Below are 57,671 nucleotides of genomic sequence, written 5' to 3'. Positions count from 1 at the left end.
ACACAGTAGAGAATTGCAGGCCAAAGGATTCGTTTCAATGGCATCGACGCGCCCGAGAGCCGTCAGCACTGCGACGACGCCAAGGGCTTTGACTATCCATGCGGGCGCCGCGCTGCCCAAGCCTTGGACAAGTTCCTGGCAGCTTCGCAACCGCTGCATTGCAGTTTTGTCGATCGTGATCGGTACGGGCGTCTTGTCGGGAACTGCGATCGGGCGGACGGTCGTAGCGTTCAGCGCTGGCTTGTCGAGCAGGGCTTGGCACTGGACTGGCCCCTCTACAGCCACGGCGCCTATGCGGGGCAGCAGGCGAAGGCAGAGGCGGCAAAGCTCGGTCTGTGGGCCGGAACTTTTCAGGCGCCTTGGGTGTGGCGTCTAGCGCATGCCGACAACCGGCCGCTTTTTAACCAGCCGCTTGGCTTAATCAACCGCCATCAGGTCGCACAAAGCGGCTATTCATGCGAGCCGCGGCGCACCTGTTCCCAAATCAGCTCGTGCGATGAAGCAAGTTGGTACCTAGCCAACTGCTCTTGGGGCCGCAAGCTAGACCGCGACAAAGACGGCATCGCCTGCGAAAGCCAGTGTTGAACCTGCAGGTGTTGCCGCTTCACGGTCGCACGCACGTCGGTGTTGGCGCCGCGGCGTGTTGGGGTGGGTTTGGTCATGTGGAGGGGTTCCTAATGAATGGCCGCCTCGACGGGGGGCTTTTGAACGGTGACGGACTGCCGTTCCAAGCGGACCAGCTATTGTCGACTAAATGAAAGCGGGAAGATCCAACGATGCCTCCAAAATACGTGCCGCCCTCCGTTCATGAGACAGCTTTCAGCGGCATTCCAAATCGGCAGGGAGTTCGGCAGAGCCGAGGCCGAAGTTATGTTGTCACCGCCCGTCGATTATGATCGCCACCCATCGACAACGAGCGATGCAGAACACGGCGAGCCGACCTGACGTTATCATTCGCTGGCCTCAAGTCCGGCCTGATTTTCCAGAACTCGTTGCAACTGATGCGGCGAACTTTGACGCTGCCGTCTCAACAATGACCGTGCGAGATGTGGTCATATGGCGTCTTCGGGAAGGGCGCTCGCTGCGCGGTTCCGGCAAGGCCGGTCTTCATCATCGCCAACGCGGCGAAGGTCTTCTGTCACGCTATGTAGGAACGGAGTGCGTCAAAATTGACACGGACTCGGCACGAGCTGCTCAAGTGCGGACGATGATGGGAGCCACGGCCGGCTGGCTGCTTTTTGCCGCGCGCGAGATGGGAGGAGGCGGCTGAAGTGATGTTTGGGCTCCGGCGACCTGATTCCGTTCTTTCGGATACGGAAACTTTGTCACATTTTTGGTTTCGACGCACGCTACGTCAGGAAGCAGCTAGGGCAATGAAGAGCGATTGTCCTTGCCTGTTTATGCGCAACAGAATGGGCTTGTGCTGCTGCCGGGATCTTGCCCACTCCTCCTGGATATCTGACGGCTGTGCCACATCCCGGTTGTTGGCCGAGACAATCACGTCGCCAGGCCGAAGGCCGCTCTCGGCGGAGGGGCTATTTGGCGCCACCTCCTGGATAAACACTCCGGTGGTACCCGGCTGGAGACCGAGTTGTTGACGCGCTTCTGTCAGGCGAAGTGAGAAACTGACCCCCTAACGAAACGAAGAACTGACCCCTCATTTTTGAGAGGATCAGTGGATGCAAGAAGAATTTCCATCGAAGCTCGCCTTGTCGACAACAATGCGGGTTGAGGAGATGCGGTCGGGGGAAGAAGTTTCAGCGATGGTTCGGCTGCATGAGGTCGGCTGGGGTGCGAAGCGCATTGCGCAAGAGTTCGGTTGCGCGCGCAATACGGTTCGCCGCTATCTGCGTGAAGGTGGTGTCGTGGCGTATCGCCAGCCTGCTCGTCGAACTGTATTCGACGGTCTGGACGATTGGCTTAGAGAGCGTTTCTTTCGTCATGATGGAAACGCGGATGTCATTCGCCAGGAATTGGCGAGCGAACATGGTATCGTGATCGGGCTTCGCTCGGTGGAGCTGAGAGTGAAGCGCTGGCGGCGGGAATTGAAGGCGCAGAAGCGCGCGACGGTTCGCTTTGAGACGGCGCCAGGTCATCAGATGCAGATCGACTTTGGCGATACGCGCGTGTGGATCGGCGGCGAGCGGTTGCGCGTTCACCTGTTCGTGGGGACGCTGGGCTATTCGCGACGGGTGCATATCCGCCCCTCTTTACGGGAGCGCCAGGCGGACTGGTTTGATGGGATGGAAGGAGCCTTCCTGCGCTTCAGCGGGGTTCCAGCGGAGGTTCTGCTGGATAATGCGAAGGCTCTGGTCGAGCACCATGACGCGGTGACGCGCGAGGTGAGGTTCAATGCCCGACTGCATGCCTTTGCCCGCTACTGGGGCTTTACGCCACGAGCTTGCGCGCCATATCGGGCCCGCACGAAGGGCAAGGACGAGCGTGGGGTCGCCTACGTCAAGAAGAACGCGATCGCCGGCCGCCGTTTCGAGAGCTGGGCGGCGTTCGAGGCGCATCTGGATCGGTGGACGCGCGAGATTGCCGACCAGCGTGAGCATGGCACGACCGGCGTCGCGCCTGCGGAACGTTTTGCCGCTGAGGCCGGTGCGCTTCGGCCGCTTGCAGGCCGGGCGCCGTTCGGACAACTGCGTGATCTGGTGCGCAAGGTTCAGGCGGACTGCGCGATCGACCTCGATACGAACAGCTACTCAGTGCCCTGGCGCCTGATCGGAGAGAGCGTTCAGGTAGTGGTTCTGGCCGGTCGCGTCATCATCCGTCATGCGGGCCGGGTGGTGGCTGATCATTCCCAATGCCAAGGCCGCCGACAACGGATCGTGGACCGGGCGCATTTTGTCGGCGTGGCTGGCGCCGAGGGACCAGTGCGCGCAGCAGCCCCTATAGAGATTGCTCCTTGCGCCTTGCTGCGGCCGCTGGCGGAATACGAGGCGGTTGTCGGGGGAGGCTGGTGATGACGACCGTGGATCACGACATGCTGGTCGCGACACTCGACCGGTTGAAGCTGACGGCAATCCGCGATCAACTCGACACGCTGCTGGATGAGGCTGCACGCTCGAAGATGACCTTGCGCGAGGCTTTGGCTTTCCTTGTGTCGCGCGAGATCGCGCGGCGTGACGAGCGGCGGATATTGATGTCGAGCAAACTGGCGCAGTTCCCGTTCGTGCGCGAACTCGACGGCTTCGACTTCGACGCGCAGCCATCGCTGGATCAGGGACAGATCAGGGAGCTTGCGACCTGCCGCTGGATCGCCCACGGCGACACAGTCCTGTTCCTTGGCCCTCCGGGCACGGGCAAGACCCATCTTGCAGTGAGCCTTGGCCGCGAGGCAATCCGCCAGAATTACAACGTGCAGTTCGTCACGGCAGCCACGTTGGTGGCGATGTTGGCCAAGGCCCACAGCGACGGCTCGCTCGACAAGCAGTTGACGATCCTGTCACGGCCGAAATTGCTGATCATCGACGAGCTCGGATATCTTCCCTTCGAGGCCAATGCCGCCCACCTCTTCTTCCAACTGGTGTCCCGCCGCTACGAGAAGGGATCGATCCTGATTACCTCCAACCGTTCGGTGGGTGAATGGGGGAGCGTTTTTGGAGATCCCGTGGTGGCCACGGCAATCTTGGATCGCCTGCTTCACCATTCAACTGTGATCACCATCAGGGGGGACAGCTACAGGCTGCGCGAAAAGCGACGGTCCGGCCTTCTGCAGAAGGTCGGCTCGGTGCCCGAAACAAACGAAACAGCAAACCAATGAAGGGGTCAGTTCTTCAGTTCGCCAAAGGGGTCAATTCCTGGATTCGTTTGACAGCTTCGTCCGGAATGGGGCTGAGCGACAGTCCGAGCCGTTGGCCCGCCGCTTCCGGACTCGGAACGGCACCGGTCTGTACCTCCTCGTCCTTGCGTTGACCGACGGTCAGTTCCACCTCCTGCTGGGAGCCGCCGCGGTTCCTTGTCAGCGTGGCCTTCGACCCTGGCTTTTCGTTCGCTGCCGCCAGCGTCAGGTCATGGACGCCCTGAATGTCTTTGCCGTTGAACCGGGTGATCACATCTCCCGATTGTAAGCCGGCCTTCTCCGCCGGACTGCCGGGCTCGACCGAGGCGACCAGCGCCCCCTTGGTGCTCGATATGCCAAGCGCCTGGGCTAGCGACGGCGTCACCTCCTGGAGACGCACTCCGATGAACCCGCGCTCGATCCGGCCGGTGCGGATCAGCTGATCGGCAACGCTTCGTGCGGTTCGGGACGGCACGGCGAAACCGATGCCTATGCTGCCGCCAGACGGAGAGACGATGGCTGTATTGACCCCGATCACTTCGCCGCGTGCGTTAAACAGGGGGCCGCCGGAATTGCCTCTGTTGATCGAGGCGTCTGTCTGGAGGAAATCGTCGTAAGGGCCGGCTTGGATGTCGCGCGAGCGGGCGGAAAGAACGCCGACGGTCACGGTTCCCCCGAGGCCGAAGGGACTGCCAATCGCGATCGTCCAGGCCCCCGGCTGCATTGCGTCAGAGTCACCCCAGGCGGTGGTCGTCATGTTGGGGCGTGGATCGACCTTCAGCACCGCCATGTCGGTTGCTGGATCGCGGCCCACAAGTCGAGCAGGCGAAGTCTCCTTATCGGAGAATACGACGTGGATTTCGGTGGAGTCGGCCACGACATGATTGTTGGTGACGATGTAGCCCTCGGGACTGACCACGAAGCCGGAGCCAAGGGCTTCTCGCACCTGCGGCTGGGCAGGCCCGCGGCTGTCGAAGGGGTTGAGAAAATCGTCGAGCATCGTTTGGTCCTGGATGATCTGCCTTGTCGTGATCGCGACCACGGCCGGCAGCTTCTGACGCACGATTGCGCTGAAGTCGTTCGGGATTTCCTGTGCTGAAACCGGAGCAAAGCCGCCGGCCGAGAGCATCAAAATTCCTGCGACGAAGCCAATGCACAGTCGCTTCCTGGAAGTGTAAGACATGATTGGTTCTCCTGCCCGACCGCCCTGGCGCTGCTGCGCGACTTGTCCCAGACGCAAGAACTGACATTCACGGCGATTGTTTCACCGGTTCGAAAAAATGTTGATGGTGGGCTGAACTGCGAAAATGTGGCCTTGCGGGGGCATTGAAATTTGCTCGAAACTCTCCGAAATTTTGGCTGGTGGAAATCGCGAGAGCCACCAAACATGACGTCCACACAGGAGACTATTCAAAGCGGAGGACCATCGATGGAAGGAGCCATTTCGACGAGTTTTCCCCCAATCGGGCCCGTGGGCCCTGATGTTTTTCTTGACCGGTTGCTCCATCCGGCACGGCATTTCGAGCGACCTCAGGACGTGCTGACCGACGTGACGCTGGACGTCCAGGAGAAGCGTGCAATCCTTTCGTCATGGGCATCGGATGCCTGTGCAGTGGAATCGGTGCCGGCGCTGCGCATGTCGCCGGGAGCAACCGAACCGGTCAGCTTCGATGCCATCATGGACGCGTTGCGCCAACTGGATCAATTGGAGAAGCTTCCCGGCGCCGGTCGCGGTCGTGAGATTGACAGCATCGCGGTCACCGGTTTTACAGCATCCGTCGATCGACTTTGAGTGGAGTGCGGCCACGCTCTTCATCCGAGGCATCCGCCCGCCGGCGAGCATTCCCCGGCGGCGGGATAGACTTGTTGTCTGCGACCATTCATCCGGCTGAAAATTTTCCTATAACCCTTGAATCCGTAAAGCACTGTTATAAATAACTAATCGCCGGTCGCCAGATGGGGCCGGCGCAAGTCCAGGAGGCGTCAAGGCTCTCTTGGCGTCTCGTTGTGTCCATGTTGCTCAAAGGAGGATATGGCTATGAGGACAAACCTCGATTTTACCCCTCTGTTCCGGTCCAGCATCGGCTTCGACCGCATTTTCAACATGTTGGAAAATGCGAGCCGTGTCACTGCGATAGACAATTGGCCGCCCTATGACATCGCCAAGACCGGTGAGGACGCCTATCGCATCACCATGGCGGTCGCCGGCTTCTCACAGGATCAGCTGACCATCACTCATCAACCTAACCTGCTGGTTGAGCGGGTCGCAATCTGGCGACGATGACGGCCAGTATCTCTATCGCGGCATTGCCGGGCGCGACTTCGAGCGTCGGTTCGAACTGGCCGACCATGTGAAAGTCGGGCCTCCGTCCACTTGCTATGCATCGGAATGTGCATATATTGTGCATATGAGGGCCGGAGATTTGTCATGACCCACGCACAGCTCGCACAATCGAAAGTGGTCTCAGGCTTTGTCGACAGCCTGCAGGAGCCGCGCACGCCCTATATCTCGCCGAAGCGCCTGTCGCAGGCGCTTGGCGTGAAGGTGGCCAATCTGGCGCAATTGACCGGCGTCCATCGCAACACGCTCCGTAACCCGTCATCTGAGCGCCTGCAGGGCCGGATGCGCGAGATGGTCAAGGTGATCTCGGCCGCGACGGAGCTCACCGGCGACGTCGACAAGGCGATCTACTGGTATCGCAATGAGCCGATCGCCGACTATGGCCATCGCACGGCGGCCGAGCTCGTCGCGGGCGGCCAGGTCGAAGCAGTCCTGGCCTTCATCCGGGATCTCGAGAACGGGGCGCGCGGGTGAAAGTCACCCGAGTCGGGCCGGACGAGATCTTCCATCGCTATCTGACACCCAAATGGGCCTTCCTGCCCACCAGCGGTGCAGGCGCGGCGATCGACGGCGGTCGTTTCAACCGGCCCGGCGTCGAAGCACTCTATCTGTCCCGTTCGACCCAGACGGCTCTTGACGAATACAAGCAGGGCGCCAGCATCGTCCCGCCGGCAACGCTTGCCGCCTACAAGATCACGCTCGGCCAGGTGGCCGACCTTTCGGAGGGATTCGACCCGGACATCTGGGACGGCGCTTGGCAGGCATGGGATTGTGCCTGGCGCCAGATCGCCCGCATTGACAGGAAGATCCCGCCATCGTGGAAGCTCGCGAACCTGGTCATCACGGCCGGGCTTCGCGGCATCCTGTTCCCGTCGCTGCGCCACGCCGGCGGCACCAATCTGGTGGTCTTTCCGGCCAATCTTGTCGACGGCGATCATGTCGCGGTTCACGATCCCGATGACCGGCTGCCGCACGACCAGTCGTCCTGGTCCTGAGTCATCGACTGTCTCCATGGTCCCCACGCGACAACGCCCCGTTCACGGCACCTGGTCCTCAACGACATCGCCCTCGCCGTCCCCGTTAGCCAACCCGCCCGGAATACGGCCGGCCAGCAGCTTCTCCTTCGACAGCAGCCCTGCGTCCTCGAGCGCCTCGAAATCGGGTAGCTGGCGCAGCGTGTCGAGCCCGAACTGCGACAGAAAAGTTTTCGTCGTCACATAGGTATAGGGCGCGCCAGGTTGCGGCGAGCGCGGCCCCGAGGCGATCAGATCCTGCGCGCGCAGAATGCCGATCAGGTCGCGCGACACCTCCTTGCCGAAGAAGGAAGAAAGCTCGCCACGCGTGATCGGCTGGAAATAGGCGATGCACATCAAAACCAGCGCGTCGGATTGCGACAGTTCTTTTGCCCCCTCGCCCGCTGGCGTGCCGAAGGCGGCGCGGATGGCGTCGCCAAAAATCTTCTTGGTCCGGTGCTGCCAGCCGCCGGCGACCGCGACCAGCTCATAGGGGCGGCCGGCGAGCTCGGCGCGGATGTCGTCGATGATCAGCTCAAGATTGCAGTTCTTGCCGACGACCCGCGCCAGCATCTCGCGCGGCACCGGTTCGCTGGCCGCAAAGACAACCGCTTCGATGCGGCCCATCCACTCGCGCCAGCGCAGTTCCGGCGGCAGATGTTCGAGCTCCGTGTCGAGCAAGGCCGGCTGTTGGTTCGGCTTGCGGCGGGTGGACGCTTCGCTCATGCCTACAGCCCAAACAGCCGAAAGGTGGTACGGCCGGAAAGCTCGCGCACGGCCTCGAGCTGTTGCAGCCGGTCGAACAGGCGCCGCGCCGCAAACCGCGACAGGTTTTTGGTCGTCAGCGATCCCGAGACGGCGTCATTGTCGAGCAGTCTTTGGACCACATCACCCGCCCCCTTTGCCCTGAGCTTCGGTGCGACGGCGATAAGCCGCTCCGCCCGCCGGGCAATCTCTGTGGCGAGCCGGCATGCCTCGACGGCGCCCTGAACCAGCGCCAGGTAAACTGCGCGTTCAAACCCTTCCTCCCCGGGTCGGATGCGCTTGCCGCCGCCAGACTTGGACCGAAACGCCGGGCCAAAAGCGTGTGCCATCAGCAGCGGCAGCGGCCGCGGCCAGCGCAGGCTTTGCGCCAGCACCAGGTCGGCGAGCCACCAGGCCAAAAGCTCGCAGTCGGACCGCATGGCAACGACGTGAACCGCGATTGCCGCCGCAGCGAATGGCGCCGGCCGCGGCGACCCCGCCAGTTTTTCGATCTCCGTGCAGACGTCGGCGAGAGCCTCGCCGTCCCAATGGAGCCCCAACTGGTCGACGATCTTTTCGAGCCGATCGGCGCTGGCAGCGGGTGGCTGCAAGGCCAGCTGCCGCCAGGCGCCAAAGATGGAGCCGGCAGGGCCAGGATCGGTCCCGGCCTCGCGCAGATGCCAGGCATCGCGCAAGGCGGCCTCGTCCTCCGAGCGCCCGGCCAGCCGCATGCTGGCGGCAGCGCATTTCAGCGCCAGCCGCTGGCGCCAGGCGCCGGCCCAGCCGGCTTGCGTGCGCGCGAGGCTATCGAGCGCGCTCAAGGCGGCGCCGGCACAGAAGGCGGCGTCGGCGTCGGTGACGACAGCGCCGTCGACCAGCGCCCAGGCCGGGACGGCCGGCGAGAGAACGGGAACGGCGGCGGCGGGGTCGAGGCGAATCATGATTCTGGAGGGTAAAGCAGCCGTGCGCTTTGCGCGATCAATTTCGCGCCAAAACGCACAGCCTGTCGGCACCACAAAACGAATGATAATCTTGCGTTATCGTTCGTTTTGTCCTTACGTTGTCGGTCATCCTAGATCAGTGGAAAAGCCCGGAAACGCGCGGTTTCGGCGTCATTCTCACCCTAATTCGCTGGACTCTTGCCCTGGTTCTGTGGACTGATCGGCTCAGATGAGTGGATTCCGGCGCCTCGCCGCCGCTCCAAACGGGGCCTCCGAGCCCAGCTAAGCACCAAAGCACGCTGCTTTCCGCCCTCTACTTCGCAAAAGCCTGGAATTCCGCGCTCGCAGTCATTGCGGCCCCGTAGACGCGATTTCGGCCATTCAGAGTCCTCTGACACCTGCACAGGCCCCGATCGCGCTCCACGGGCCTGCAAATCGGTCGATAAAACACGCCTGCAAAGGAACCTTTTCTGACACATTGAACTTTTGCAAAAACCAGCCCAAATTGCCCGGCAAATGGCCAAACCGCGCACCCAAGCCACACCCCCTCCCCGCTCCCGTCGCCTGGTCGGCTATGCACGGGTCTCCACCGAGGACCAGCTCAACGACGCCCAGGTCGACGAACTCAAGGCCGCGGGCTGCCATATGCTTCACCAGGAGCACGGATCCGGCGCTTCGCGCTCTCGGCCGGTGCTGGCGAAGCTGATGCGTGAGATCGCCGCCGGCGATGTTCTCGTCGTCGTGCGGCTCGACCGCCTCGCGCGGTCGGTCAGCCATCTGCTGGAGGTGATCGAGCAGCTTGAGGCGCGGGGCGCGCACTTCCGCTCGCTCCGCGATCCGATCGACACGTCGACGCCGCAAGGTATGTTCTCGCTGCAGGTGCTCGGTGCGGTGGCGCAGCTTGAGCGCGCCCTGATCGCCGAACGCACCAAGGCGGGCATGAAGGCGGCCAAGGCGCGCGGCCGGCTCGCCGGCAATCCTGGCCTTCGCGAACGCCGGCCTGAAGCTGTCCGGGCGATCGCGGCGGCGCGGGAGCGCGCCTATCTCGACGGTCTCATCACCTCGGCCCAGACCTGGTTGCCGACCGTGCGCCGGTTGCGGCCGCAGCATAGCTGGGACGACGTGGTGCGAGTTCTGAACCGAAAAGGGCACAGCTGGACGATCGAGCGGCTGCGCCGCGCGGTGCATCGGCTGGTTCGCGAACGCATCGCCGAACCCGCCCTGATCAAACGCGCCCCGCGCCGGCCGCCGGAGGACCGGCTGATGACTCTCGTCGCCGGCATTGCGCTCGCCGATCCGGATCTCACACTGCTCGAGATCGGCGCCCAGCTGGAACGCATGCATGAACGCACGCCCCGTGGCGCTCGCCAATGGCAGCCGTCGTCGGTCAAGGCGCTGCTGGATCGAGCCCGGCGGCTCGGTCTCGTGGTGCCCGATCCAGGGCCTCAGTCATAAGGCGTGCCAACGCCCGCTCTCGCATGATCCGTGCGGCGCCCTGAACGGCCCTCCATTGGGAACTGGCGAGGATTTCTTCGGCCAATGCACGGTATTCGGCATCCGATCGGGGTGCGCACGTCGTGGCGTGGCGCTCGACATTCTGTGGCTGCGGCACGACCCGGCCCGTGGGAGACCGCGACAGGTCGCCCGCCGCGAATTTTTCCGCCAGGAAGAAAGGCGGCGGCCCGATGCGGCTTCTGGCATCCGCCAGATCCAGCAGCCGTGCAATTCCGAACAGGGTCAACATGCGGCCTTGCAATGAGGCGGTGGCGAGCGGCTCGTCGCGATCGGCCGGCATGTCGTTGCCGCTCAGGCGCGGCTGTCCCAGCCATGCGATGAAGGGCTTTCGGCTTGCCTGCGATGACGACCACAACAACCGCGCCGCCCGCATGATGTCTTTGGCGGCCGCATCCTGCGGCCCGCCGTCAACGGCCAATGCGACGGTGTCGGCGAGTGCCAGCAGGAAGCTTTGCCGTTCCGAATCTACCGTGTCAGCAGCCCCGAAAGACACGGGAGCCGAACAGCTCCCGCAAACGAGACGCCCCCTCCCCTCTCTGCAATCGAAGCGAAATCCCGTACGGGCGAAGCAATGGCCGCACAAGTCCCGCAGCATGGTCAGATGCCGGGGGCAGACGATTGCTTCAACCCGAGACCACGCGCGGCGAAGATAATGATCCCGGCCGCCGGCGTGATCCTCGTCGAGGCAAGCACTACAGAGGCTATGATGCCAGCGATCCTGGATGTACCAGTTGAGGCCGCGCGCCTGCCGGCGCAGCGCCATCCGAGCAAGTCGGCCCGCATCCATCCGGCAGGCGCGGGCCCAGTGTGTGATCATTGCATCGCCGGGATCGAAGTCTCGACCGATCAGATCGCCTCGCCGCCCCGGATCGATGTCCGAGTTGAGCCAGCTTTCAACTTCGCGCAGCGTGCATCCGTAGCGACAGGCCACCCGCCGCTGCCAGGAGGAAAGCAACTCGTCGTCGAATGGCCGGGGCGCGAGGGGCAGGACGCGCACCGGCCTCACCGGCTCGCCCGGTGCTGCAGTCCCTTTTCCATGTGGCGTGTCATCGACACAAGCGGCAGGACGAGATTGTCGCCGTCGAAACTGTCGATGGTGATGCACTCACTGCCGCTGCGGACCGCCTCAACCGCCACCGTCTCCATCAGGCCAAAGATCCGGGAGGTCATGCCGTCGGTCAGATCGAGCACTTTTCGGCGGACAGCCGTCGTTGCCAAATCCGAGGGACGGCGCAGCGGCAGGATCCCGCTCAAGCTCGTCAAAAGCTGGGAAACCTGGAAGTCATCTGTCCAACGCTCAAGGTGGAAGGCCTCGAAACGCTCGGCAAGCTGGGGGTCGGTCAGCAGCGCGTGCCGGGCCGCCTCGGTCCCGGCGCAGATCAGTGGAACCCTCAGGTCATTTGCCAGAAACCGGATGATGTTGAGAAAAATGCGCTGCTGGCGGAAGCTGCCGGCAAGCATCGAGTGGATTTCGTCGATGATCAGCATGCGGGCGCCCATGCTGCGTAAAAGGCTCCGGCAGACCTCCTTCAGACGATAGGTGGAGTCCGTCATCGGTCCCGGTGCGCCGAGCGCGGTAAGAAGTCCGCCATAAACGTCCCGTTCCAACGGTTCGGGCGGCATCTGCATGGCCACGACGGGCATGCTGGTGATGCCTGTGCCCCGATCGAAACAGGCCGGATGATTGCGCAGGAATTTACGGATGATCTTGGTCTTGCCTATACCGGTGTCGCCATAAAGCAGAAGGCAGGGCATGCGGTCGCGCGCAGGATAGGACAGCAGGTCCTCCAGCCGCGCTAGCACCGCCCGCGCCTGGGCGGTTTCCAGCCAGCGGTCGGCCCGGATCCAGGCAATCCTTTCGGTATCGCCAAGAGCGGCATGCGAGCGATAGGCGGGGAGCAGATGCTGGTAGTCGCTCAAGACCATTCTTCCACAACCAACGACGGCAGATCGGTATCCCATTCTTCGGCGCGATCGGTTTTCGGCGCGGCAAAGTTCCTGTTTTCGGTCGCCATCAAGCATCGGTCGCGGCGCTCGGCATGCCGGCGCGCGCTCCTGGTCCTATGTCCGGCTGCGTCGACGAGTTGCCGCTGCTTTTCGACCGTCTCGAAAATCAGCTGCTCGTCCACCGCCTTGACACCGCGCTCCTTCAGCGCCGTGCGGGCAAGACGATGCTCGCCGAGCGTAATGCGCGGCCGCCTGAGATCGGCAAACCGGACCGGCCAGTTCGTGCCATCGGGGCCTTCCACAAACACGCACGACAGGTCGCGCGGGTCATATCTGACGCGCATCCGGCGAGGAAACCGGCCTGCCCAGGGACTTAACACATCGTCCCAATAGCGAAGTCCGAACAGATGCACCCCGTCGCGTCGGATGCTGCGCTCCTCGAAGGGCAGGAAATCCTGGAGAAACCGCTCGCGGTCATGGGGCAACCGCAAAGGATTGCGACGTGCCGCAACGGCGTCGTCCCACGCGCTGGCGGGCGGCAGATGCAGGCTGCTGTGGATCTCCGCATGATAGCGACCGACAATCTGCAGCGCGAGCCACCCTTCCAGTTCGTCGAGCGTCATTGCCGCATGTTTTTGCGGATCGTAGGAGCCGCGCGCGGCGATGTTGCTGGACGTCGTGCCCGGAAGCAGGTGGACCGCACCCATCATCGTCCCGATCAGCCGCTCGATGTGGCCCCCATAATGCGGCCTGGCGACGGGCCGATATTCAAGGGCGATGCCATGCTCCGCCGTCCCACGGATCAGCGCCTTGCCATGGAATTCCCTGCCATTGTCGACGTGGATCACGTCAGGCAACCCGAAAACGGGCCAGGCCGCCTTGATATCGCGTGCCTCAAGCCAAGAATCCTTCGGCATCACAATGTGCTGGACGCAAAGCGCTACAGACGCCGACGACGGACTTTCCAGAGTGAGGTAGAAGCCCGCCACCATCCGGCTTGCAATGTCGATGGCCAGCGTCAGCCAAGGTCGCTGAAGAGGCCGCCGATGCACGGCATCAACGATAAACAGATCGACCAATGTGTGGTCGATCTGGACGATGTGAAGCGCATGATCGGCGCGGTATTCATGCACCACAGGCTCAAACCGTTCACGTGCCGCTTTTGCGCCTTCCCGATCACGCATCAATAGCCGCGGATCGGCAAGTTTTACACGGGCCCTTATCGCCTTCCAGGAAGGCGCCACCTCTCCACAAGCTCGGCACAACTCTCGAACGCGGTCATGCAGGGCGGTGATCGAAGGCCTCTCCCGCCTGCGGTAGGTGTCGCGCATCGCGGTCTCGATGAGCGCCTCCATCTCTTCCGACAGGCGCCGTCGCCCTTTCGCTGGGCCGGGGTTGTGCCCAAGCAGCGAACTCGTGACAGGAGAGGCCCGGTATTGAGCGAGAAGTTCATAAAGGCGTGCCCGCCTCACACCGAGTTGGCGGCACGCGAGGCCAATATCGGCGGGAGACAAGCGATCCTTCGACGCCAAAGGGCGGATGACAGCCTCGCGCGCCACCGCCCTGCGCCAGTCGGCATCATCGGCCGCAAGCTTGTCGGGGTTACGACCCATGACCGTCGCTCTCGCCTTCGTCCACCAAATCAGGGTAAGAATCTACCTAACCGGGACGAATCCACTCGATCAGGATGAGTGATGAATGTTACAAAACAAAGACATACCGTCCACTCATCTAGGAAGAGTGACATACGTTAGAAATGGCCGTTGTCGCCCGCGTTTCAACGGTCGCAGGAGAGTGTCAGCGAGCTTTTTGAAGACTATTAAAGGAGGGTGGACGATCACGGTGCACGGGCATATCTGCCACAGACGCTTTCAACCCTGCGGGCGCAAGTCTGTCACCGGCCGGTAGAAGATCACACGCACCGACGGAACAAGCTGGTTGAGGTAATCGAAATCCCGAACATTGCCGGTCAGGACCGTCGCGCCCAGCAGACCGGCCTGGTGAAAGATCAGCGCATCGTTGAGGAAGCGGCGTTCATGCCCCTCCCCTTTCGGCAGACGGCTCAGCCGGAACAGCAGGCCGGCAAGCATGCCGGCGCGTCCCCAGGCGGTGGCGTCGGGTGCATGCAGCCGGTGCACTGGAATGTCTTCAATCGTGCCTGCAACCACTTTCAGGACCGACTTCGTCGTGGGGTGCGCTGGGTCGAGCCGGCCGAACAGGTGGCTGAGCTCGGCAAGGCAGACGGCCGAGTGCTGACAGAGCCGATAGGTCAGAAGGTCATCGACCACTTCGGGCGTGCGCCCCTGCAGGACATTCAGATAGACACTAGTGTCGAGAAGCAGTGCACCGCCGACAGGCGGCTGGTCCGCTGCCCAAGACAGAGCGGAATCCGGCCGCCGTTCCAGCCCCCCGGCACGCCGCTGTGGTTTGAGGGAACGCAGTGCGCTCCCGAGATCAAACGCCAAGATCAATGTCCGCGGAGATGCTGCCTTTGCGGCGGACGAGCCGGGCGCCAAAATCGTCCTCGAGGGCTAGCCGCGACAAGGCGAGCTCCAGCAGTTCGGTGTCGGAACTCACATGAGCGCGCTTCTTTGCCGCCTCGATCAATTCCGACGGTACCCTGCCCGACAGGCGTGTGTTCTTGGCCGCGCCGAGAAGGCCGACCGCCCTCGCCTGCTCAAGCACCAGACGGTTCCGAGTGTGGGCGATCCGCTCCTCGCTTTCGGCTGCCGTTGCGCCACGTATGCTCATCCTGGATTCTCCACTGTTGAACGAAACATAAAGGATGTTGAACATGAAAGCAAGGATCGGCACTGAGAAAGAAGGCCCTAAGCCCTAGTGTCTAAGAGGGTCATCACTGGATCGGACATGGCACGTCACCCAATGATGCGATAACCGGAACCAGCCGGTTGCCCGTACGCGACCGGACGCAAATCTCGGGAGCTAGTGGTCAAGCACCTCGCGGTGGACAATTGGGCGCTTTGGTCGCACGTTGGGGCTCTCAGAATCGCACCACTGTGACATTCAAATGATCGAGAGTTTCGATGGGCAGTCCCCGTAATTTCATGACGCCCATCGACGCGGTCGACACCAGCGACCTGCCTGACATTGTCGACGTCGTCATGGAAATGGGGCACCCGGATGAGGCTCCCTCCCCTCCCACGCAGGTCCTCGACTCGCGACAAGCATCACTGCCTGCGCATCTCGAAAAGCTGGCCGACCGCGCGCGCGATTACGTCGAGGCGGCGAGTTCGGCAAACACCCGTCGCGCTTATGCCGCCGACTGGAAGCATTTTTGCGCCTGGTGCCGGCGCCAGGCGTTTGATCCGCTGCCGCCAGATCCACAAGTCGTCGGCCTCTACATCACGGCCCAGGCCTCAGGATCGGAACGGGACAAAAAGTCTGTGTCGACCATTGAGCGCCGCCTGTCGTCGCTGACCTGGAACTATACGCAACGCGGTCAACCGCTCGACCGGAAGGACCGGCATATCGCCACCGTGCTCGCCGGTATCCGCAATAAACACGCCTCCCCTCCCCGTCAAAAGGAAGCCATCCTGCGCGACGATCTCGTCGCCATGCTGGAAACGCTCGATCGCGGCACGCTGCGCGGTCTGCGCGGCCGCGCCATGTTGCTTTTGGGCTTCGCCGGCGGCTTGCGCCGCTCCGAAATCGTGGGCCTCGATGTTGCGCGCGATCAAACCGAGGACGGCTGCGGCTGGATTGAATTTTTCCCGGACAAGGGCGTGCTGGTTACGCTGCGAGGCAAGACCGGCTGGCGCGAGGTCGAGATTGGCCGCGGCTCGTCCGATGCCACCTGCCCGATCGTCGCCCTGCAGACCTGGCTGAAGCTGGCCCGCATCGCGCATGGCCCCCTCTTCCGCCGCGTCACGGGGCAGGGCAAAGCTGTGGGCGCCGAGCGGCTCAACGATCAGGAGGTGGCGCGGCTGGTCAAACGCGCGGCCTTGGCCGCCGGCGTGCGCGGTGATCTTTCCGAGGGCGAGCGCGGCCAAAAGTTTTCGGGCCACTCGCTGCGTGCCGGCCTCGCGTCCTCTGCCGAGGTTGACGAGCACTACGTGCAGAAGCACCTTGGCCACGCCTCGGCAGAGATGACACGCAAATACCAGCGCCGGCGCGATCGCTTCCGCGTCAATCTAACTAAGGCGTCAGGATTGTAGAGTGCGGTACGCCCCCCAGCCACAGGTGACTCTGGATGCGCCAATCCTCCCCAGCGCCACAGATCCAACCATCAAGTTGATGGGTTTCTAAGGTTTATTGGTGCCGCGCAAGCCTCCAACTTGAAGAGCTGTTCCCAGCTGGGAACTTAGAGTACGGGTTGTGGGAGAAGTTGCTTCTCGATGAGTTCTCCAGGATCCTTCGCCGACACTTGGACTAGCCCCCGAGGGAAGTTGACTGGCGACTGCAGGAGCCTCTTGCTCGACGCTGGAGGAAAGTGCGCGTGGACAGGACGCCCACGTGCCAAACGGTGCTGATTGCTGTCAAATCGCGTGGGACGCCTGGCGACAGATCCTAGCCGCTGAGTTGCCATTTCGCGAGAGTCGCTCGGCCAGGAAGGAATGCCTCGTTGCAGGGTAGGGGCCGTGGGGCGTCTAACTGGTCAGCCTGGGGGGGCGATCACCGGAGTGACATCGGAAGCGGCGCGGCATGGCTGCATCACAAACACAACACCATCGTCCACGACGCAAAGGATGGTGACTCCCTAGGACTGCGCGAGCTCAGTGCCTCCGTCACAACGGGAATTTCGCCGCCGCACCAATGTGGGGGTATTTCTCCATGCGCCGAAACCTACCTGCGCTTTTGTAGGTCGCTCGCCGCCGTACGCAGAAGCCAGAGGCCAACCGGTACACCAACGTCGACTATCTACGAGAACAAAACGGGCAACGGGCCCCGCCCGTGCCCCCCATGCTACGTGACCAACTTCATAGCTGTCTTTTTCAATGCCTGATGCGCAACTTTCACGGCACAGGGAAGCCAGCGATAGCGAACAGTTCCCAGCTGGGAACTGCCCTGTGTCCATTTGCTCGAATTCTCCGAATCGGGCATACCTCCAGTAACGGAAAAACCGCGTAATTCGAAAAGTTGGCGTAGTTGGCGTGGCGTTAACAGCTTGTTAACCACAGTCGCTATCAATAGGCGCTGGGTGCAAGAGGAGAATCTGGGTGACGCGGCATCTAAGTAGCCTTCAGTTCATGAATACCTTTTCGACGAAACTCGAGAAGGCACTCAACAATCTTTCGCTGGCTCAGTATCCTCCTGATGCGATTCGTACGATGCGCAAATTCACTTCGACGGAAGTGGCAGCATTGTTAGGAGTGACCGAATCTTACATAAGGCAGGTCTCCTTGAAAGGGCAGGGACCTGAGCCAGAGACAACGACCACCGGAAAGCGCCTATATTCTGTGGAGCAGGTGCTGGACCTTCGGATGCACCTGGCGGAAAAGGCACGGAAGAAATGGATCAATCCTCGTCGTGTTAAAGGCGAGGATTGCCAGATCATCGCGATCACGAACTTCAAAGGTGGATCGTCCAAGACAGCGACCACTATTCACTTGGGTCATTGGTTGGCACTACGTGGATATCGCGTTCTAGCAGTCGACATGGATCCCCAGGCGTCGTTAACAAGTCTGCAAGGAGCGTTACCCGGATTTGACTACCGAGAAGGTGACACCCTTTACTCAGCGATACGGTTTGATGATCCGGTGCCAACGGAAAAGATTATTCATCAGACGCATATCATCGGATTCGACGTCATCTGCGCCGGTCTTGAGCTGACAGAATTCGAAACGGCCGTTACCCTTGAGATGCGCAAGAGCGGTGGAACCAGTTTTCTGCTTCGAGTGTCACAGGCCCTCGAACAGATCGTCGATAGCTACGACATCGTTCTTCTCGACTGTGCGCCGTCACTCAATTTCCTGACACTTTCGTCGCTCACTGCCGCTACCGGAGTCCTAATCCCAGTTCCAGCGCACATGCTCGATGTCGACTCCACAGGGAAGTTTTTGGAGCTGGCCGCATCTTATATGCAAATCCTGGATGAGGCTGGTGCAGGCGCACGTTGGGATTTCGCCAAATTCCTCATCACAAAGTTTGAGGCCAACGACCACCCGCAAGCCAACATGCAGGCCCTAATGCGCCAAGTGTTTGGCGAGGATTTACTACTGAATTCAGTCTCCAAATCCACTGCGGTTGCGGACGCTCTCACTTGGAAGCAGAGCCTCTATGAAGTGCAACGATCGAGGTTTTCGGCACCTAAAACTTATGATCGTGCAATCGAATCGATCAATGCCGCGAACGCGGAAATAGAAAGCCTCATCACAATGGCATGGAGGCGTGAACAGTGAGCCGTAAAGATTCTAAGGGCATGTTTGCTGCTGTATTGGGGCAACTCGGGGAGGACAATTCGGAGGAGGGCGTCGGCCGCCGCACGTCATCGCCGCACCTGATGAAGGTGGCGGCTGGTGTTCGCCAAATGCAAGAGCGTAGCGATATCGCCGACAAGTTACTGAAGTCAGGCGAACAGATCATTGAACTCGATCCCGACAAAATACGGCCGTCGTCTATCACCGATCGATATGATGACGCCTACGAAATTTCCGCCATTGCTGAGATCACTGAATCCATGCGGGAGCGCGGTCAAATTGTGCCTGGATTGGTTCGGCCAGTACGAGGCAAGGATGGCGAGTTTCAAATCGTCTATGGTCGCAGAAGATTAGCGGCAGCTAAGCAGCTTGGGATCGGATTCAAAGCGGCCGTCCGCGAGTTAACTGATGAACAAGCAGTCATTTTCCAAGGCGAAGAAAACACCGCTCGAGAGGATCTTTCATACATTGAAAAGTGCGCTTTTGCGCTTGCGCAGCAGGAAGCGGGATACAAACGGGACACCATCTGCGCTTCGCTGTCGACAGGAAAATCGCATGTCTCCGAGATGATCAAAATCGCCTCATCGGTCGACAAGGAGATACTGCAATCGATTGGTAAAGCTCCCGGGATTGGTCGAGGACGATGGCAGGAATTCTCGAACCGCTATTCCATAGACGGCTCACTCGCAAAAGCTTTCGATCTTATTCGCAAAAACAAATTCCGCGAGGCAACGTCCGACGACAGATTCATTATTCTGCTTGAGACGCTTCCATCGGATCATAATGCGATCAAAGAACCTGCGGGTCCGGCCAAGCCATCAAAGCCCAAGATTGCTATGAAATCCTGGGCTGCTCCAGACAAAACAGTCAGCGTCAGCCTCAAAGACAACGGAAAAACTACCATGATTGCCGTGGGAGAGGCTGAAGGATCGCGTTTCGCAGCGTTTATCGCCGGACAACTGGACGACCTGTTTGAGGCCTTTCGGAAGTCCATCACGAAACAAGGAGTCTGAAACCGCAAAAGAAAAAGGCCCCCGAACGGCAAGCCGTGGAAGCCTCTCTCTGAACTAAGCACTCTGAGAATCGCATCTCCACGAATCACTGTCAAGAGTCATTGGCGTCGTTTTGGCGAGCAGGTTTCTTTTGCCTAATCGAGGGTGAAAGAAAATGGGGACGAATATTGCAACGACGCCCTTTGGGCGGCGACCGATGACGCTTGGCATGATTTCAAGCCAAGTCACCGCAAGGGCGGTGCCGAAGGACGCGACCGTCCACAAATGGCATGTCTTCCAAGATATCAAGGACGCCAGGATCGCTCTGGGCGCCACCGATCGCGCTCTGGCTATTCTCGATGCGCTGTTGTCGTTCCATCCGGACACGGCGCTTTATGGCGACAGCGAACTGGTTGTATGGCCATCCAACGAGCAGCTGATCCGCCGCGCCAACGGAATGCCCCCAACGACGTTACGGCGGCACCTGGCCGTTCTGGTCGAGTGCGGCTTGATCATCCGTCGGGACAGCCCAAACGGCAAGCGCTTCGCCCGGAAGGGTCAGGGGGGCGAGATCGAGCAGGCCTATGGCTTTGACATCTCGCCGATCGTGGCGCGCGCTGAGGAGTTCAAGGATCTTGCGGATGCGGTCAGATCTGAGAAGAAGGCATTTCGTCTCGTTAAGGAGCGGCTTACCATATGCCGACGTGATATCGTCAAGATGATCGACACCGGCATTGAGGAAGGCGTGCCGGCGAACTGGGGCAGGGTTCAGCAGGCCTACCAGGCGATTGTTGGTCAGATACCACGCACTGCACCTAGGCGGACTCTCGAGGGGATTGCCGAAGAACTTGAAGGCCTTTGGGCTGAAGTGCGTGAAGCATTGGAATCATTTGTAAAAACACAGAAAGTGGACGCCAATGAGTCCCAAGATGGGCGCCACATACAGAATTCAAAACCAGACTCTAAATTTGAATCTGAAAGCCGCTCAGGAAATAAAGATGAAGCGGGCGGCAACGTTGCGGACACCGACAACGTACGGAGCCTACCGAAACGCGAACTGCCGCTAGGGATCGTGCTGGATGCCTGCCCGAACATGCTTTGGCTGGTGAAGGGCGGCGGCGGAATCCGCAACTGGCGTGAATTTCTGGCCGCGGCCGAGGTTGCCCGGCCGTCCATGGGCGTTAGCCCGAGCGCCTGGGAGGAAGCGCGAACGGCAATGGGTGAGCAGCAGGCGGCGATTACCGTTGCCGCGATCTACCAGCGGCAGGACCAGATCAACAGCGCCGGCGGCTATTTGCGCAGCCTGACAGATAGAGCAAAGGTCGGAAAGTTCTCGGTCTGGCCGATGGTGATGGCCTTGTTGCGGGCCAAACTTGACGCGTCGAAGACGACCGGAACCGGAGCTGAAGCCGCTGCCGTCGATTTGGAGGCGGCAGGCAAGGTTGTGCGCACCGAATCCCGGCTGGAAATCAGCGATGCGTTGCGCCGCAGCCTCGACAAGCCAGGGCGCGGATCATGATCAGCCGGGCGGGTTTCGATCCGTGGACGTTGGCTGCAGCGCTTGTCGGGACGAGCGTCTTATGAGAGCATTGAGGCATGAAAAACGAACACGACCGGGAACCGACGCCCGATGAAACCGCCGGAATGGTGTGGTGGAACTCACTTGCCGAATCCGATCGTGCGGCTTGGCTGGCGCGGGCCGGCAGCGCTGTTCCAGCTGATGCCTGGGCCGCGTACAAGCGGCTCGGGAATGTTGAACGTCAGCCACGGACCGTAAACTGAGGACTGTTCTGCAGCGGGATGACGGTTAGCTCGCGGGTAGTTCGGCGACGAGTCCAACCCGGCGGGCTCGATCGAGCAGATTCTTGACTGATGAGGCAGACCATTTTGCGCTTCCTCGTGGGGTTCGCTCATGCAGGCGCTCGAGCTGGCCAGCGATGTCTCGGAGCGACAGGTCTGGGTTAGACTGCGAAATCCCTGCCACAAGAGTCATCAGACGATCTTCGGGAGGCAGAGGAGACGCCCGCGTTAACAGTGTGGATTCGGCTAGGTGCTCGGTGACGAGCCACCTCACTGCCCGCCGCAGTCGTTGAGGCGTCCAGTCGAGGCCGCGCTGCTTCAGGACCCGGGCGATGTCGTCCCAGTTATGGTCTGGTCGCATCCGGCGGACCGTCGGAAGCCACTGGTTCATAGTTGATTGTAGCCGTCGGCCATAGGATGCCTTTTGCACCGCGGTCATCTTTGCCAGGGCTTCGGGCCTGCGTTCCCGGATACCAGGATTGCCTGGCAGTCGCCCCTTCGATCGCGCAGCGATGATGCCGGCCTTTGTCCGCTCCGAAATAAGCGCACGCTCGAGCTGGGCAACGGCACCGAGTACCTGTAGCGAAAACATGCCCTGTGGCGTCGACGTGTCGATTGGATCTCGCAGAGATCGGAAATGCGCGCCCTTCTCAGTCAGATCCTCGATCACCTGAAGAAGATGGCTGACCGAGCGCGCAAGGCGATCGAGACGCACGACGACCAGGACATCGCCGGCGCCGATGTCGCTCATCAACCGCAGTAGGGCCGGGCGAGCTCTCGACGCACCGGATCCATGTTCCTGAACGACGACGTCACAACCGGCCGATCGCAGCTCAATCTCCTGCGCTTCCGTCGCTTGTTCGTCCGTCGACACGCGCGCGTAGCCGACTTGCCGGCCTCTTGGTCGTCCGGAGCGTCGATCTTGCGCTTCGCGGGCCATTTGCGGCGTCTCTCAGCATGGGAAAGAGGCGTTTGTACAAACACCGAAGATATCAACAAACGATCGGTTGTAAACGTCTTTAGGCGGCCTTTGCATCGGCCCTACGGCCTCGGTGAGCTCTGAAAAGCACCGTTTTTCAGGCTCCTGAGAGCCCGAGGGCGTGGTGCTGTACAGTCCCGATATGAGGTCATTATCGATAGTGATTTTTGTCCCTGAAGAAACACGATATAAGTCCAGTGAAAGCCTCACTAGCTTGACCAATGCGAATCAGCCATCATGAAAACAATGGCTTACACGCTCGACAAACTGCCCCTGGAAACCCTGATCGGGCCGGTTTTCCGCGCGACCGAGGTTTTGGTCCGCCTCGACGAGCGGGTCGCCCGCTCTCCCGTCCGCGACGGCTTTGTCGAGCGCCAGCATTTTGCCGACGCGGCTTCCGCGCTCTGGCTCGAGGGCGAACTCGTCCACCTCGAGGACCTCGTGCTGCACGACGCCCACATGGACATCCGCACACCGACCCACGAACTCACCCGCGCACATGCGGTGCCACCGGCGGATTTTTGCGCAGAAGCCGGACTGGGCGCTCAGCCGCGACGGTTTTTTGGCGCTGACCGGCCGCGGCGGCGCGACGCCGGCATCGGGGCCAAAAAGCCGGGACGGGGAGGGCGCCGACCCCGTTGAAGCCGGCGGTCGGGATGACGCTGAGGACGACCTGCTGGCCGAAGAATTTGCCGAGATCGATCCCGTCCTGGCGCGCTCGTCAAAGATTCTCGGCGGCGCCGACGTACCTGGTCGAAAGGAGGAAACGTCACGACGTGACCGGCCGGAGCCGCAAAACGGCCTGATCTACGATCTCGACTGGAATGAAGAAGAACGGCTGGCCGAATGGCAGGCCGTGCTCGCCGACACGCGGGAGTGGCCGTCCGTCCTGCGCGCTGCGGTCCTGCTCGAAGCCTGGTCTGACATCGAGGTGCTGCAGCATGCCGCCTGGCTCGGGCCGCTGCTCGTGGCTGCACTGCTGCGACAGGAAGGACTCGCCGCCCACCATCTCGCCAGCCTGCATCTCGGCGCGAAAAACATTCCGCGCGAGCGGAGGCGGGCGCGCAGTCGCGGCGATCGGCTGCTCGCCTTGCTCGATGCCATTCACGACGCAGCAGTGGCTGGCCTGAAGGAACACGATCGGCTGGTGCTGGCAAAAAGCCAGATGGAGCGGCGGCTCAAACAACGGCGCGCCAGCTCGAAACTGCCCGACCTGGTCGAGCTGGTACTCTCGCGGCCGCTCGTCTCCACCGGCATGATCCAGGAGCGGCTAAAGGTGACAAAACAGGGGGCGCTCAACCTGGTCGGCGAGCTTGGCCTGCGCGAGATGACGGGGAGGGGAAGGTTTCGGGCATGGGGAATTGTTTAGTCCGCAGCCATTTGCTACCAACTTTACGAAATTATCGAACTTGACGAACTTGCGATCAGCAACCATATTGGTGACAGCAGGAGGTTGTCACCATGGCCGCTCCAAAACGCAGCAATCATAGCGGGACCGGATCCCATTCGGCAGTCGCCGCCTTGAGTTTCACCGCGAAGCTGCCGGCACAGGCAGACTTCAAGAAGGTGTTGCTCGAACGCTATCAGGAAGCGATCGCACGCAGCCGCAAGATCGGCCATCGCGTATCGTTCCGGGTAGAGGTCGATCCAACGGCTGGTGCGCAGACGATCACGCCGGTCGAGGAACAACCGATCGCTTCAGACGATACTTTTCCCGTCGAGGACACGGGCAAGCCGGATGCCGAACTCGAGGCGGCGCTTGCCGAAGCGCGCGCGCGTGGCCGCAAGCGGGTCGCCGAAATTGTCGCCGGCGAGGACATGCTGAGCGCAGATGCCTTTGCCAAGCTGCTCGGCACCTCGCGCGTGACGGTCAACGCCAGGCGGCAAAGCGGACAGGTGCTCGGGATCGATGGCGCCAAACGCGGCTTCCGCTTTCCTATCTGGCAACTCGACAAGGACGGTCGTCCCTTCGGCGCATTGCCGGCGCTGCATGCCATGTTGGGCAACAGTGCTTGGGCCGTCTATCGGTTTCTGGTTTCGCGCCACGGCGTCCTCGATGGGCGGACGGGCCTTCGAGCCCTTCAGCAAGGCGACGATGCCGCGGTGTTGGCCGTAGCGGAAGGCATGGCCAGGGGCGATTTCGACTGAATGCCCGGCCTTCCACCTCCACCCGATTTCGCGCGCGCAAAGCTCGAAATCGAGACCATATCGCCGGGACGGACATTTGGCCGGATCTACTGGAGCACCTATCCCGATCCGTTGGGGTGGGGGAAGTCGCCGAGCCGGTTCAGCGATCCTCGACGCCGTCTTTACGCTAACCGGTTTGGCGTTCTTTACCTCGGCGACTCCCTGAAGGTCTGTTTCCTCGAGGCGGTACTCCGCGACCGCCGCGAAGGGCTTGTTGACGATCTTCCGGTCGATGAGACTGAGCTGACGCAGCGGCGCTTTGCGGAGATCTCGACCACAGCAGACCTGCGCCTGGTCGACCTCAGAGGCGACAATGCCGTTCGGATGGGTGTGCCGACCGACGTCGTTCGGGCACAGCGCCAGAACCTGGCACGCCGGTGGTCACTGGCGTTTCACGAGCACCCATCTGAGCCCGACGGGATCATCTATCCCTCGCGCCTCAATGAGGCGACCAATCTTGCCATTTACGATCGCGCGGTACCGAAGCTTCAGGCGAAGCGTGTTGTGACCCTTCTCGGCGCGCCAGGGCTGGCTCAGGTTCTGGAAGATTTCCGGGTGGGATTGGTGTGAAGATTTATCTCGTATCCGTATCGCTTGTCAAAGACGCTGTAGTGCCAGAAACGTCCACTAAGCCGGAGCAACGCAACGACCGGTGTGGGGCCGCAAATTTGCCTATTGCCTCAGCGCCGGGGGATGCCCGCTTACGGTGCCACGGACGAGAGCCTCGTTTAGATCGCGCAGCGAGGTCGTCTGCCTAGTTCGACGCTCCTATCTCCCATCGGAGCTCGATCCCGCCAAGCCCTTGGGCGGCGGTTGGGTTCATCGTGCCGGCGCTGACCGTCTCCGGGGCGTTGAGCTCGACCTGCATGATCCTGGGGGTCGAACACATAGATGCGATCCGCAGCAGCTGCACAATGGTCAAAGCACCGACGGCTGCCCCAACGAACGGCACGGCGGCGCTGGCCTCGGCAAGGCTAAAGGTGCCGCAGCCGTCATATTTCCTCGCGTGCTCGCGATAGGCGGGCGTTTCAAGGATGACGTCGATGTTCTTGGGTTTCGCGGCATGAGCCCATAGCCCTTCGGTGTCGGCCCCCTTTGGCACCACTCGAATCTGGCCGATCTCGAAGTCGAAGGCGCCGTGCCCGACACCGGCATCGATCATGAAGCTGTGGCCCGCTTTGGCGATCGCCAGCCGCGCCGTTGGCTCATCAAGGCTGGTTAGTACCACCGGTGGGTCATTGTTCGTCGGCTGCAAATCGCCATAGTTCCGGCGCTCAAGCAACGAGGTGGTCCATCCTGCGGCTTCAAGCCACCGCGCAGCCACCCGGGTCTTCTTGTTCTCCTTCTCGAAGTCGAGCAACTGCGTCACGAGGCCCGTGCCGACGTTTTCTTCGCCGACAGTCTGATCGTCCTGAAGGATTGCATGCGTACCCGCGGCGGGAAGAAAGGCTAGGCTCCACAAGAAGCCCTGACCGACATGCCCCAGTCCCACCAGCCAAAGCGAGCGGGGAAGTATGAGTGCCGTCGGCGGCTGCTCGGGTTCGCCTCCCTGCGACCAAGGCTGCCAGAGCGAGATCACGGAACGGCGATTGACTGAATGACGGCGCCCAATCGCGTTAGCAAAAACCTCGCGCACGGCGAGCGCTCCAGCAAATACCCCCGCCAATGGGTTGCCGAATTTCCCGCAAGGATCGTCATCCCAGCCGGGGATCACACCAGCGCTCCAGCCGTCCCACCAGCATCGCACGAAGGCCCCGGCTGGAGGGGAGTCGCCGACTGCAACAATGTGCGTCACGCTCGACGGCAGCAACGCGGAGACCTGGGCTCCGCAAGCCTCTGCGACCGCAAAGAGATCGTTCCCGAGGGCCAGCCTGGCCTCGAGGGCAATATCGTGCGGGCAGACAAGCGTGGCCTTGCCGAAGCTCTTCACGGCGGTGTTGAGAGCGGTGACTACAGCGGCCTGTGCCGCGGCGGAGGCGATCCCGCCACTGTTGGTAACTACGGCAACGTGCACGGCATCCAGCGCGGCCGCCGCCTGGTCGAAGTCGCGCTCGCTACCCGCGGCATCGGTGATTACCTTGGCGATGCGCGAGCGGCGGAGATCGGGGATCATTTCGGCCTCCTGAGCTCGAGCAGCGATGCAGCGGCATGGGAGTGGTCGACCCACTTGCCGTTACCCAAATACTCATACTGGCCAATGCCGCCGGGGATCACCGAACCGGCAGCGAAATCGGGAAGAATAAACGCGAAGTGACCACCGCGTGGCATGACCGGGTCCGCCTGGTCGGAAGCACTTTGCCCATAGTGAAATGGGTGGACGTGCACGTCCGCGACGACGCGGTATCGACGCTCGCGGCAGATCTGCCACAGGCGCGGCAGCTTATTGCCGTCGAAATGGACGATACCGCTATCGAGGGCGTGCGGATCGAGATCGTCGTAGTAGACGAACGCACGGATGATCTTGGGTCCCTTGTCGCGGGTCTCGCCGATGAGGAAGGCGCCGCTTTCTCGTCTCCCGCCAAGCGTCCGGAGCTTCAGTTCCGAAGCTCCCGCCAACCATACGGCCTCTTCGCAGACAATGCGGGGCTTAGGCCGCCCTAGCAGCCAGCCAAAGAGCCTGTTCAGAAACGAGGGCATAGAGCTGCTCCATGATGAAGGTGATTGCCCGGTTCCGGTGCCAGGCTTCGTCGGGACGCTTCCGCCACCAGTCATTGTGCTGGGCCGCGCCGCGGTTCCAGGCGCGGTAAATGCCGCCGTCGCTGTTGCCGTCGCCCCAGGCTTTGAGCGCTTCGACGAAGCCCGGGGCGCCTGCACTGGGTGCTGCGGGGCGAGTGCCGTGTTGCGGATCGTCCGCATAGGTCCAACGCTCGACATAAGGGCCAGGATCAGGGAAACCCGTGCACTCAAGACGGAAGTCGTGGGTGAAGATCTCGGCCTGACCAGTCATGACCCGGATGCGCACGACGAGGTAGGGCCAGGCAACCGCGAGAATCTCCCAACGGCCCTCGTCGACGCCCACGAGGAAACGAACCGAGTTCAACTGGTTGATCAGGGTCTTCTGTGCAGGCGTGATCTCGACCTCAGCCATTGGTGAAGTCCTTGAGGGTCAGGTCGAGCGTCAGCGAGCAGCCGGGGTGCTTGATGTAGATGCCGAGCATCGCGTCCTTGGGCAGGGGCTGATCGGCGTCCGGCAGCATCAGATTGGCCTTCGCCGCGGTATTGTCGTCAAGGTTGAAGCCACGCTTGCTGACCGCCCACTGCAGAACGCGCAGGATGGTGACCGCTGGCGAGAACTCCCGGCTCTTGGTGTCGCCGTCGTAGTTGACCTGAACGGCTACACGGCGGCAGCGGTGAACCAGGATCGAGATGGCGCGGCGATCGCCGATGCCCGTCAGCGTCTCCTCGTTGTCGCGCTCGAACAAATGGGCTTTTTCGAAACCCGGCTTGCCATGAGCGGCACGCAGGATGGCATCCAGATCACCGGCTTCAATTTCGAGGTCCAAGTGCTCCTGCAAGTCCTCGAACTCAAGTTCGACACGGACCCTGTGGCGATCGTCAGAGCCACCTTCGTTGTTGGTAGTCATTGCAATTCTCCGCAGCGCCCCGGAATCCTTGCACGGGAAGGGCGGAGCAAAATCCCTTGGTCCCGGCACTTCTGCGTGTTATTCCCACTTCTGGGAACGTTGATTCTGATATGGCACGGCACGACGTCGAGCGCAACAGTCGTCCCACATTTGGGAACCTTTTTTGCGATGGAGCCGCGATTGCCATGAGGCTGATGGGGATATCGAGGTTGCACGAACTTGCGCGTCGTGCCCGGGACGGCCTTGATGGAGCCGTACCGGCACTGGTTGCCGAGCTCGAGGCAGGGTCCTGGTGCTCGATGGATCAAATCGCTGAGTTCTACCCGTCAGCCGTCATCGACGGCATCAAGGTCCGAATCCTACTCGACGGTGGCTATCGGATCGATCTGCTCGCTGACTGCGAGGCGCAGATGGTTCTCATTGAATATGCGGGCGCGACTATGGGGCACGCGCTACGGGCAAAACAGGGAGCAAGGTGACATGACGGTTCGACCTATACGTACGCATGAGGACCACCAATCGGCACTCAAACGTGCCGCGGCGCTGTTCGGGCGTAAGAGCCCAAAGGATCGCGACGAGCTCGAAGTGCTGCAAGCCGTCATCGAACGATGGGAGCGATCACAGCATCCCGTCGAGGCAGCCACGCCTGCTCAGGCGATCAAGTTTCGCATGGCACAGACAGGACTGTCACAACGCGATCTGTTCGCATATCTCGGAAGCAAATCTCGAGTATCCGAGATACTCAACGGCCAGCGACAGCCAACGGTTGATCAGATCAGAGCACTGCACCAGCACTTGGGCATTCCAGTTGCTTCGCTGATCGGCTCGTTCAAGCACGAGCCTGCGACGGGTGCCTCGAGCACCTCGATGGCGGCGGAGGGGAAGCTCCGGAAGCTTGGCGTGATGAAACCGAAAGAGAATCTCGCTGGCTTCTTATCGCGTTCGAAAGCTTCTACCCCTGCGGTCGCCATGTTGCGCAAGACCAGGACTGAACGTACCAATGCCAAGACGGATTTGGCTGCGCTAGAAGCGTGGTGTGCGACCGTATTGATGCGCGCTGAAAAAATCAAAATCAAGAAGAGGGATATAAGTGATCCGGAAAAAATTGCCAGACAACTTGCACAGATAAGCATTTTTCCTGACTGGAACGATCGTATTTTTTCTGAGCTACATCGAATTGGAATAATATTAGTTGTATTGGAACATATGCCAGGAACATTCCTCGACGGTGCTGCGATGTGCCGGGGAGACGGTGTTCCAGTGATAGCGCTGACCCTTCGCCACGATCGCTTGGACAATTTCTGGTTTACGCTGTTGCATGAGTTTTCTCACGTGGTTTGCCACTTGAGCTCTGATCGGCAGGTCATTCTGGACGATTTGGATGTGGCGAGTTCGGAAGCCATAGAAGCGGAGGCGGACTCGTTTGCACGGAACGCTCTTATACCTCCTGCCATATGGAAGCGGATCGACAAGGACAGCAGCACGGAGGAGGTGTTGGAAGCGGCTCAGAAAGCTGGCGTGCATCCTGCGATCTCCGCCGGCCGCTGGCGGTTCGAGCATTCGGACTATCGCCGCTTTTCCAAGCTGATCGGTCGGGGTGAGGTGAAGACCGCTCTTATGCGGGGCTAAGCCACGATGTCCTAATGGCACAACCACGACTGCAGCGGGTTCGCTTGGGATGTCGGCTAACGGGAAGCGGCAACGTTGGGTCAACGTCTGACATTGGGCCCGAAGTGGCGTTTCTGCCAGTAAGCGCTATGACTTGGAAGGTGCATTCCCGGCAATCGGTGATTTATGGCGGGCCACAGACGATAGTGATGATGACTAGGATCACGCCATAGCAGCATGACTGTTCGTTCAGCCGAACCGCTGTTTTGCGTAGTCCGTCACCGATGCGCCGGACAATTCCGTCGTCGCATTGCCACCGCGCACGAAAAACCGTTGCAAATTGCCGTCCTTGAGAAAAGCCGCTTTCGGCCCCTTCTCACAACGGATTGCTAGAACCCGTGCGCCATTTTCATCCTGAAAATGGGGGTGAATGTAGGGCAGGAAGACCTCACCAATCCGATCCTTGACCAAGTTGACGAGGTGCAGGCCGAGCTTATCCTCAGACTGGAATCCATCGGCATGAAGACCCAAGATTTCCCCATTGTCGGAGACGCCGATCAACAGCGTCCCTCCCTTGGCATTCAGGAATCCCGCGATCGTTTTAAGCGCGGATATTTGAATCTTGTCATCGACTTGCCCGGTATGGAGATTCATCCGCAGCGTCGACTTGAATTCCACCGCGCCCGTTTCGCCGCCCGTAATCAGATCAGCGATGGCGACCGGAGCGACAGTGCTGATGGGCGAGGACCCGACGGTCAGCAACTCCCAGGCCTGACGGATCACATCGGCCATCCGAACCCTGCGCTGCACCAGAAATTCGTGGTAGGGCAATTCCCACCACAAAGGCGGCAGGGCGTGCCAGCCATAGAGACGGTCACGTTCTTCGCCACTCATAGCGTGATCGAGCGGCGGCACATAATCTGCAGGCGGCTTCTTGCCGATCTTAATGTTCGCGGGCCATTCGACGGCGGCGAAATTGGCAATCTGATTGATTTGTTTCAGATCGACGATACCCGTCTCTTCCAGATAGCCGCGCGGGAAAAGGTGGTGCTGTTCGAGCGCAGCCTTGGTGCCCTTCACTGCCGGATCGACCATCGCGGAGATCTTAAGAGGGCTATAAAGCACATTAGCGTCCAGCTTGATCAGCGCGGCCTGATAGGCGAACAGCGACGGACTGCGGGACGCCGATGTGGCGAGTTGGCTTGGCAGGGTGATCGTCCAGTAATCGCCTGTCAGGGTCGTCGTGCAGAGTTCACGCAACCGCGCCAGAAACGCCGCGCCATCGGGCAGATCACGGATCAGCGACAAATCGCTCTCGAACCGTGTCTCGGGCGAGTTGGTGTATCGCCCCGTCAGCGTCGCCATGAAGAAGAATTCGGCGATGGTCTGGCGCATCAGCACACGATCGACGCCATAGTCGCGCAGTCCTATGAGATAGAGGACGTAGCTGAAGATGATCGTCGTCCCCGAGCTGATCATCTTCTCGCTGCGATAGCCCGCGAGCTTCAGCGCATCCATGAAGTGGTGCCAGTTGGCGAGGTTGAGCGCCGCCTTCTGGCCATCGCGCATTAGGGCGAACTGGGCGTCGCGACGTTGGGGATCGTCGAGCCCTGTCTTGGCGTCACGCCCCCGCAGGGCACTATAGACATTCTCCAGGCGAGCGCGCTTGAGCGACAGGCCGACAGTGGCGCGGATCATCTGATCGGGTGAAGGCTTGATGAAGTGATTGAACGGGGACGCCTGCCCATCCGAGGGTCGCGTCGCGGCCAGTGCGAAGGCTTCCAGCTCGGCGCGCCCTTCGTCCCAGAACACTGACATCAGCGTCATTATGAAATCGGCCTGATTGAGCGCCTTGCCCTTGCCGTTAATCCGCACAAACACTTCTGCGATCGTTTCCTCGTCAACGGTGGAGGAAAGGGTCAGTGCGACAAAGCTGTATTGCACAAGGTTGCGAAGGTGATCGATCGCTTCCTCGATCTTTTCGGCTTCGTCGTCGGATATCTCCCGAACGTCACGAAGCCGCTTCAGGAACTCCTTGCGATAGGCGCTCGGCTTGAAATCCGATTGCCATAGGATCGAGATATCCGGGATGAATGCCTTGTCTTTGCGGATCGCGGCGTCAGCGACATCGAAGCGGCCGGACAAGGGATTGAAGGCAATCTGGATGCGTTCCTTCTTGAAGTTGGCGCGCAACACCTCGACGCCCTTGACCACCGCATAGAGCGAGGTCAGCCGCTGCTGGCCATCCACGATCGCCAGCTTCGGGGCGGCTTGGGCGTTCTTGGTGCCGATTCCCTTCAACCCACCGTCGACGCCCGTTTCCCAGAACAGCAGGAAGCCTGCTGGGTAGCCCCGATAGAGCGAATCGAACAGATCACGGACGTTGACGTTCGGCCAGACAAACGGGCGCTGCAATTCGGGCAGGCCGATCTTGCCGAGGTCGATATCCTCGATCAGCGCCACTAACGGATAATTGCTTGTCTTAAACAGCGCCACCATCACCCCCATTACCTTGTCGAGCTGCATGGAATCAGCAGCGACGATCTTCAATCAGCTATAGTCCAAGAATCCGTATGACCTCTAGCTGCGTGTGCGAAAAGCCTGCAGCAGGTTTCGACGAGTGTTGAGCCAGCTGCTATTCCTCATAATCCCAATCTGGATCGAGTGTGTAGAAGCGGCTTGTGTATGGAAAGGACTGCACCTCGACGGAATCCACGACTGGTTCGCCGTTGAAGTTGCGATTAAATTTGACTGTCACTGGAAAGACAAGTGCGTCTTCTTGCTCGACTGTATGGACACCCAGGTCGACGTAGTCTCTATCGGCATAGTCAGGGGCAAAAAAGCGGACCGAAACCGAGATATTGATCTGAGCCGAGACGTTGATCGATATCGTGATGAATTCGTTGTCCGAATTCAGAACCTTCAGCTCGGCTGGATCCGCAACGCTCCAATGCTGTGGGACAGCGTCCACCTTTTCGATCTCATATTCGTGGGTTGCATCGCCTTCGATTTCGGGTGGTGAAGATTCGAAATACCAATCCATTTCGCCTTCGATAGCCTCATACATCGCTGGAGCTTGGCCGTTTTGGAGCAGCAGCAGGACTTGGCTGGCAATCTCGTGCGCGACGTGAGGGCTAAAGAGGTCCAGAGCCGTGCTCAGATCTTTCACGCATATCAGTCTCTCAGATTCATCGGCAAAGGCCTGCCATCCCCGGTCATTGCTAACGACCAAGACTTTCGTGTTGTGGACCGCCGCCCAAGAATGCAAGCTCATCACGGTCAGGGCGTCGGGAAACTCTGACTTCTTATTTGCGGTTTCTCCGAAGGGTGGCGTTGATGAGAAATATCGGCCAATCAAAGCCGAAACATCGACGTTCCCATTGAGTGGCACCACCTGGACCGCCTTGAGCTCGGCAAACTGGCCGTAGAACTCACTCGCAAAGGCGGCCGGTTCCTGGATTAATCCCGTCATATTCAAAATGGCTTGTTTGTCGATGGAGCGCCGCCAACCTTTCGAACTCTCGCGGATTGCATTTATAAGTTTTTGCTTAGAGTCCGAGGCCGCCTTGTTGATGTGGGCTTTCACCTCGCCAATGATCACTTCCGACAACAGAAACGCGACGTTAGTCGCCTTGAATTGCTCCAAACCTTCGAAGGCCTTTGCGTCCAGGTTGCACGCGTGTCTGTCGAATGCCGTCGTGTCCAACGAGATCGCGCCAATGCGTCCATGGACGATATCATCCTTGATCACTTCTTCATCGAAAACGGGCATCTATTTTCCTTCGGGTTTTGCCTTCATGGCGTCCCAAGTTGAGGCCAGGATGGTAAGGGCGTCAGTCTTGTGAGCCGCGATGCAGCGTGCATTTCACAGATGAGCGCCACGCGGCTTAGTCGAGTAGCAGATTGCAATCGGACAGTAGCCTATATTGTGCGAGCAATTGGGCCGGCTCGCATCGGCAAGTCCCGCTCGATTAGTTGCTAAAAGGTCCTAACCACAGACACTTCGCCGTTCTCGATGAGAAGATCATAGTCGTTGGGCTGCCTGAACCCGGTCGGGAAGTCCTTGGGGATTGCCGAAACCGCGAGCCTGAAGCCCGATGCATCGAGCCAGCGGATGCGCCTTTCGGAGCGCACGGGAATGACCGCATAGCGCCTCGCCCGGCCATCAGTCCCGGCGAGGTCGGCGGTGATCGGCGTACGCCTCGCTGCAGCGGCTTCGGGGGGCCTCCGATCCTTAGACCATGCCAGTAATTTGCTCGGATCGATCTGGTCCTCGCCGCTCGGATCTTCGATCACTTCTTCAAGCCATGCGAGATATTGCCCGCGCATGCCTTCAGCTTCAGGCCGCGATTTCGCGATGCCGAGCGAGAGCGCAAAGGCGACAAACGGATCGAGCGTTCCCCAGCGCAGCAGCTCTTTTGCCCAAAATGCGTACCATGGAAGTCCGGTGACATCCTTCCAAGTGTCGATCGTAGGTGTATCGAACGGATCATCGGTGCCTTGCGACCACGCCCGCGCAACAACAGCGCCGATTGCAACGCCCAGGCGAAATTCGAAATTGTCCGAGGTGAAAATCTGCCAGGCGCGAAGATCTTTCGGCTCGGGCCCTGCAGCGCCCGGCACCGCCATCCACCAGCTGAGCACTTCGTGCCAGTTGGCGTAGAGAGTGCGGCCCATTTCTGTGTCGCGGATAGAAAAGCCATAACCACCATCATCGGCAACCGCTTCCCCGAGCGCGATAAAGACCGCAAGGCGCGCTTGTGGGCGCATCGTGCCGTAGTCTACAGTCTGCTGTAGGCTCGAGAATGGTCCGTGCGACCAGATCGAAGCGTCTGCCGACGTGGGGGGCGTAGCCGTAGTCGTAGAGACGCTTTCGCTCTCCCGCATCAGGATAGATCGTCTCCACCATCCCCCGCCCTCGCTTGATAAAGGCCTTCTCCATCCATTCTTCGGTCGCTAGCGCGGCTTGCGTGAATGTTTTTTGCCAAAGTTGCGCGAGCATTGCCTCGCTATTGGCCGGGGTTGCTGTGACCGCACTTATCGCCTCAGTCTCCTCGACGGACGCCAGGATCATCGTGTCGAGTTCGTCGAGTCGATCGGCAAGCCGCGCCGCAGGCGTCGCGCGCGCCTGGCCGGCATCGGCTGAAACGGTCGCAGGCGCAGTCACTTCCAGCCAGCGAAGGAAATCTTCGTTGTCGTTGACACCAGGCAGACGCAGAGCCTGTTGCCGAATAGCGCGGAGCAAGACAGCAAGCGGACTTTTTGTATTTCCATCGCCCGCGGCGTCCGCCCTCAGTCTTGCGATGAGGCTGTCGTACTCATTGCGCCGTTCGCGCACTTGCCTTCGATGCGTGCCAAGTTGCCCTGCAGCTGTCGTGGATGGTGCTATCGGAAGAGCGACGAGCGTAAGCCCTTCCATTCCTTTCGCGGCGCCAGGCCGGCCGGCCCGGCCTGAGAGATTGCGGAACTCCGCCGCCGACATCGGATACTCGGTCGGGGTTTGCGTCGCGACGTCAAATATTGTTCGCTTCAGGACGGGAAGGAAAATCATGTCGAAGGGCAGGTTGACGCCTTCGGTGAGAGTTGCTGTTGCGACAGTGATCGGGCAGATGGAGCGGTCGATGAGAGCTACCATCAGCCGCCGTAGCCGCTGCGGCATCTGGCCATGATTGGTTGCAATGCCGCGGTCAAGAAGGCGGAGTTCGTGGGAGTTCTCGCCGCAATAATCGATGCAGACCGTGCGCGCGTCGGCAAAGAGCGCCGCATCATCGCCCTCTGAAGGAGGGACGAAAGTCGGGATGTCCTCCCAACCCGCCAAATCGAACGCCTCGGCGTACCAGCCCATCGTCTGTTCGGGACGCTGCGAGATCGAGATTAGGATGCGACGGTCGTCACCTGCGAGGTGCAGCGCCGTCCACAGAATGCTATTCTGCGTAAAATGATTGAGGCTATTGCGGATGCCTGAAAGCGGCTCCGGCATTGGATCAATCTTAAGCGGAATATAAACGTCACCGCGGCCCCGCACGCCGAGCCGATGGTCGTTGACCCGGTGCAACTCGATGCGGGGCGATCCCTTGCTCACCTCGAGCACGCCGATAGCCTGGCGAGTACTGCGATAGTTCGACCCGACCGGCTGCGCGTCGGGATCAGATTCTATCCAGCGGGCAACGGGTGCAGCCGCGCCCCCTGCAACTGCAGTCAGCGCAATGCGGACGATGTTCGGTTTGCGCAGCAGCAGGCGAGAGATAAAGCTTTCGAGCCGGATCGCCCGATTCATATGTTCGGCAAGGGCATTGCGCTCGCGCTCATTGTCTTCAAGAACGACCTGATGGGCCTCATCTACGATGAGTAATTTGAGGCGCGCTAGCAGCATCGGGCCCAGATAGCGCATGAGGGCATCGGCCTTCTCAACCGTCGCGATGAGAACAGTCGGTGAGTCGGACGTCAGCCATGCATCGGTGATTCCCCAGTCGGAACCGCCGTAGAGCCCAGTCACCACGAAGTCGCGACTCAGCTCGCCAGTGAGTTTCGCTTCGACTTCGCCCGCAAGTGCGCGCGATGGCACGATATAGAGCCCAAGCGGTGCAAGGCCCTCCTGATCGTCTCGCAGGATTAGCAGCTCCTTGAGGATCGCTAGATTGGCGACAAGCGTTTTGCCCGAGCCCGTCGGCGTGCAAAGGGCGAAGGACGAGTTGTTGAGGAGCCGTTCTATACCCTGCTTTTGCGACTGCCATAGAATGCCCCGACCACGAGCATACTGCCGCCTTGCAAACTGGTTTACATCCAGCAGTCTTTCGGGATTGAGCAAGCCCAGTTGCCGCAAGGGTTCGTAGATCGTGGACGTGCCGAACCGTTCGCAGGCAGAGCGCAGAAAGAACGCGAGCAGCGCAACATCATCGGGCGAGGTTCGAACGAGAAGGCGCTCGACATCTCGCAAACGATCGAGTGCAACCGAGAACCTTGCGGTATCGCCCCGCCGCAATGTCTGCGCTGCAAGGCCGATACAGCGAACAAGCTCGATGGTGCCGAACCATGTGACGCTTTCTTCGGTACCTTCACCGAAGAACTTCTCGTCAACGCCTCGCAGCGTCAGGTCGCGGTTATCGTTCCAGAACCCCGCAACGCGGCGGAGCACGGCGTCGAAATCGGCCTTCAGAAAATCGGCAAAGAGCCGCGATCCCCGGTCGTCTGGGACGACTTGACGAAGCAGTCCCGAGGCCATCGCCGGCAGGCCACCAAGCTGGTAGCAACCAGCAGCAAACAAAGCGGTCGGAATTTCTTCGCCGATCTTGTCTCTCGCTCGTGCGAGCCATTCCAGCAACTCGCCGGCCCTTCGGAACGCGAGTGTCGCTTCCTCGGGACTTCCCTCGCCGACGGTCGAAAGCACCTTGCCAGCGCGGATCAGGAACCGCGCCTGCTGGAGGATCGTGTTGGAATCGTTCTCGCTCCATTGAATTGTCTCAACATCCCAATCCGTTTGCAGGCACCGGACAAATGATCTCGCCTGCAAAGCACTGAGCGTCCTTTCCTGAGCAAGGTCGTTCTGGATGGCGCGGGCAAGGTCGAGCCGGTCCTGATCGAACTCAGGCAAGAGCAGCCTCCTCTGCCCAGAGGCCTGCATAGATCGCGTTGATCAAACCGTCGCCGTCCGCGATGAGCAATTCGACTACTTGAAGGTCGCGGCCAGCCTTATACTCATCCGGCACAGTCTCCCAGGGGAGGAGCGCCTGACCGGGGCTTCGGCTGGCGGCGGGGCCGCCGGCGAGAAGGATCATATCGGTGCGCTCGACGGGATCGGGATTGCGCCGCGCAAGGATGCGATCGAGCGAGGCAATAACCTTGGCGAACTTATCGGGCTCGCATTCCTCCAGGATGGCGTGGAGTTGCTCCAGGCCGAGCGGCACGGGAAGCGCCCGATTGACCTCATACCAAACACCCTTGCCATTGTGGATTCTCTTGGTCTTGTCAGCCGGATCGTCAATCTTCTCGCCGAGCATGACGGTGTTCACGACCGATGGGGACCAAATCCCGCGCCACTTGGCCTCGCCCGCAATGAAGCGCGTGACGTTGTCTTCTTCATCGACCACAATCGCGATGAAATCGTCGCCTTTGCGCCCAAGGACCTCGCGTGTGCGGGTCGGGTCTCGGCTGAGAGTGTAGATATATTGACCTGCGTCCTCATGATTACGGAAGAGGAAGACGGGGATCAGGTATTCGTGCTTGCCAACGAAGTCGTAGGTCTCCGACATCATCCCCGACATCACCTCGCCGAAGAGACCTTTACGAGCGGTCAAAGGCAGTGACGCAGGATATTGGGCGTCGCAGCCGGCATCGCTCGCGTCCGGATGGAGGTTGATGCGAGCGAGCTTGTGAAAGCATCCCCTCGCGTCCAGATGGGCCGATTCAAAATAAGGGACAAAATCTCTTTGGAGTTTGGCGTCTGACGGCTGCCTCTCTTCAAGAAGCAAGTGACCGTAGTTTCCGAACTCGCTCGGATATTCGCTCAGCCAAGCATTAAGCGCTTTTTTGGGAGAAGGTGCGGTATGCATAAGGCCTGTTCTTATATGACGTTTTTTGCAATTTAAGCAAAGCACTAGAGTTACGCTACTGCACTATCCCGTTATACAAGAAAATCTGGATACTGGCAGCCGTTGGAGTTTCTTCTTCGATAGGCACAAATCGGCACGACCGCGACGTCTTGGATGTTTACCCGCAACATCAGTTTTTGGCATTTCGCTACGCCTTCGGCAACGGCCGAGACGAGGCGCAAAGCGGGACTCGCCGCTTTTGGTCGCGATCGACTTGGTTTGCGCGTCACATCGCTAGACGTTGTAAAGCACGCCGACGATTTTCCGAGCGCCAACGACCGATGGAACCCCGCATCCCGCCTTTCCAACAGAAAGGACCTGAGACGATCCCATCCCGCCTATGCTCTCGAACAGCCTGAGATGGGAAAGGTCGCCAGGAAGTGCCGACCCCACCCGCTTGAAAATGCTTGATCCGTCATTGAGGAAAAGGGCAACGAGGGCGTCCTGATGATGCCCGAGGGTATCGAGTTCGATGTGATCCCCTCCAAGGACGACTTGCTTGTCCAGTGCGAGCGGCACCGCACTTTCATCGACCACGCGGAAGGCGACTGCGATCCGCTGCAACTCTCTGTTGACGTCAACAGCTACGGCCTCTTCTGGGCCATGATCGACGCGCACCCTGTGGTCGAAAATGATCCCGACAACTTGGTGAATTGCCGTTTCATCCTCGGGTAGAAAGACGGTTTTAGGATTGCGGATGCGCGGGTCCGGCGTCTCGGCAGTAAGGCCGATTAATCCGCCATTTGCACTGCGAACCAGCCGGCGCGCAAAAATATCCTTGCCGTGACGAGCGATCACAAGCCGCCGGTCCGCGCTTGGTGCTGCGATGGACTTAACGATCGCAAGACTGCCAGCGGGTGCCGCGAACCCGAAGTTGGCCCGCCTGAGATAGTATGCGACGCAGCCCTCAAGAGCGCGCGAATCCAGAATCTCTGGTTCGTCCTGAGTTCCCGTAGCCGCCCGGTGCCGGGTAAAGGCCGCCAAGTCAGGACAGATGATGACCTGCGGTGTGGAAAGCGAAGTAAAGTCGATCGCGGCTGGCGCCTCAAGCTTCTGCTTCGCTTCTGGGGCGTCCCGCCGGCGCCAGCGATAGCATTCTTCACGCATGTCCTCGGCAAGTTTGATCAGATCGACCAATTGGCTAGCGCATAACGCGACCTCTCCAGCAGTGATGTCTAGGCGACGTCCGTGATGGGCCTTGTTCATCAAGGCCAACACCGGGGAATTGTCACCCAACGCGGGGTGTTCAGTGAAACGCCTGAAAATGCCTGCGCCAAACATCCCGACCGATCCGGCACGCGCCAATGGGCGCATCCGCTGCACGAAATCGGCGAGCGTGGGATTCGGCGTAGCCTTCGCCCAGGATGAATGGGCCGGATCCTCGAACATGTCCCCAAGCTGCGCCTCGAGGAATACGCGACATCCATCGGCGAACTCGCGTGCGGGCTCTTCTTCATTTGGGTCGGCATCAAAGCGGTTCTTGCGATCAAGCAGGACGGAATGGGGTACGATCGTCCTGACGCGGGGCTGCAGCCGTGTCGCGGGATGCACCGCAAGATGCTCAATTCCGCCCGAAAGCTGGATTTTGGCAACTCGGCTGCTGAAGCGGGGATCATAGGACGTAACGATGACCTGGGCCCCCCCGCTCGCCAAGTTTCCGAGTGCGGCCGCCAGCCGTTCCCGGTTTTCGTCGTCAAGCAGCTCCTGGGGATCGTCAAGCACGAGAGTGGTCAGACCGCCACGCTCCTTCAGCACGTGCTGCCAGAAAGCGAAAAAGAATGCGACCAAACTCGCCCTTAGGGCCGACGCGTTCGTGACATGTTGGGCTGGAGCCGCGACACCTCCTGCTTGGACGACGAGTTCCAATTCGCCTTTGCGGCCCATGTCGGTATCGACGAGTTGGTGAGCCGTATCGGGAAAAGCGCCGAGATAGATCAGATGCCGCCATGCGGCGGCGTCAGTTCGAAGGATTTTGCGAAGCTGGTCGACTTGCCTGTCAGCCAGTGCTCCCAAATCAGCGAGTTGGCTGAGCGCCGTGCTTGCCGTCGCGTAATTGGCAAGCCGGATTTCAGCTGCCCGACGCGTCGCCAAGTGCTTCGAGAGCCGTGCACACTGGGTTAACGCGTCCGATATCGGCTCGGCTGCTTTGACGATGTTTTGAAGTTCCAACAGCTTCCCGGTAAGGGTTAGCTTCTCTGCAGGCTCTCCTTCCTTGGGCTTGCGCCCGAGTACGCGGGTGAGGACGTCCTTTGCCAATGCATCGTTGTTCTGGCGCCAACGGGCAAAGCGGATTGCCCGGTCAAGCCGCTCCAAGGCCAGTTGAAGGTCGCTACACCCTGCTGGCAAAGCGATGGCGGTGGGACCATCCAATTCCGCGCGATTCTCGAATACGCCATCGAGGCTCAAGGCCGTGGGGGACTTCAACTCGCCAAGAATGCCCGAAAACGGTGCGAACGAAAAAGCCTCTTCAACGAGCGCTTTTCTCAGAAGGTCGCACGGATTTGACGGCAAGTCCGTAGTCAACTCAGCGCGAAGCGCCTCGGGTAACGAGCGCAACATATTACCATGGGCATTTGCCGCCCAATGGGCAAGGGTTTGCGACAAGAGGTTAGCATTGGAAGCAGCCCCGGCTAGGTGTTGTTTGACCGGCTGACCCGTCACAGGGTCGACGGCATGTGAATGATCGCCACCACACACGACGCACCGGTCTTGGTCGCGTGCTGGGTCCGGATGATCCGTCATCCAGGCCTTGATCCGCGCATACAAGCGCGTTCGTGCTGCGCTTGACGGATTTTGCGCCAGTTCCTGGAGGGTACGCGCTTCCGTCAGAATGGCAGTCAGCTTGTCTTCGGCACCGCCGAGCTGGTCCGGGGTCAGTTTGCGGAGGTCGGCGAGTCGCGCGATCGACTTCAATGTTTGGGGCTGGCTGAAACGCTCGAGCGCGCGACCGATGTTATCTTCGAGGTCGGAACGCAGTTTTGGATCGGCGGGATCGAAACGCCCGCCAAGGATCTCTTTCGCGGACTCAAACGCCGATGCCTTTGCGTCGTCGAAGTGCGCCTTGATGGTCTTAACCTTTTCCTCAATGGCCTTGTCGTCCGACGGGACTGGCACCGCCATCGGCGGCTCAAGCCCAGCATGGGTCCGCAAGATTTTTTCGAGGTCGCCTTTGGCAACGTTGTAGTCGGCGTCCGCCTTATCGCGTTCGCTGCGCTTAGCCTTAACGAGGTCTTTGTCAATTTTGGTTTTCGCGCGGCGCGTATGTGCGGCAAGGTCCACCAGCGCAGATAACCCTGTAAGCTCTGACACTGCGCGCCCCAATTCTGACTCGGATCCCAACCGAATGAGCGGGAGTAGGGCTGGCATGACGGTGCCGATGCGAAGTGCGATAGGATCGACCCCAAGCGCGGATAGATCGGGTGGCAACTCCTTCAGCTTGCCCTGAAGCGAGCGCGTTATGCTTCGGCGGATTGGGGGAAGCTCCACGCCGCCGTCATCAACGAAGGTCAGTTCAACCCATGTATCTGCGAGAACCCAGTCCTTGTCTGGCCGGTACTCGTCCAGGAGTGGCATGGGTGTCAGTGAGGACAATTTGTGCGTTGTCCGCTCGTCCTCCGCATTGCCTATCCAGCAATCAAAGTCCTCCGGGTTTTCCGGCTCGCGCTGCGGCCGAAGCATCTGACCGGTGAGGGTCCAGATGACCGAATTGAGCAGGGAGGTCTTGCCGGATCCGTTCCGCCCTTCGAAGAGCGTGATTGGGGACCAGAACTCATGGACATAATTCTCCGGAGCCGCATCCGGTGTCCCAAACTTATGCAGGCCGGCGAACCGGTGGGCCTCAACCCTCTTCAGCCGAAGGCGCCGATTGTTCGCGTTCGCGGGCCGCGAGGGCAAGGCCTTCACGGCAGGTGGCGGTTGGGAAATCGCGTCCACGAGTTCTTCCGCATGCAGGGAGCGGACATCAGCACTCCAGGTTGCCGGGCCACGATTTTGATACCATCCCAACGCGCTACGCGTTGCAGTATCAGGCAAAGAAAATCTGCGCGCGTCTTCAATGAGAACTGGGACGCCTGTAATCAAATCGGCAACTAACGAGTCTATTGTGTGCAAATGCAGCGCACGAGCATTTAGCCCGTCGATGTTTTCGTCTGACCCTTCTTGCACCGGAGACGCCTTCACCAATGGTGTTGAGGTAGAGAGAGTGTGTGACACTAGCGAAATAATTGTTCGGTATCAGAAAATTTTGCCTTCGAGGGGGTGCCTGCCAACAACTTTGCAGTTAAGCGAGTCCTTTTTGCGCCAGTCCGCTTCTTGTCGGTTCCGGCCGGCGTGGGGCTTTTGGAAACAGTCGTGAGAAGCAGCGCTGGTTCGCAAGGCGCTCCACTACAATCTCACCCTGACCGTAGTAGCATGCATTCCCCACGGTTAGTTGCCTTCAACTTTGAACAATGCGGCACGACGGCGACGTCGATCAAAAGATCGGCGCTAGCTTCGCGGAAGGTGATCAAGATTCCCCCGTACAACTCGCGAGGTGACCCCCACGCGCTCGACGCTGAAACGCTCGACAGTTTTCCGGAATGGACAAGGGGCAGGGGCTTGCGGCCGGTTTTAGCCTTTCGCCGATACACCTTGTCAGCTTGAAGGCGCGTTCCGGACATTCGATCTTCGCCTTCTTTCGATCGTAAGCAAGCCATCACGATCCAGATTGGGTCGTCGCGATATGATGCCTGGCCCTAGCGATTGCTTCGTCCAGGCGCGTCCGTGAGACCGCCGCAAGCCGTTCGACCCCAAGGAGTCGCGCCATATCGCGTGCAGGATCGGGCATGTCCAGCAGTTCCGCATTGTCGATCACCACCGAGGCTAGTTCCGCCAACGGTATCTCGGCAATCGAACGCCGGGCCTCCTCATTGACGGGTAGACGATATGGCATCGGGTCCAAGACCTTGCCCTTCTTCCAAATGAACTCGCCGCTCGACTCTTGTGTCCTGTCCAGATCCCGCAAATGAAGATCAATCCTCTCGCGGATGCGTCCGCCCGTGCGGAGCCAACCATGGGCCCGAGCAATCCGTTGGGCGAGGACGTCTGTTCGCAATGGACTTTCAGTGTCGACGACGGTTTCAATCATGCCAAGCAGCGTCGCGCGATAGCCAAATTCGAAGAACTGATCGGGGTCTGCCCGCAGGCCACTGAGATCGGCCAACCGATACCGCCTGTCCGCGGTGCTGTCGGTAATAATTGGGCCCGTTATCGGTGGTGGTGCGGTCGTCTCAGCGGGGCTCGAAGCTGCCGGAATATTCACCGATACGAGTTCAGTCACCGCCACCGTCGGCGGCGATGGAAGCTCCTCGATTGGCGTCTGGTGGTCCTCGGCGATCTCCTCGGTCGGGTTGACCTGGCGCCCCATATCCCAGTGAGCCTCGGTCTCCGGTTCTTCGGCCGCACGTTTCGCCCGGCCCTCTTCCAGTAGGGTTTCCAAGCTGGTGTGCAACCGTTCGGCACATCCGTTGGCGTCGAACCACCAGTCCGTTGACCAGACGCGCAGGATGTTCCAGCCCAGCCCCTTCAGCACTTGTTCGCGAACCTTGTCGCGATCCCTTGCCGTCGACGACCGGTGATAGGTCGCACCATCGCATTCCACCCCCGCCAGGTAGGCGCCAGCCAAATCCGGGTGACGGATCGCGAGATCGATGCGGAAGCCGGAAATCCCGACTTGCGGAACGACAACCCATCCTCTCCGCTCCAGCTGCGTGGCTACGGCTTCCTCGAAGGGAGAATCGAAACCTCCGACAGATCCGATGTCCTGGGCCGGCAGCGCGATGGCGCCTCTCTCGGCATAGTCGAGGTATGTCTTAAGATGGTGAACGCCGAGCGCCTTGCTTCTCGCAGAGTCTATCTGGTCTGCCGTGAACCCGGAAAAGACGATGAGTTCCTGGCGCGCGCGCGTGACGGCTACGTTGAGACGCCGCTCGCCTCCGTCACGGTTCAGTGCCCCGAAATCCATAGGCGGTGACTTTCCGGAGGCATCCTTCCAGAATGTGATAGAGAACAGGATGACATCCCTTTCGTCGCCCTGCACGTTCTCGAGATTCTTGACGATCGTCGGCTCGACCCGATCTTCCGCGAAGAACCATTCGAGTTCAGGATGATCGCGGCGCGCGGCATCGAGCAGATCCAGTATCTGGGATTGTTGCTGGGCATTGAAGGTGATCACACCAAGCGTCGGCCGACCAATCTCGGGGAGTTTTAGCCAGCTCTTCATCCGCGCGACCGCCTCAGCCGCGACAGCATCCGCCTCGATCCGGTTGGTGCGGCTCTTGCCACGGTCATAGATGCCATTCGGCACCTTTCGCAGGCGCACCGCGCGGTCCTCGACCGTCGGCGAAGGAAATGTCACGAGCCGGTTCTGATAATAATGATGGTTCGAGAAAGCGATCAGAGATTCGCTTCGGCTGCGATAATGCCACCTCAGATCGCGCACCGGAATGCCGGACGCCCTTGCTTCGTCCAGAATGCTTTCCAAGTCTTTCTCGTGGTCGGCGATCTCCTCTTCCTCCTCGTTGCGTCCGAAGAAATTGGTCGGCGGCAACTGCTTGGGATCGCCCACGATGATGGTCTGACGCGCCCTGGCAATAGCGCCCACCGCGTCCCAGGTGGTGATCTGCGAAGCCTCGTCGAAGATCACCACGTCGAACAGAGCCTGGTTCGGGGGAAGATACTGGGCAATGGAGAGCGGCGACATCAACATGCAAGGCGCAAGCTTCGAAAAGCATTCCGGCATCTTGCCGATCATATCCCGGATCGACTGGTTCGGCCGCTGAAGCTCCATCTGGTGGCGCAGCAGTCCCAGTTCCGAGTTGCGCGAAACACCTTGAACCGCTGGCAGGCCATGTGCGATTGAACTGGTGACGCGCTGCGCGGCATGCGACCGCGCCAGATCGTCGATCTCACGGAACTCCTTGATGGCGTTCTCGTGCTGAAACTTACGGAAGTTTCGCAAGACAAGATCCTCATCAAGGACCTTCGGGAGCCACCAACGGGCATAGCCAACGCGAAACGTCGAGCGCGCGTTTTCGGGGCGGATGGCTCCCGTCTCGATCTGTTCGACCAGAGGGGCCAACTTGCTGCTGATTGCGCTGCTCCTGGCCCGACACCAGGCCGACCAGTCGCGCAGCAGATTTCGCGCGCCTATCAGAGCACCGAGCTTCATGTTGAGCGCGGCGAGACCTGTGCCATCGGCGCTGTCGGGAACGTCCCGCCCGGCAATCTCACCGAACACCCGACGCGCGACCTCAAGGCTTTTTGTAGCCGCGAGAAGCCGATCTCCCGCTTGGCGTATCCTGTCATTTTCCAGCGTGCCCCGAAGGCTCGGCGCGACAGAACGCAGGACGGATCGTATTTCCTCTTGAGAGCATCCGGGGATACGCAGAGCACCGCGAAGGCGTTGAGCGAGATCGAGGATGTCCGTCACCCCCTTGACATCCGTGGCAAGGCCATCGATCCGCAGCGGCTTCCCAGCCAACAGGCTTTGGTCGATGGCGGAGAGTGCTTGCTTCATTCGCTGCAGCAGCGGCAGGTCCCGGCCGGGGTTCGCGGTGCCGAGTTCAGCATGGCCCTGCAGAAGCTTCTGGACCTTGCGCTTGCCAAGCGTGGAGTTCGGCCAGAACGATGCCTTCGCTTCGCGCCATTGACGCTCCAGACCATCCGGATCCAGCTCCCGGACCTGGGCAAGGCCATAGCTAGCGGCAAGGCCTCGCTCAGCTTCGCGATAGGTTTCGATCGAACGTCCCAAATCAACGAGCGCGGTCCTGCACTGTGCGAAGTGCCGGTCGAACGCAATCGAGATGTCGCGACCTCGGCTTTGGCTCAGGACCTCCGCCAGGCTTGCAAGGCTCTCAAGTACCGCGCGCGGCACCGGCTCTTTGGCGCCGAGGCCCAGACTGGCGAGGTAGTCCCCGATCGAGCTCGTCAATAGTTCGATTGCTGTCTGAAGCGATTTCGCTGCGGAAATCAGGTTTTCTTGCCAACCGATGCTCCACTCTCCAACATCGATCAGGTCGAGTGCCGGCTCACGGTCAACGGATGCAAAAACAAGGCCCACTTCTGCGGCAAGCTCTTCCAGATCGAAGAGTGTTTGCGCGTCATGCGTATCGCGCGCCTGCCATGTGAGCACAGGCGCAGGCTCATCTGCCGATCTAAGTGCGATCCCCAATGCCAGATAGGGCGTCCAGCCATTTGAGTAGCGTTTGTGAAGCGCCTCGACGTAGGCATTCAACTCATCGCGCCTTACGCGAAGCCGCTCGTTGATGGCGACCCATTCGGACGCGTCGGTCCGGCCGCCATGTTCCCAGGAAGATTTCAACTGCCCGAGAAAATGCTTGCGATCGGCCTTGTTCGAATGCAGCTCGATACAGTGATTTCCCAGGCCATGTTCCCGCAGCCGGCGATAGACGACGTCGAGAGCCGCCGTCTTCTCCGCCACGAAAAGGACCGTCTTCCCCACACCCAGGCAGTTGGCGATCATGTTAGCGATGGTCTGGCTCTTGCCCGTACCCGGGGGACCCACAATGACGAAGTCATGGCCCTCGGCAGCCGCGAGACTGGCGGCCGTCTGCGATGAATCCAACGGCAGAAGGCTTATGATGCTCGAGGGCGCATATGCGCGGTCCAGGTCCCGCTCCTCGTGAAACGGCGACTGTCCATCTGCGGCCTGAAAGGCCTGCTCCGGTGTGTCGATGAGGTGGCGCACGACCCTGTTTTGGCGGAGCGCCTCGGTCCGCTGGACCAGATCCTTCCACATGAGAAACTTCGCGAAGGAAAAGGTTGATAGCGCGGTCTCGTCGATCACCTCCATCCCGGGAACGTCACGCACCGCCTGCCGCATCATGGTGAGGACCCGCGGTACATCAATGCCATTGTCGTCCAGCGGCAGATCGCCGCCAAACTGCGGAAGGCGCAGATCAAAGTCCCGCTCCAGGAACTGGAGAAGCGTTGCGTTGAAACGGGGTTCGTCTTCATGGAAGCGGATTGTGAAGCGCGAAGTCGCACTGCGGCGCTCGAGCCGTACCGGCACGAGAAGAAGTGGTGCCCGATAGCTGCGGTCATCGTCCGGCTTCTTTTTCCAGCGCAGGAAGCCCACCGCGAGGAACAAAGTATTTGCCCCTCCCTCGGCGAAATCGTTACGGACCTGTCGATGCAAATCGATCAGCCTGGCGTCCAGCTGACGGGCATCCAGCGTCGACGGCAGCTCGTCCCTGAGCAGAGCCTCCGCCGCAAACCCGCGCTGAAGGTCGCGTCCGTGGACGTCGCGATAAAGCACCTCGTCGCGCTCACCCAAGGGGTTCTGCTCGGGGAGCGATATGAGACGGATAGCGACACCATTTGCGAGCCGATCCTCCAGATAGGCCACGTCGGTGCACAGAAACGGGATCGTCTTCTTCGAATCCGGGAGATTGAGGAGCCGGTTGCGCAGGGTCAGATCGAGGAGCTTTTTCTGCCAGCGGTCGATACGCCCGGCGGCATTGGTCGGCTTGACCTCGATGGCCTCGGCCGGTAATTCGCCAATCGCTGGCGCCGCAGGAAGGGGCAAAACGGTAGCCACATCCGCTTCATCCTCGACGGCGTTGCGGCGAATCCGCTCGTGTGAGGCGAGCGGCGTTATGCCGCCGCTGCGGGAGCGGCGCACGTCTATAGCCGCGACAAAGGCATGCGCCTGGTCTTCCGCCAGACGGTTGCTCAACGCGCCTTGCGCGCCGTCGAATGTAAGCGCAGGTCGGTGGGTGACGCCAGTTGTCTCGAAAGCAATGAATTCGCGGGACGCCAATGCCTTCCGGACCTCCATCTGATCCGTCTCAATGGCATTGGCAAAGGTTCTCTTGGTCAGCCAGACGCCGGCCGCCGCATGCCCATCGAACATCAAGATGCCCGGATGCAAGCCGGCAGCCTCCAGCGCCGCGGCAAACAGAAGCGTGGTGTCGAGGCAGGTCGCAAGACGCTCTTGCGCGATCGTCGTCGGGCGCCTGATCTTCTGGCCCCGGCTCTCGAAGCTGGCCGGCGGCTCCGCATAGTGCAATCCCATCCCGGCGATCGCCGAATAGATGGCCGCGGTCAGCATGTATGCCCGTTGGGGACTCTGGGATTGATATCCGTCCAGGCCACTCGGGTGACCATGCGCTACAAGTCGTTCCGCCGCGGCCCGCAGGATCTGCGCCACACCCGGATCGTTCGGCATGGCGAATGCTGGCAGCAATTGAGCCATATCTGCAACGCCACCCCATTCGTCGCGCGCGAGCAGTCTGACTGTCAGGCGTCTTTCATCGAGAACGTTGCCCGCTGATGACAGGCGAAGCGTAATCTCACCGCGTTCGGCCTCATTCAGGCCAGCAAGATAACCTGCATCGAGTTCGACTTTGCGGTCGCTCAGCGCAAGCCTGTCGCCGGGGATGAGCCGATCGACTGTCCACGTCTTCGGTCGCAGGAACGACGGTGAAGATGTCAACTCAAGACGGCAGTGTTCAAAATGAGCGGCCGAGTTGTTTTCAATTCGTATCGAACGAATGACCGGTATCGCGTTCTGATAGGATGCATATGTGAAGCTGGAAGCGACATCGGCAACGATGGATGGCGCAGCAGAAATATCGGATGCGGCACTGTCAATTGTTGCGTACTGAGAACTATCGGCTGATTCCATTGATGCAGTACCCCCCTTGAGAGACTAGCGGCTTTTTTCCCTCTTGTCGTGCTTTTGGATGTCAGATCAGAACAAGAAGCCCTTTTGTCAGCTTGATAGTTTGGATGTAGAGATGATTTTTCTGGGAGAGCGGATCGCAGCATTTCCCGGCGAAACCCATCGAGGCCCCTGTCGCACCGTCCAAACCCATGAAAGAGAATGCCGAAAGCGGTTGGGCTTTGCTAACCGGGTGCGAAGGGCGGCGAAGCCGGCCTAGCAAGCTCCTGAACGGAAAGTCCCTCAGCTCGAACCGCTGGGACCAGTGCTGAGAAATTCGCGTCGAACCACGTCCCGCCGTTCGGCGCCGGAGATAGCCCAATGGCATTTCGCTTCATCCATACGGCCGACATTCATCTCGACTCGCCGCTGCGCTCGCTGGCGATGCGGAACCCCGATCTTGCCGAACTGGTGGGAGACGCCAGCCGTCAGGCCTTTGTCTCCATCGTCGACCTTTGCCTTGCGGAGCGGGTCGATGCCCTCGTCATTGCCGGCGATCTTTACGACGGTGATCAGACGTCGATGAAGACGGCACGCTTCCTGGCCATGCAGATCACCCGTCTCCACCAGGCCGGTGTCAGGGTCTTCATGATCCGTGGAAACCACGACGCCATGTCGCGGATTACGAAGCAGCTCGTGTTTCCCGACACTGTGACGCTCTTTGGTGGCCGTGCCCAACCGGTGCTGCAATCAGCCGGAGGCCTGGACGTCATGGTCCATGGCTTGAGCTTCGCAAACCCAAAGGCGCCGGAGAGCCTGCTGCCCAAATACACGGCTCCGCGCGAAGGAGTGGTCAATATCGGCATCATGCACACCAGTCTGGCCGGATCGCCCGGACATGACGTCTATGCCCCCTGCAGCGTTGCCGATTTGCACGGCCATGGTTTCGACTATTGGGCGCTGGGCCACATTCATGTTCGCAAAGTCCATCCCGGCGCGCGTACGGTGGTGATGCCGGGAATGCCGCAAGGTAGGGATATCAATGAGGCAGGAGAGAAATCCGTCACCCTGGTAACGATAAGCGATGACCGGACCGTCGCGATCGAGGACAGGCTGACCAGCGTCGCGCAATTCCAGCGGATGAATGTTAATCTGACCGGGACGCTGGAATGGCCCGAGGCCGTCGGACGGATCCGGTCCGCACTCGAGCAAACCCGGGCCTCCGTTCGATCCCGCCATGCTGTGGTCCGCCTCGGTCTGACCGGTACGTCGCCTCTGTCCTGGAAAATAATCCGCGACAGGGATCTGCTGCTCGGCGAGGCTGAACAAGCAGCCGAACAGGTGGGTGATGCGTGGATCGAAAAGCTCGAGCTCGATCTATCACCGCCCAATAGTGATACATCCGACAGCGCTGCCGATCCGGTGCTGGAGCTCGCGCAATCAATGCTCGCCTTTGCCAAGTCGGAAGCTTTTCGAGCGGAAGCCAAAGCCCTCGTTTTGAAAGCCATCGCGGATCTACCGCCAGACGCGCGCGACTTTGCCGGAAAGGACGAAGCCGCACTGGACGTGTTCCTCGACGGTGCTCTCGCCCGCGGCGCCGATCTGGTCACGGCCCGCCTCAAGGCAGGCGGGCAGCAATGAGACTGCGGCGCCTCGACCTCATTCGCTACGGGAAGTTTACCGACAAGGCGCTCGACTTCGGGCCAAAGCCGGAGTCCGGACCCGATTTGCACATTGTGTTCGGCTTGAACGAGGCTGGAAAATCGACAGCACTTTCCGGTTATTTGGACCTACTGTTCGGCATTGAGGAACGCAGCCGCTACAACTTCCTGCATGAGTATAGCGCCATGCGCGTCGGCGGCGTGCTCGAACTCGCCGGCGAAGAACAGACCTTTTCGCGCACGAAACAACGCAGCAACTCGCTGCACGATGCAGCCGGCCGGCCGGCGAGTGAAGTCGCGATATCCGCACATCTGGCAGGCCTGTCGCGCGAAGCCTACAGCACCATGTTCTCACTGGACGACGAGACGCTGGAAGCAGGCGGAAAATCGATCCTGGAATCGCGCGGAGACCTGGGCAAGCTGCTTTTCGCGGCCAGCGCCGGATTGGGGCATGCCAGTGACATCCTGAGCGCGCTCGAGGCGGAAGCAGACAGCCTCTATCGCAAACAAGCACACGGAACCGAACTCGCGCTGCTCAAAAAGCGGTTTGCCGAACTGAAGTCCCGCAAGGATGCAATCGACACGTTGGCCTCCACCTTCGAGACATTGGAGGCGGACCGTGTCGAGGCCGCGGAAAAATACGATCGCAGCATAGCTGAACGATCGGTGCTGTCGGCTCGCCTGGAGACAATCGCGAAGTATCTGCGCGCGGCTCCCCTTGCGGCCGATATCCAGCGGAAGGCCGCTCGGCTTGCCGAATTGCCTGATCTGGCTTCGCCGCCCCGGACCTGGACGGGGAGTGTCGCCGAAATGATCGATCAGGATGCCAGCCTGCGAACGCGCCAACTGGCAAACGACGACGAAATGGAGAGGCTAAGGGCGAAGATCACGGCGATCACCGTGGACGAGGCGATCCTCGCAATCTCAGAACAGGTTCGCGGACTGGCCGATCGCAAGGCGCGATATGTTTCTGCGGGCCTGGATCTGCCCACCCGCAGGACCGAGCTTCAAATCCTCGACAACGCCGTCGCGAATTGCCTTGCCGCCTTGGGAAAACACACAGAACCGGAGCCAGCTTCGCTTCTCCTGCCCGCCGCCATTGTGGGGACCGTTCGCAATATGGTCGAACAGCGATCCGGAATAACCACCAGCGTGCGTGTTGCCCGCGATGAGGCCGCGGCAGCCCTGGATGCGCTTCACACGGCGCGGCACCGGATCGGTGAAGAACGCGCTGTGCCTGAACCTGCCAGGGCAAGGCTGACGGCAGCAGTGTCAAAGACGAGAGCAAGTGGGCATCTGAGCGAGATAAAGGCGGCGCGTGAGGCGGAAGACTCGAGTCAAATTCGTTGGCGGACAGCAATCCGGCGTCTCCAGCCGTGGACGGGGGACGCGGAAGATCTCTCAGCGATGTCAGTTCCAAGCGCCAGACAAATCGCGGCCTGGAAGACACTTTCGGCAGAGCATGAGAGGAACAGAGCAGTCCTTTCCGAACGTCTGACGGAGCAAGAGCAAACGCATGCCTCGCAGTTGGCACATTTGGAGGCCATCCGGTCCTCGGTCGATGTGGCGGATGATGAAACCGCAATGGCCATGCGGCAGAAGCGGGACGAGGCTTGGAAGGGCCATCGCGACAGGCTGATCGCGGAGACGGCGGACATTTTCGAGGTGGCGTTGGCTCGTGACGATGATGCTGCAGCAACCCGTCTGGTCCACGCGCGCGAGCTCGCTGAAATCCGAACAACGATGCGAAGCCTCGCCGAAGGCGTCACCGGCATCGCGCGCACGGTTGATCAACTGGGGCAGCTCGCCTCGAGCGCGAAAGCGGCACTCTCAGAAATCACCGCCGCAGCGAGAGACTTGCTTGGGACGTGCCAGGAAACCTCGCCTGAGCTTTTGATTGGGCTGATCGAGGAGCGTAGCTCCGCCCGCGCCGATGCGCTCGCGGCCTGGGACGAAATCTTGGTCGCGCGCAAGAAGTTTGAGCGGGCAACTGACGATGGGGCCCTGATACGCCTCGAGGTGAGAGCGGCCCTGGAAAGCGTCGGGATACAGCCGGAAGCGAATGAGAGCCTGGAGGCCATGGTGGCCGTTGCTGAACGGTTCATCGACAGGCAAGCCAAGGTCGATGCGGAACGCGCCGAGGCGATCAAAACGGTGAGCGCTAGGGAGGAAGATCTTGCAATCAGGCGCCGCGCCCTGGAGGTGGCGGAAAGCCGTGAGGAGGATTGGGTAGCCGACGTTACCGCAGCCCTTAAGGGCACTTGGTTGGAAAGCGGAATTTCCGCGCCTGGCGTCGGCGGCGTCCTCGATCAGTTGGTGGAGCTGTCAAAGGCCATCCAGGATCGCGACGCGATGCGGTTGCGTATTGCGAAGATGGAAGCGGACAGGGGCACGCTCATCGAGGAGGTTACTGCTGTCGCAAGACAAATAGGTGAGCCGGCGGACAAGGCTGACCCGGAACAGTTGGCCATCAGGCTTGCCGAGCGCCTGGAGCGCGCCGATCGTGCCCGCGAGACAAAGGCGACCCTGCTCGTTGACCAGCAGCGCTTGGAGGATGTTCGTGACGCGCTCGATTTGGAGGTCGCGATGCACGAGCGAAGCAAGCAGGATGTGTTGACCGCCTTTAGCGTGGCCACCCTGTCCGAAGTCGTTGAGCGCGATGAATTGCTTAGGGAAAGGGACCGCTTGCGTGCCGCCTTGACCAACCTTGAAGAACAGCTGTCGGCTGAGCTCACGGCAGACGGTGCCAAACAAGCCCATTCGATCCTGGATGGTCTTGACTTGCATGGGCTTGCGATCGAGAAGGCCGAAAGCGAGCGGCGGCTTGGCGATCTCGATGAACTGATACAGCAACAGCTTATCCGGCGGACCCGTGCGGCCGACAAGCTGGACGCCATTGGCGGCGACAGCGCGGTTGCCCGAATAGATGCCGAGCGTCGCACCGTGCTTCTTGAAATCGAGGAGAGGGCGGTTCGGTATATCGAGCTGAAACTGGGAGTAATGTCCGCGGCAAACGCTCTGAGAGTGTATCGCGAGCAGCATCGCTCCGGGATGATGGTCCGGGCATCTGATGCCTTCGCGCTTATCACACGCGGTCAGTACGCGGGCTTGGCGACCCAGCCGGTGAAAGGCGGCGAAGTCCTAATTGCCATGCAACGCGACGGGCATTCCAAGGTTGCCGACGCGCTGTCGAAGGGCGCTCAGTTTCAGCTGTACCTAGCCCTGAGGCTCGCTGGCTACTACGAGTTTGCGCGGCTTAGACCCTCCGTGCCCTTTATCGCCGACGATATAATGGAGACCTTCGACCACGTCCGATCCGAGGAGGTCTTCAAATTGTTTGGTGAGATGGCATGTGCCGGTCAGGTTATCTACCTCACGCATCACCAACACCTGTGCGAGATCGCCAAGGCAGTCATTCCCAGCGTGGCGATCCATGAGCTCGGATAGTTGTGCTCGTTTTCCGTTGGTGCAAATGATCGCCTCGGGATCAATCCAGGCGTCCAATCCCCATGTCGTAGGCGGTCGCAATGGACCTTCCATGCGTGCACCACAACATCGGAAGTTGGCGCCTCAAGGTGGCAACTGAAAACCTGGCCCAGCGCATGTTCATGATTTGTGCGGCATAAAAGGCAGTGTGGAAGTTGAAAGTTCAGGACCCAAAGGGGCCTCATTTCATTCCATTGAACCCGCCTTGGCCGGATAACCCTTTGCGACGTAGCTAAGAAGGCGGCTTCATAGCCGAGCGCGATGGCGAAGATGCGCTAGTCTAAGTCTAGACGCATCAGTGAATTTTTGCATGCGCATCGCTGCCGACACCGCCTGGCATGATTGTCCTGCTCGAAAACGGCTGCGGCGATCGCGGCAACGCGATCGATGCGATCGTTTAGACAGAGGCCTCCGCCTGGCATCGAGCAACATGCACGGAGGTACGCAAAGCGCAAATTGCATCAAGTATTTGAGGGGACGAGCCCCCGCGCCAAAGAGCTTGCGCTGCGTCCATCGTGCCGCCGCACTCGGGGGCGTGACGATCGACCACGATGGCCTATTCTTTTGCAAAGTCGAATGTCCCTATTCCGAAGGCGAGGGAAAAACTCCGACCACAGCGAAGAATAGTAACAACACGGGCGACACAAGCCGCCTTGCCCTGTAGCGGAGAAGGTGGTTGCGGTGCTCTCACTGACACGAGATCGCAAATGGCACGTGGGTGAGCACCAGAACTGGCGACACCCATGGTGATCGGCTTGACTCGCTGGAGGAAGCACAAGGCCTCGGCGGGCACAGGCGCAAGCGACGGGTCGAGGCTGGCCGCGCGGGATCTGATCGAAGCGTAGTCGGACAAGCAAGCGGCGTAGTGCCCTACCTCGATCTTCCTAGAAGCGCGCCGGCAGCCTGGGCGGGGGGCTTGGGGTTAGACTGCCGGCGCACGCAACTCATGAAGAGCGGCCCCATTTAGCAGTTAGGACACCCATAGTCAACCCGGCAGCGTCTGGATGCCCGCTGTGCTCTTTTCAGAGCGGCGCGCGATGCCCGGCCATGTCGGCCGATCCTGCCTAGGATGGTGGGCCACTCTCGTCGGCCGAGTTGATGCTCCAGCCAGTATCGCCTTGCCGACCAGCATGAGTTCGCCGTTAGCAATCCATCGTCGCGAGCCGAGACCGAGGTAAAAAGCGCGTGTTATCGACTATCTAGCTGACGCTCCCGCTGACGCCCTCGAGTGCGCATGCTATGGCCCGTTCGCACATCTTGTGAATAGTACTGCCCCATGCACCTGAAACCGCCTCCTGGGACCAGGCTTGCTCAAGCCCTTGCTTCAACACGATTGATCCGACGTCAAGGGAAGCGGTTTCGAGGTGCCGCAGCGCGTCCATGATGATGGCCGCCGCGGGGGCCTCGCGGACTTCGAGAACCTTTTCACCGGTTGAGATGTGTTCGAGCCCGGTTGTTGAAATACTGGCTCTTGCGGATTCTGATCGACTTCAGTGCTCGTCGCGATCGATGCCGCAGGCGATTTTCTGCAGCAAATGACCTTTCCGAAAAGTTTGCGACAGAACCCGCCGACGCCGCTCTCATCGAAGCGGATGAGGCTCAGCTGCCTCCCACCGTTGCCGGCCGAGGGCTGCTGCTGCAGAATTCATGCGGGCGTTCCAGTCACGGCCTTCCATTCGGCGATGGCTTGCAGGCGATGAACATGTATGGCGAGAGCAGAACGTTTGGGGCGGGGCGGGACGAAGAGGTTGCGGAGGGCTGACAAGGTCGAGACGAAGCGTTGCAGGCCTCCCGGCGATCGGACCCCCTGCATCATCCGCTCCCGTTTTCGCGGCGGCACATGGGAATTCTCCGCTCTGTTGTTCAACCCCTTGTGCGACCGGTGCTCGACACCCGGCATCACCTGTCGCTTTGCCGCTCCATACGAGCGCAGCTAGTCGGTGATCATGCGCTTCGGCGCGAGCCCCTGCTTCTTCAACAGCCGCGTCAGCAAGCGCAACCTCTCGTAGGGTGCGCTCTCAGATTTCGTTCCTGCGCATCTGCATCGATCAAGTGACGTTCATGTCCGGCCTTGTTATCTCGATACTGGCTAAGCGTCTACGAATCTACGCGCCGCATAACGAGCTGAAACCTGCGACTGGCCGATTGCTGGAGGACGGCTGCGAATTTGAGCGCGGCGAGATCTCCCGATCACTGGCCTGCCTGAGAGGACGGCACGGCGGGTCCTCAGCGACGTGATTTCGCTTGGCCTGCTGGCGCGTCCGAAACCCCGAAATGGCCTGTGTCGCTGCGCTTTTCCGCCGATGCCCTGGATAGGCTGTTTCCCAAGCTGCTCCCGGAAACATAACGTCCTCAAATAGGACAGGCTTAACGATGGAGGTAGAATTCGGATACTACCCGTCGCCCCTTTTTCTCTCTCTGATGGCGCCATCGAAATCCGAACGCTCCCCGGTTGGATGAAACTGTTGCGCTGGTCGGTTCCGAAGTGCGTGGAAGACATTGGCTCTATGCATCGCCGCAAGAGGTCTCTCGGCATCGTCAACTTAACGAAGCGTGGATACCGATGTGCGATGACGGGCTATGACAGAGCGTGACCCACTCTACCGCCGCCATCGCTTCCCCGCCGAGATCATCGCCCATGCTATCTGGCTCTATTTCCGTTTTCCTCTCAGTTTGCGAATGGTCGAGGACTTGCTGGCGGCACGAGGGATTATTGTCTCGCATCAGACAGTCCGGCTTTGGGCAGAGAAATTCGGGCGGACCTTTGCCAGCGAGATCCGCCGCCGCTCAGCGGGTCGGCTGGGTGACAAGTGGCATCTCGACGAGGCCGTCGTTTCGATCCGCGGCAAGAAGCACTGGCTCTGGCGCGCCGTCGATCAGGACGGTTTCGTCCTGGAGGTTCTGGTGCAAAGTCGTCGCAATGCCAAGGCGGCCAAGCGTCTGATGCGCAAGCTGTTGAAGGGCCAAGGCCGCGCGCCGCGCGTGATGATCACCGACAAGCTTCGGTCTTACGACGCTGCAAAGCGAGAGATCATGCCGGGTGTCGATCACCGTTCGCATCAAGGCTTGAACAATCGGGCGGAGAATTCCCATCAGCCAGTCCGGCGACGGGAACGGATCATGAAACGCTTCAAGTCACAACGCCATTTGCAGCGCTTCGTCTCAATTCATGATCCGATTGCCAACCTGTTCCACATCCCCCGCCACGAAATCTCCTCCAGCCATCATCGCGAACTGCGTTCAGAGGCAATGAACCTCTGGGCAAAAATCGCGCGGGCTTGAACCGCCGTGGGGCAAGCGGGCTACGACCGCCTCGCGCTCTTTAAGTTTACGATGCCCCCGCAACTGCTCAGCAGAAGGAAGTGAACGTGAGTGCATCCATTTCGTAAATGTGTGTCTATCCAAGCAATCGATTTCTCTAATTATCCGATGAGCAATATGAACGCGTCAGGCAGGGT

General features: G+C 60.3%; 45 protein-coding genes and 2 pseudogenes. 23 read left to right on the top strand and 24 right to left on the bottom strand.

Annotated features, from left to right (window positions below; translation table 11 throughout):
* Positions 1-12 precede the first annotated feature (12 nt).
* Both NKH83_RS24335 and NKH83_RS24330 read left to right on the top strand, forming a co-directional pair.
* The gene (locus NKH83_RS24335; protein WP_352807932.1) at positions 13-585 is read left to right on the top strand and encodes a thermonuclease family protein; all 573 of its coding nucleotides are present in this window, start codon (positions 13-15) and stop codon (positions 583-585) included.
* Between the two features lie 334 nt (positions 586-919).
* Entirely contained in the window at positions 920-1,270 is a 351-nt protein-coding gene (locus NKH83_RS24330; protein WP_352779150.1) for a hypothetical protein, read from the top strand.
* An 84-nt stretch (positions 1,271-1,354) separates the two neighbouring features.
* On the opposite strand, the gene NKH83_RS24325 is transcribed toward NKH83_RS24330, so the two are convergent.
* A complete protein-coding gene (locus NKH83_RS24325; RefSeq protein ID WP_352807931.1) occupies positions 1,355-1,612 on the bottom strand; it encodes a PDZ domain-containing protein in 258 nt (85 codons plus the stop codon).
* A 67-nt stretch (positions 1,613-1,679) separates the two neighbouring features.
* On the opposite strand from NKH83_RS24325, the gene istA reads away from it, so the two are divergent.
* Entirely contained in the window at positions 1,680-2,969 is a 1,290-nt protein-coding gene (gene istA / locus NKH83_RS24320; protein ID WP_352807898.1) for an IS21 family transposase, read from the top strand.
* Entirely contained in the window at positions 2,969-3,769 is an 801-nt protein-coding gene (gene istB / locus NKH83_RS24315; protein ID WP_352483443.1) for an IS21-like element ISSme2 family helper ATPase IstB, read from the top strand. Before istA ends, istB begins: the two co-directional genes overlap by 1 nt.
* 13 nt (positions 3,770-3,782) lie before the next feature.
* Here the strand turns inward: istB and NKH83_RS24310 are convergent, their stop codons facing one another.
* Positions 3,783-4,916, bottom strand: coding sequence for a Do family serine endopeptidase (locus NKH83_RS24310; protein ID WP_352807897.1), 1,134 nt, complete (start codon positions 4,914-4,916; stop codon positions 3,783-3,785).
* A gap of 300 nt (positions 4,917-5,216) precedes the next feature.
* Here NKH83_RS24310 and NKH83_RS24305 point away from each other — a divergent pair, with 300 nt between their 5' ends.
* The 4 genes and pseudogenes from NKH83_RS24305 (at position 5,217) to NKH83_RS24290 (ending at position 7,123) form a co-directional block, all read left to right on the top strand.
* Complete coding sequence (locus NKH83_RS24305) at positions 5,217-5,579, top strand: hypothetical protein (RefSeq protein ID WP_352807896.1); 363 nt, start codon at positions 5,217-5,219, stop codon at positions 5,577-5,579.
* A 246-nt stretch (positions 5,580-5,825) separates the two neighbouring features.
* Positions 5,826-6,147, top strand: a pseudogene (locus NKH83_RS24300) (Hsp20 family protein); the annotation flags it as partial.
* Positions 6,148-6,215: 68 nt separating this feature from the next.
* Positions 6,216-6,602, top strand: coding sequence for a hypothetical protein (locus tag NKH83_RS24295; protein WP_013525337.1), 387 nt, complete (start codon positions 6,216-6,218; stop codon positions 6,600-6,602).
* Positions 6,599-7,123 carry an RES family NAD+ phosphorylase gene (locus NKH83_RS24290; RefSeq protein ID WP_352807895.1) on the top strand — a complete coding sequence of 175 codons (525 nt, stop codon included), beginning with the start codon at positions 6,599-6,601 and terminating at the stop codon, positions 7,121-7,123. The genes NKH83_RS24295 and NKH83_RS24290 overlap by 4 nt, the downstream gene beginning before the upstream one ends.
* A 42-nt stretch (positions 7,124-7,165) precedes the next feature.
* Here NKH83_RS24290 and scpB read toward each other — a convergent pair whose 3' ends face one another.
* Both scpB and NKH83_RS24280 read right to left on the bottom strand, forming a co-directional pair.
* On the bottom strand, positions 7,166-7,867 hold the full coding sequence (scpB, locus tag NKH83_RS24285; protein WP_352807894.1) for an SMC-Scp complex subunit ScpB: 702 nt from the start codon (positions 7,865-7,867) through the stop codon (positions 7,166-7,168).
* Between the two features lie 2 nt (positions 7,868-7,869).
* Positions 7,870-8,826 (bottom strand): DUF1403 family protein, encoded by a 957-nt coding sequence (locus tag NKH83_RS24280; RefSeq protein ID WP_352807893.1) that lies wholly within the window; start codon positions 8,824-8,826, stop codon positions 7,870-7,872.
* Positions 8,827-9,342: 516 nt separating this feature from the next.
* Between NKH83_RS24280 and NKH83_RS24275 the strand changes: the two genes are divergently transcribed.
* Positions 9,343-10,281: a recombinase family protein gene (locus NKH83_RS24275; protein ID WP_352807892.1), complete on the top strand. Its 939-nt coding sequence runs from the start codon at positions 9,343-9,345 to the stop codon at positions 10,279-10,281.
* On the opposite strand, the gene NKH83_RS24270 is transcribed toward NKH83_RS24275, so the two are convergent.
* The 5 genes from NKH83_RS24270 to NKH83_RS24250 all read right to left on the bottom strand — a co-directional run bounded on the left by NKH83_RS24270 (position 10,214) and on the right by NKH83_RS24250 (position 15,039).
* Complete coding sequence (locus tag NKH83_RS24270; RefSeq protein ID WP_352807891.1) at positions 10,214-11,338, bottom strand: TniQ family protein; 1,125 nt, start codon at positions 11,336-11,338, stop codon at positions 10,214-10,216. The two genes, NKH83_RS24275 and NKH83_RS24270, sit on opposite strands and share 68 nt — an antisense overlap.
* Before the next feature lie 5 nt (positions 11,339-11,343).
* The gene (locus NKH83_RS24265) at positions 11,344-12,267 is read right to left on the bottom strand and encodes a TniB family NTP-binding protein (RefSeq protein ID WP_352807890.1); all 924 of its coding nucleotides are present in this window, start codon (positions 12,265-12,267) and stop codon (positions 11,344-11,346) included.
* On the bottom strand, positions 12,258-13,820 hold the full coding sequence (locus tag NKH83_RS24260) for a TnsB C-terminal domain-containing protein (protein WP_352807889.1): 1,563 nt from the start codon (positions 13,818-13,820) through the stop codon (positions 12,258-12,260). The genes NKH83_RS24265 and NKH83_RS24260 overlap by 10 nt, the downstream gene beginning before the upstream one ends.
* A 339-nt stretch (positions 13,821-14,159) precedes the next feature.
* On the bottom strand, positions 14,160-14,753 hold the full coding sequence (locus NKH83_RS24255) for a type II toxin-antitoxin system VapC family toxin (RefSeq protein WP_352693288.1): 594 nt from the start codon (positions 14,751-14,753) through the stop codon (positions 14,160-14,162).
* Positions 14,743-15,039 carry a hypothetical protein gene (locus NKH83_RS24250; protein WP_023749475.1) on the bottom strand — a complete coding sequence of 99 codons (297 nt, stop codon included), beginning with the start codon at positions 15,037-15,039 and terminating at the stop codon, positions 14,743-14,745. The genes NKH83_RS24255 and NKH83_RS24250 overlap by 11 nt, the downstream gene beginning before the upstream one ends.
* Positions 15,040-15,332: 293 nt before the next feature.
* On the opposite strand from NKH83_RS24250, the gene NKH83_RS24245 reads away from it, so the two are divergent.
* The 5 genes from NKH83_RS24245 (at position 15,333) to NKH83_RS24225 (ending at position 21,439) form a co-directional block, all read left to right on the top strand.
* Positions 15,333-16,463, top strand: a complete 1,131-nt coding sequence (locus tag NKH83_RS24245) for a site-specific integrase (protein WP_352807888.1) — start codon at positions 15,333-15,335, stop codon at positions 16,461-16,463.
* Between the two features lie 1,002 nt (positions 16,464-17,465).
* Entirely contained in the window at positions 17,466-18,647 is a 1,182-nt protein-coding gene (gene repA, locus NKH83_RS24240; protein ID WP_352807887.1) for a plasmid partitioning protein RepA, read from the top strand.
* Positions 18,644-19,678: a plasmid partitioning protein RepB gene (gene repB / locus NKH83_RS24235; protein ID WP_352807886.1), complete on the top strand. Its 1,035-nt coding sequence runs from the start codon at positions 18,644-18,646 to the stop codon at positions 19,676-19,678. The genes repA and repB overlap by 4 nt, the downstream gene beginning before the upstream one ends.
* 154 nt (positions 19,679-19,832) lie before the next feature.
* On the top strand, positions 19,833-21,176 hold the full coding sequence (repC, locus tag NKH83_RS24230) for a plasmid replication protein RepC (protein ID WP_352807885.1): 1,344 nt from the start codon (positions 19,833-19,835) through the stop codon (positions 21,174-21,176).
* 77 nt (positions 21,177-21,253) lie between these two features.
* On the top strand, positions 21,254-21,439 hold the full coding sequence (locus tag NKH83_RS24225) for a hypothetical protein (protein WP_352671160.1): 186 nt from the start codon (positions 21,254-21,256) through the stop codon (positions 21,437-21,439).
* A gap of 25 nt (positions 21,440-21,464) precedes the next feature.
* Here the strand turns inward: NKH83_RS24225 and NKH83_RS24220 are convergent, their stop codons facing one another.
* Together NKH83_RS24220 and NKH83_RS24215 are read right to left on the bottom strand one after the other, a co-directional pair.
* A complete protein-coding gene (locus NKH83_RS24220) occupies positions 21,465-22,397 on the bottom strand; it encodes a recombinase family protein (protein WP_352807884.1) in 933 nt (310 codons plus the stop codon).
* Between the two features lie 267 nt (positions 22,398-22,664).
* Positions 22,665-22,895 carry a hypothetical protein gene (locus NKH83_RS24215; protein WP_352807883.1) on the bottom strand — a complete coding sequence of 77 codons (231 nt, stop codon included), beginning with the start codon at positions 22,893-22,895 and terminating at the stop codon, positions 22,665-22,667.
* 40 nt (positions 22,896-22,935) lie between these two features.
* Between NKH83_RS24215 and NKH83_RS24210 the strand changes: the two genes are divergently transcribed.
* The 3 genes from NKH83_RS24210 (at position 22,936) to NKH83_RS24200 (ending at position 25,193) form a co-directional block, all read left to right on the top strand.
* Positions 22,936-23,805: an RHE_PE00001 family protein gene (locus tag NKH83_RS24210; protein WP_352807882.1), complete on the top strand. Its 870-nt coding sequence runs from the start codon at positions 22,936-22,938 to the stop codon at positions 23,803-23,805.
* 92 nt (positions 23,806-23,897) lie between these two features.
* Positions 23,898-24,584, top strand: a complete 687-nt coding sequence (locus NKH83_RS24205) for an XRE family transcriptional regulator (protein WP_352807881.1) — start codon at positions 23,898-23,900, stop codon at positions 24,582-24,584.
* Positions 24,585-25,193, top strand: a complete 609-nt coding sequence (locus tag NKH83_RS24200) for an RES family NAD+ phosphorylase (RefSeq protein WP_352807880.1) — start codon at positions 24,585-24,587, stop codon at positions 25,191-25,193.
* A gap of 184 nt (positions 25,194-25,377) precedes the next feature.
* Here NKH83_RS24200 and NKH83_RS24195 read toward each other — a convergent pair whose 3' ends face one another.
* From NKH83_RS24195 to NKH83_RS24180, 4 genes are read right to left on the bottom strand one after another with little or no spacing between them, the layout of a single operon-like run.
* Positions 25,378-26,736 carry a BilD N-terminal domain-containing protein gene (locus NKH83_RS24195; protein WP_352807879.1) on the bottom strand — a complete coding sequence of 453 codons (1,359 nt, stop codon included), beginning with the start codon at positions 26,734-26,736 and terminating at the stop codon, positions 25,378-25,380.
* Positions 26,733-27,179: a hypothetical protein gene (locus NKH83_RS24190; protein ID WP_156940789.1), complete on the bottom strand. Its 447-nt coding sequence runs from the start codon at positions 27,177-27,179 to the stop codon at positions 26,733-26,735. Before NKH83_RS24190 ends, NKH83_RS24195 begins: the two co-directional genes overlap by 4 nt.
* Positions 27,180-27,210: 31 nt before the next feature.
* On the bottom strand, positions 27,211-27,711 hold the full coding sequence (locus NKH83_RS24185) for a DUF7665 family protein (protein ID WP_023697864.1): 501 nt from the start codon (positions 27,709-27,711) through the stop codon (positions 27,211-27,213).
* Positions 27,704-28,207 carry a hypothetical protein gene (locus tag NKH83_RS24180; RefSeq protein ID WP_352487037.1) on the bottom strand — a complete coding sequence of 168 codons (504 nt, stop codon included), beginning with the start codon at positions 28,205-28,207 and terminating at the stop codon, positions 27,704-27,706. Before NKH83_RS24180 ends, NKH83_RS24185 begins: the two co-directional genes overlap by 8 nt.
* Before the next feature lie 209 nt (positions 28,208-28,416).
* On the opposite strand from NKH83_RS24180, the gene NKH83_RS24175 reads away from it, so the two are divergent.
* Complete coding sequence (locus NKH83_RS24175) at positions 28,417-28,686, top strand: hypothetical protein (RefSeq protein WP_352807878.1); 270 nt, start codon at positions 28,417-28,419, stop codon at positions 28,684-28,686.
* A gap of 1 nt (position 28,687) precedes the next feature.
* A complete protein-coding gene (locus NKH83_RS24170) occupies positions 28,688-29,836 on the top strand; it encodes a helix-turn-helix domain-containing protein (protein WP_352487033.1) in 1,149 nt (382 codons plus the stop codon).
* Positions 29,837-30,064: 228 nt separating this feature from the next.
* Here the strand turns inward: NKH83_RS24170 and NKH83_RS24165 are convergent, their stop codons facing one another.
* The 7 genes from NKH83_RS24165 to proA form a co-directional block, all read right to left on the bottom strand.
* The gene (locus NKH83_RS24165) at positions 30,065-32,365 is read right to left on the bottom strand and encodes a GmrSD restriction endonuclease domain-containing protein (protein WP_352487031.1); all 2,301 of its coding nucleotides are present in this window, start codon (positions 32,363-32,365) and stop codon (positions 30,065-30,067) included.
* 85 nt (positions 32,366-32,450) lie between these two features.
* Positions 32,451-33,587 carry a PIN domain-containing protein gene (locus NKH83_RS24160; protein WP_352807877.1) on the bottom strand — a complete coding sequence of 379 codons (1,137 nt, stop codon included), beginning with the start codon at positions 33,585-33,587 and terminating at the stop codon, positions 32,451-32,453.
* A gap of 206 nt (positions 33,588-33,793) precedes the next feature.
* Positions 33,794-34,492, bottom strand: a complete 699-nt coding sequence (locus NKH83_RS24155) for a hypothetical protein (protein ID WP_352807876.1) — start codon at positions 34,490-34,492, stop codon at positions 33,794-33,796.
* 34 nt (positions 34,493-34,526) lie between these two features.
* Positions 34,527-37,406, bottom strand: coding sequence for a DEAD/DEAH box helicase (locus NKH83_RS24150; RefSeq protein ID WP_352807875.1), 2,880 nt, complete (start codon positions 37,404-37,406; stop codon positions 34,527-34,529).
* Positions 37,399-38,364: an aminotransferase gene (locus NKH83_RS24145; RefSeq protein WP_352807874.1), complete on the bottom strand. Its 966-nt coding sequence runs from the start codon at positions 38,362-38,364 to the stop codon at positions 37,399-37,401. The genes NKH83_RS24150 and NKH83_RS24145 overlap by 8 nt, the downstream gene beginning before the upstream one ends.
* A gap of 273 nt (positions 38,365-38,637) precedes the next feature.
* Positions 38,638-42,567: an AAA family ATPase gene (locus NKH83_RS24140; RefSeq protein WP_352807873.1), complete on the bottom strand. Its 3,930-nt coding sequence runs from the start codon at positions 42,565-42,567 to the stop codon at positions 38,638-38,640.
* A 529-nt stretch (positions 42,568-43,096) separates the two neighbouring features.
* Entirely contained in the window at positions 43,097-49,090 is a 5,994-nt protein-coding gene (gene proA / locus NKH83_RS24135) for an anti-phage protein ProA (RefSeq protein ID WP_352807872.1), read from the bottom strand.
* 357 nt (positions 49,091-49,447) lie between these two features.
* On the opposite strand from proA, the gene NKH83_RS24130 reads away from it, so the two are divergent.
* Positions 49,448-50,707, top strand: coding sequence for a metallophosphoesterase family protein (locus NKH83_RS24130; RefSeq protein ID WP_352807871.1), 1,260 nt, complete (start codon positions 49,448-49,450; stop codon positions 50,705-50,707).
* The gene (locus NKH83_RS24125; RefSeq protein WP_352807870.1) at positions 50,704-54,174 is read left to right on the top strand and encodes an ATP-binding protein; all 3,471 of its coding nucleotides are present in this window, start codon (positions 50,704-50,706) and stop codon (positions 54,172-54,174) included. The genes NKH83_RS24130 and NKH83_RS24125 overlap by 4 nt, the downstream gene beginning before the upstream one ends.
* Before the next feature lie 1,238 nt (positions 54,175-55,412).
* Here NKH83_RS24125 and NKH83_RS24120 read toward each other — a convergent pair.
* Complete coding sequence (locus NKH83_RS24120; protein ID WP_352807930.1) at positions 55,413-55,652, bottom strand: hypothetical protein; 240 nt, start codon at positions 55,650-55,652, stop codon at positions 55,413-55,415.
* Between the two features lie 17 nt (positions 55,653-55,669).
* Between NKH83_RS24120 and NKH83_RS24115 the strand changes: the two genes are divergently transcribed.
* Complete coding sequence (locus NKH83_RS24115; RefSeq protein WP_352807937.1) at positions 55,670-55,975, top strand: hypothetical protein; 306 nt, start codon at positions 55,670-55,672, stop codon at positions 55,973-55,975.
* Here NKH83_RS24115 and NKH83_RS24110 read toward each other — a convergent pair.
* Positions 55,859-56,209: pseudogene (locus tag NKH83_RS24110) on the bottom strand (DDE-type integrase/transposase/recombinase); the annotation flags it as partial. The gene NKH83_RS24115 and the pseudogene NKH83_RS24110 sit on opposite strands and share 117 nt — an antisense overlap.
* 584 nt (positions 56,210-56,793) lie before the next feature.
* On the opposite strand from NKH83_RS24110, the gene NKH83_RS24105 reads away from it, so the two are divergent.
* Positions 56,794-57,495, top strand: coding sequence for an IS6 family transposase (locus NKH83_RS24105; RefSeq protein ID WP_023722851.1), 702 nt, complete (start codon positions 56,794-56,796; stop codon positions 57,493-57,495).
* Positions 57,496-57,671: the final 176 nt, after the last annotated feature.

The organism is Mesorhizobium sp. M0909 (assembly GCF_040319515.1).
GTDB lineage: Bacteria > Pseudomonadota > Alphaproteobacteria > Rhizobiales > Rhizobiaceae > Mesorhizobium.
Note: the sequence above shows the minus strand (reverse complement) of the source record. Positions and strands in the feature narration are given on the sequence as shown.

What these genes read in the sequence shown, in the direction of transcription:
- scpB (WP_352807894.1), bottom strand. Translation starts at nt 7,867, where the DNA reads ATGAGCGAAGCGTCCACCCGCCGCAAGCCGAACCAACAGCCGGCCTTG.
- NKH83_RS24155 (WP_352807876.1), bottom strand. Translation starts at nt 34,492, where the DNA reads ATGGGCCGCACTCTCTACGCCAACTGGCACGAAGTGCTCAGCTGGTGG.
- NKH83_RS24225 (WP_352671160.1), top strand. Translation starts at nt 21,254, where the DNA reads ATGAAAAACGAACACGACCGGGAACCGACGCCCGATGAAACCGCCGGA.
- NKH83_RS24310 (WP_352807897.1), bottom strand. Translation starts at nt 4,916, where the DNA reads ATGCTCTCGGCCGGCGGCTTTGCTCCGGTTTCAGCACAGGAAATCCCG.
- NKH83_RS24205 (WP_352807881.1), top strand. Translation starts at nt 23,898, where the DNA reads ATGGCCGCTCCAAAACGCAGCAATCATAGCGGGACCGGATCCCATTCG.
- NKH83_RS24265 (WP_352807890.1), bottom strand. Translation starts at nt 12,267, where the DNA reads ATGGTCTTGAGCGACTACCAGCATCTGCTCCCCGCCTATCGCTCGCAT.
- NKH83_RS24160 (WP_352807877.1), bottom strand. Translation starts at nt 33,587, where the DNA reads ATGCCCGTTTTCGATGAAGAAGTGATCAAGGATGATATCGTCCATGGA.
- NKH83_RS24145 (WP_352807874.1), bottom strand. Translation starts at nt 38,364, where the DNA reads ATGCATACCGCACCTTCTCCCAAAAAAGCGCTTAATGCTTGGCTGAGC.
- NKH83_RS24125 (WP_352807870.1), top strand. Translation starts at nt 50,704, where the DNA reads ATGAGACTGCGGCGCCTCGACCTCATTCGCTACGGGAAGTTTACCGAC.
- NKH83_RS24195 (WP_352807879.1), bottom strand. Translation starts at nt 26,736, where the DNA reads ATGATCCCCGATCTCCGCCGCTCGCGCATCGCCAAGGTAATCACCGAT.
- NKH83_RS24105 (WP_023722851.1), top strand. Translation starts at nt 56,794, where the DNA reads ATGACAGAGCGTGACCCACTCTACCGCCGCCATCGCTTCCCCGCCGAG.
- NKH83_RS24130 (WP_352807871.1), top strand. Translation starts at nt 49,448, where the DNA reads ATGGCATTTCGCTTCATCCATACGGCCGACATTCATCTCGACTCGCCG.
- NKH83_RS24245 (WP_352807888.1), top strand. Translation starts at nt 15,333, where the DNA reads ATGGGCAGTCCCCGTAATTTCATGACGCCCATCGACGCGGTCGACACC.
- istA (WP_352807898.1), top strand. Translation starts at nt 1,680, where the DNA reads ATGCAAGAAGAATTTCCATCGAAGCTCGCCTTGTCGACAACAATGCGG.
- NKH83_RS24185 (WP_023697864.1), bottom strand. Translation starts at nt 27,711, where the DNA reads ATGGCTGAGGTCGAGATCACGCCTGCACAGAAGACCCTGATCAACCAG.
- proA (WP_352807872.1), bottom strand. Translation starts at nt 49,090, where the DNA reads ATGGAATCAGCCGATAGTTCTCAGTACGCAACAATTGACAGTGCCGCA.
- NKH83_RS24295 (WP_013525337.1), top strand. Translation starts at nt 6,216, where the DNA reads ATGACCCACGCACAGCTCGCACAATCGAAAGTGGTCTCAGGCTTTGTC.
- NKH83_RS24220 (WP_352807884.1), bottom strand. Translation starts at nt 22,397, where the DNA reads ATGGCCCGCGAAGCGCAAGATCGACGCTCCGGACGACCAAGAGGCCGG.
- repC (WP_352807885.1), top strand. Translation starts at nt 19,833, where the DNA reads ATGGGGACGAATATTGCAACGACGCCCTTTGGGCGGCGACCGATGACG.
- NKH83_RS24305 (WP_352807896.1), top strand. Translation starts at nt 5,217, where the DNA reads ATGGAAGGAGCCATTTCGACGAGTTTTCCCCCAATCGGGCCCGTGGGC.
- NKH83_RS24275 (WP_352807892.1), top strand. Translation starts at nt 9,343, where the DNA reads ATGGCCAAACCGCGCACCCAAGCCACACCCCCTCCCCGCTCCCGTCGC.
- istB (WP_352483443.1), top strand. Translation starts at nt 2,969, where the DNA reads ATGACGACCGTGGATCACGACATGCTGGTCGCGACACTCGACCGGTTG.
- NKH83_RS24330 (WP_352779150.1), top strand. Translation starts at nt 920, where the DNA reads ATGCAGAACACGGCGAGCCGACCTGACGTTATCATTCGCTGGCCTCAA.
- NKH83_RS24180 (WP_352487037.1), bottom strand. Translation starts at nt 28,207, where the DNA reads ATGACTACCAACAACGAAGGTGGCTCTGACGATCGCCACAGGGTCCGT.
- NKH83_RS24280 (WP_352807893.1), bottom strand. Translation starts at nt 8,826, where the DNA reads ATGATTCGCCTCGACCCCGCCGCCGCCGTTCCCGTTCTCTCGCCGGCC.
- NKH83_RS24210 (WP_352807882.1), top strand. Translation starts at nt 22,936, where the DNA reads ATGCGGTGCCACCGGCGGATTTTTGCGCAGAAGCCGGACTGGGCGCTC.
- NKH83_RS24250 (WP_023749475.1), bottom strand. Translation starts at nt 15,039, where the DNA reads ATGAGCATACGTGGCGCAACGGCAGCCGAAAGCGAGGAGCGGATCGCC.
- NKH83_RS24200 (WP_352807880.1), top strand. Translation starts at nt 24,585, where the DNA reads ATGCCCGGCCTTCCACCTCCACCCGATTTCGCGCGCGCAAAGCTCGAA.
- NKH83_RS24170 (WP_352487033.1), top strand. Translation starts at nt 28,688, where the DNA reads ATGACGGTTCGACCTATACGTACGCATGAGGACCACCAATCGGCACTC.